The following is a 44494-nucleotide window of genomic DNA, read 5'->3' on the forward strand; positions in this document are numbered from 1 at the left end:
CCTGCTTATCCTTAAACTCTTCCATGAGCATATCAACTAATTCTGGTAATTTTGAATAATCGGCAGAACTTAATGACATTAAAGAAATTTCATTATAACCTGTATTAGCAATGATTTCTTTAGCAATTTCCACTAATCGTTCTGGTGTTTTTTCACGAACAGGCCGATAAATCATGCCCGCTTGGCAAAACCGACATCCCCTTGAACATCCACGAAATAATTCTAGAACGGCTCGATCGTGAACAATATCTAAATAGGGTACAACAGGTTTAGTGGCCACATGTACATGTTCCATATCTTCAATAATTCTTTTTTCAATATGATTAGGTGCTTCTGGTGCTAGTATATGTAGACCCGTAAAATCTCCTTGTTCATTATATTGAGGCTCATATAAGGATGGCACATAAGAACCAGGAATTAATGCAACTTTACGTAAGAAAGCTTCCTTTCCTCCTGGAAAGCCTAATTCTTTTTCTTGTTTATATAAATCAATAAACTCATTCGTCCATTCTTCTGACTCACCAATAGATGCAATATCAAAGAATTCAGCCAAAGGTTCCAAATTATAAGAACAAGGACCACCAGCAATGATTAAAGGAAAAGACATATCTCTATCTTTTGCCAATAAAGGTATATTTGCTAAATCCAGCATATTAAGAATATTAGTAAAACTCATTTCATATTGTAATGTAAATCCTACTATATCAAATTCCTTAATAGCTGTTCTTGTTTCCAGTGAAAATAAAGGAATACTCCTATTACGCATTTCTGCTTCCATATCATGCCAAGGTGCAAATACACGTTCTGCACAAGCATCGGTTCGTTCATTAATTAAAGAGTATAAAATTTTAATCCCCAAATGACTCATGGCGACTTCGTATACATCTGGAAAGGCTAATGCCATGGTTACATCGACTTGGCGATGGTCTTTAACAATACTATTCCATTCACCACCAGTATATCGTGCTGGTTTTTCTACATGTTGTAACCAAGATGTATCTAATTCAATCATAATACCTCCATATATTCAAAGTTTTATAGTAACAAAATGAGTATAATACCATGTGATATGTAGTAACTCAATCTTAATCTATGTATAAAACAGAAAAACTACTCCTCATATATTTATAGATGCTAATTATACTAAGGAGTAGCACTATTTCTAACGCATATCTATCGATCGAGTATAACTTAACACTTATAAAGTATATTTTATTTATTTCATCCATTAACCTACTGGAACATAAGTTTTTTACGTTGCATAGCAATATTTAATAAAATTCCTACACTGAACATATTAGTTGTTAATGCACTGACACCATAACTGATGAATGGCAAAGGAATCCCTGTTACAGGCATTATCCCCGTAGTCATGCCTACATTAACTAGTACTTCAAAGGTAAACATAGAACCTATACCCGTAGCCAATAACATGCCAAAATTGTCATTGGCACTATAAGCAATACGAATCGCTCGATAAATTAATGTAAACAATAACAATAAAACTATTACACATCCAATAAACCCTAGTTCTTCACCAATTACGGAAAAAATGAAATCTGTATGATTTTCTGGCAAGAAATTCAATTGACTTTGGGTTCCTTCAAATAACCCTTTCCCCATAATTAATCCTGAACCAATAGCAATTTTTGATTGAATAATATGATAGCCAGATCCAAATGGATCAATATCTGGATTTAAAAAGACCAATATACGCTGTTTTTGATAAGGATGTAATAAAAACCAACCAAACGGTGCTGCTATGACAGCAATACCTGCCATAATTTGCACTAAACGCATTCTAACACCAGCAATAAATAGCATACCTACCATAATCGCCATATATACTAAGGAAGTTCCTAAATCTGGTTGTTTGAATACTAGTAACATAGGTATTCCAATATACACAACTACAGGTAACAAGCTTTTAAATGTCGTAAATGTACCCACCCTATTTTCTAATAATCGAGCCATACAAATAATCATTAATAGTTTAGAAAATTCAGAAGGCTGAATGGTAATACTTCCTATTTGAATCCATCTTTGAGCGCCTAGAGCAGATGTTCCGACAAACATAACAGCTAATAACATTAGCAAAGTAATTATGTAGATTGGCTTAGATAATGCTCGAAATCGATGATAATCAAACCATTGCAAGGCAATAACTAATATTACATTAACGAAAAAAAAGACAAGTTGTTTGGTAACTAGACCTGTAATAGCCAGTCCTTCTTTATTAACATGCGTAGCACTTCCAATGACTGTAACACCAATTCCAACTAATAAAACCGTACAAATAACAATTGTCCAGTCCCATTCTCTCCATATTCGTTGCCACATATAATCTCCTATCTTCTACGTACTAAATGAGACCACTTCATAGATTTTTGCCTATGTAATAATTGACTAATCGGTGAAAGCATACGATGCATCCATGTACTAGATGTCACTGGATTATCATTCGATTCTCTTTCATCATAGTTTTTTCTATAACTATCATCATGAGAATGATGATTAGATGCAGTATTTTCACAATTAATCTGTATGTTTGTATCTTCTTCAGAATTTTCTTCTACTATTGTATCTGTATTTACAGGTTCTACCTTTTGTGAATCTATGACACTAGTAAATAAATTATCATATGTATGCGTTAAACGATTCTCATCGATGGCCATACCAGTTTGTGTAAATGTAACAAGTGGCTCTAACATTGTGAGAAGCCACTCAGGTGCTAATTCATGTAATCGTCCTTCTTGGGTATACGAAATGATATCCTGATGATAAGGAATAATAGTAGCTAATTTTTCAACTCCCACAGTTGACATAATCGTATTAATATCTAATTCACTACATACACTTTGCGACATGCCATTAATAACTAAAGCATAATCAAATTTTCGTTTTTCATGACATACTTGCATAATGCGTCCTACATTGCGCAACGATACCCAAAATGGTTGAGATACAATGATAACTCGATCCGCAATATCAATAATGGTATCACTACCTCGACCAATGCCTGCCGGCGCATCAATTAATATATAATCATATTGTTTCGATAAGCGACGCATCATTTTTCGATAATTTTTTCTCTTTATATCCTCCCAACGTTTACTTTGACACGCTGGTAAGAAATCTAATCGGTCACGTATTGAAATAACTGCCGCATCCATATATTCTGGATCTGCACAAACATCTGTAAGATCAAATACAACTTCATTTTCTTTGCCCAAAACTAGATCTAGATCACGTAATCCCAAATCACCATCTGTTATTAGCACGTGATGCCCATTTTGACTTAAAGCTGTCCCTAAACAAGTAGTAAGTGTTGTTTTACCAACACCACCTTTTCCAGATACGAGTGCAATTATCATTCCCATATGACTATCCTTTCTTAAAAATAATTGAGTTATATCGTAGAAGGACCTACCATTACTTTCTGATTGTCACTAGTAGTGCCAAATGATTGTTTCACAGCTTCTTTATCATCTTTGCTGCGTACATTGAAAAAAGCGTCTAGAATTGCTCGGACAATAGGACCTGCTGAGCCAGCACCAAAGCTTCCTTGTTCTACCAGTGCAACTACTACAATTTGAGGTTTATCATAAGGTGCATATGCAACAAACCACCCATGATCTTTACCTGCTGCATTTTCGGCTGTCCCCGTCTTACCAGCTACAGAAATAGGAAATCCTTTAAATATTTCCCCTGCCGTTCCCCCTTCTGCAGTAACATCTCGTAACCCATTACGAACTAAATCCATAACACTTTTAGAAATAGGTAAGGTTCCAATTTTTTTTGGTCCATAAATTTCTGCTGGTGTTCCATCTGCATTATCTATACGACTCACAACATATGGTTGGTATCGTATTCCACCATTAGCTACTTCTGACATTAATACTGCCATCTGAATTGGCGTAACTAGTGTAAAAGATTGTCCTATAGCAGCATCAAATGTTTCTCCTAAATACCAATCTTGATCAAATACTTTGCGTTTATATTCTGGACTTGCTAAATTACCTGTAGCTTCTCCGTATAATTTTATGCCAGTCTTTTCTCCAAGACCATAATATTTAGCGTATTTATTAAGGTTATCTATACCAACTCGATTGCCCATTTCATAAAAGTATACATTGTCAGATTTAGCTAAAGCCGTATTAAAATCAAGCCATCCTAATGCTTCTCCTTCTGCATTTCTTTTATCAATGAGCCAATGACGACCACTATCAAAAATTTGCTCGTCCGGTGTTACTTTTTTTAAGTCTAGGGCAGCTGATCCTGTTACTATTTTAAATGGTGAACCTGGTGGATATTCTCCAGAAATAACCTTATTATCAAATGGATGCCCTGCATCTGTATTTAACTGTGTCCATTGTTGTGTTGTAATGCCTTGTGCAAACCAATTTGGATTGAATTCTGGAGAGCTCACCATCGCCAACACGGCACCTGTATTAGGATCAAGAGCCACTACAGCAGCGCCTTTAGCGGGAATATGCTGTTGTCGTAATAAGGAAATTTGTTTATGAACTGCTTCTTCTGCGACTTTTTGCAATTTTAAATCAATCGTCAAATGAATATCGTCGCCAGGGATTGTATGCTTGCGTCCCACCTCAGCAACAACACGGCCACTGGCATCAACTTCTAGTTGTTTTCCTCCATCAGTACCACGTAGAACAGAGTCATACATTTTTTCTAATCCAGATCGGCCCAAAATAGTTCCTTGATTAACTAAAGAATCAGGATTATTTTTCTTTATCTCTCCAAGTTCTTCTTCACTAATTTCGCCTACATATCCAAATAATTGAGAAGCTAATGAATCATAAGGATAATAGCGCAGCGGTTCTACATCAATAGTAACGCCAGGAAATTCATCATGATGTTCTTCAATTTTAGTAACTACATCCATAGTAATGTCAGTTGCTAAACGAATTGGTTCATATCCGCCTTTATGAGAACTAATTTTTTCCTTTAATATATCTGGTATAGTTTTTAATAGACTTGCTAAAGAGATAAGTGTTTTTTCATCGATTTCTTTTCCTGTAGGCATAATGGAGACCGTATATGCAGGACGCGATCCCACAAGAATTTGTCCATTTCTATCGTACATAATTCCTCGAGCCGCTGTCATAGAAACCATGCGAAGTCGATTGCCTTCAGCTTTAGATTGGTAATATTCACCCTCAATAATTTGCAAATATACGAGGCGCGCAATTAATACTAAAAATACGACAATTACTACATATACAAAGACATCAAAACGGCCTGTCTTATTCTTTTTATATAAACTTTCGAGCACGCAGATGCCTCCAATCATTTACCAAATATACTTTTCTTTTTCCTGCATACGCCACAATAAATAATGTATAAAAACTGCAAGAATTCCATTAACCCATATAGTAGGGAATACAAGATGCCACATGTATGTTCCTATTTCAATATCTGCATGAATAGCATATAATATAGCAATTCGAATCACAGAATCTAGCAATGTTGCAATAGCTACAGTGATACATGAAATGTACCATTGTTCTTCATAAATATGAACACGAAATACAGTTACTACGTACACAACTAGTAAATATGGAAATATGTGTAATCCAAAAAAGTTAGAAATAATCGTATCATGAATCACACCTGCTATCGTTGCCATGATTAATCCTATTTTACGACCATGCATAGCTGCAATAAGGACTATCCAAACCAAGAATAAGTTTGGTATCCACACTTGATGGATAAGAAACGGAAATAGTTGTGTCTGTATAAGTAAGGTCAACAGTCCTAATAAAATATACGCAATGAGTCTCATTGTTTCACAGCTCCTTTAACACCTTCTAATTGATCACGTTGAGTCTGTGGTACAAGTTTAAGCGGTTCTTTAGGACTATTCGGAGCCGTTACAGAGGAGCGTATAATAACAAATACTTCCTCTATATTTCTAACATTTACATTCGCATCAACAATCGCATTCTTTACGAATCCTTCACTATCTATTTCTAATTTTTTAATATGTCCTACAGGAAATCCTTTCGGATAGATACCACCATATCCAGATGTAATAAGTGTATCGCCTTCTAATATATCTCCATCTTTAGCAATATTAACCATAATAGGTTCTGTCGGATTATTACCATTACCTTTCATTACAGAAGCAATCCTTGATTCTGGCCGTTGCACAATGACACCAATTGATGTACGTGGATCGAAAATAGTTTGTACTCTAGATGAATGAGGAAATACATCTGTTACAAATCCTACTACACCACTAGGTACAACCACAGGCATATTGATCGCTATTCCCTCTTCTGCTCCACGGTCAATAGTAAATGTATTAGTCCAATTGCCATAATCTTTAGTCACCACTGTAGCAACTACCATATCAAATTCAGGATGAGCTACTTCAAAATTTAATAATTGCCTCAATCTAATATTTTCTGCCACTACTTCATTATAATCTACTACCTTTTGCGCCATTGTATCGCGTTCTTGTTCTATATCACTGAGCGCGGTCGTATTACCGATAGCATTATCAATAACTTCAATCCCTGTATGTAAATTACGTAAAATCGTAGAGGCTCCATAGGAAAATGGAGTAGTTATTTGTTCTAAGGTTACTGTTACAAATGGAACATGAGTTCGTTGTTTCCACGCATATCCCAACAGTCCTAAAAGGATGCAAGCAATCGCTATAAAAGTAATCAATTTACGTTCAGATGAAAACATTATATTCGCCCCTTTCTATTTTTAGATGCAACAATATAACGTGTCATCATAGAAAATTGTTTAGCCGCAACGCCAAGCCCCCTTGCAACTGTCAAGGATGGATCATCTGGCACATGTACAGGAATACCAATCTCTTTAGCAATGCATTCTGCTAATCCCGTTAATTGTGCACTTCCGCCTGTTAAAACCATCCCATTTTCCATAATATCTGCTACTAATTCTGGTGATGTTTGACGAATCACATTTTTTATTTCATTAATAATACGACAAATAGGCTCTTGCAGTACTTCATAAATTTCATAACTATGGATTACACTACGTTTCATCAATCCATTTGATGTATCTCTACCTAAAAATGTATATTCTAGGTCTTCTTCTGGCATAAGTGCTGTCGCTAATGTACATTTAATTTCTTCTACCGTATCATCGGCTACCATAACAGAAAAACACTGCTTTATATATTGCAAAATTACCGCATTAAAATCACCGCCACCACATCGAACAGATCGACTGATGACAGTCCCACCTAATGCTAATATTCCAATATCAACAGTACCTCCGCCAATATCTACAGCCATACTCCCGTAGGAGTCGAAAATAGGAAGCCCACTACCTAACGCAGCCAATACAGGAGTTTCAAGCAAATATACTTCCCTAGCTCCCGCTTGTATAACAGCATCTGTCATAGCTCGTTGCTCCACATCTGTCATTCCACAAGGAATTGACATAAAAACTCTAGAACGTCTCACAGACTTAGAAGCTTTATGGATGAAATAATTTAACATAGTATGGGTTACACGATAATCAACAATAAAACCATCTTTTAACGGACGCAACGCATCCAACATATCTGGTGTTCTAAGCAATAAACGCTCTGCTTCACTTCCTACTGCAATGATTCCTTCTTGTTTTGTATCCGTTGCAACCAATGAGGGCTCTGACACTACTATGCCACGTCCCTCCACATATACATGGGTATTAATACTTCCCATATCTATACTTAAATTTCTACCTAATGAAGAAAATACTTTACTCATATGATGTATGTCTCCTTTGTACTATCATCATATCATTTTATCATATTTTCTAGAAATTTTATAAAAAATTTTCAATTTTGCCTAAACATATCCTTTCTCACATAAACTAGTATAGTTTTTATCACCTATAACAATATGATCAATAATAGGTATCCCCATGAGTTGTCCTGCATCTCTAAATACTTTTGTCACTCTTATATCGTTCTGACTTGGTGTACTATCGCCCGAGGGATGATTATGAAACAATATAATAGAGGCCGCATTATGGGCAATGGCATAGCGAAATACTACTCTCTGTTCTGCTAAACTAGATGTTAGCCCCCCTTTTGATATTTCTTCAATCGAAATCAATGTATTTTTTGCTGTTAAATACATGGCCATAAAATGTTCTTCACGCCAATGTCTCACTCGTTCCATAACATATAAAGCAACTGTCTCAGGTGATGTAAAATCCTTGTGTTCTTCTAGCACCTTTGTTTCTACTAGTCGTCTTCCTAATTCAATAGCAGCTCCAATGGTTACTGCTTTGTCTTCCCCAATCCCCTTTACTTGCATACAATCATCAATCGTAGCACTATTTAACTGTAATCCTCTCATTGAAAGATTTTGTAATAATTCTTTTGCTAAAGAAATCGATGATTGTCCTTTACAACCAGTCCGCAATAAAATAGCTAAAATTTCAGCTATATCTAACTTATCACCGCCTAAAGCAATAAATTTTTCTCGTGGTCTTTGAAATGTATCCATATGCTTTACACATATATGTTCTCCCGTACTTTCAAATTTAGTCGCATTGCCTATTTGTTTATCCCATAATCCTTGATCAACTATACTCATATACCCTCCATTATATTCTCAATACATATATTCCTTTACCATACACGTTGATTCATATATTCCTACACAGATACTATAAATTTATTACCACTATACTATTCCCACCACAAGTGCACGCTTCTATAATGATTTATCATAATTTACACTTCCTCCTTTCCATTTATTTGCAGTTTTATTTTTACTTATTTTCCTTATAAAACGCAGAAAAGCTATGAGCCGTAGCTCATAGCTTTTGATAAGCATCATCTTATCGTAATAATTTTTGTAATTCATCATACACGACTTCAACAGGCAGCCCCACTATATTAGTATAGGAGCCATGAATTTCACGTACCCACAAAGCACCAATTCCCTGAATACCATAACTTCCCGCTTTATCAAATGGTTCTCCTGTTTTTATATATGCATTAATTTCATCATCAGATAACTCTTTAAATAATACCCTTGTAATTACATGAAATACACGTTCTACACCATCACATAATAATGCTACCCCAGTAATCACCAGGTGCTCTTTTCCCGATAATTGTGCAAGCATCTTCCTAGCGTCTTCAATCGATATAGGTTTCCCTAATACTTGTTCATCAAAAACTACGATTGTATCTGCTCCTAAAACTAATTGTCGTCCTGATGGTATACCTATAGCCTCCCTCGCCTTTCCTAAGGCTTGACGTTCCACTAATTCCACAGGTGATGTTAGTAATGTATTATCTTCTTTATAATTACTCTTCACCACAGTATGCTTAATCCCTACTTGAGATAGTAATTCACTACGCCGTGGTGATGTAGAAGCCAAATATAAAGTATTCATCTATTTTCCTCATAGTTAATTATATATTAGTATCACAACGCATGGAAGATAAGTACTCCTCCACTGTCTCTCCATGTTTTATGGCATCTTTATGGGCAATAGCATAAAAAACAACCTCTTCTTGTGATACACGGATACGATTAGGTACAAATGTGGACAGCAAATCAAAGAATGCATCTTCTGCTTTAATCAATACTCTTGCATGTTGTACATGACGTCCGTCTACTACCGCATAAGCCATAGCATACACAGGACGAGAATCAGCTGTCGAACACTTTCTATATTTATAACGAAACCTCAATTGTCCCATAATTTCTTGTCTAAACGCATATACACCATCAATTAATGTATATGGTACTTCAAAATGTTTTTTTCGAAATAATGATTGTTCTTCAATGATAAATCGATCCTCTGTTAAAATATATCGATAACGGCCCACTGCATTTTTCAACAACACAAATCCAGTAACAATTTCAATAAAATATTCTGCCACCAATATAATATGTGAAGTAATACTTCTATACGTCGTATATATAATAAATGCAATAACACCTAATATTAAAATTCCTATTAACAATTCTGCACTTTTTGATCGTTGCGAATCTTCCTGATATATAATCTTCATATCATACTCCTTTATCTCTATAGTATATATTATATGCGAAACCTAATGGGTGTACAATAGAATATGTAGAAAATACAAAGAATATAAAGAGTATAATAAATTCTTATATTCTAACTAATTCCAGTACGAGAATATATCTGTTAGATACAAAAGGTTCATGATTGATAAATAAACATGCTATTACTCATATCTTACTAATTATATATTCTTATAGGATATAGAAAATCGTTTCAATCTAATATAACAAGATCAATAAACTTTATAAAAAACTACCACCAAAATTTTCCCAATTTCGGTGGTAGCTCATCATATATTTTTTAACTATTTTATTTTTTTACTAAATCTCCTGTAATACGTTGTGTATCACGGGCAATCATAATTTCTTCATTAGTAGGGATAACAAAGATTTTTACCTTAGAACCTTCTACGCTTACTTCACGTTCTTCTCCGCGAATATTATTAAGATCTTTATCTAAACGAGTTCCTAAATATTCTAAGCCATTACAGATTGCATCACGATTACCAATACCATTTTCGCCAATACCAGCTGTAAATACAATGGCATCTACACCGCCCATAACAGCAACATATGCACCGATAACACGACGAACTTTATAATGGAACATATCAAGTGCTAATTGAGCTCTTTTATTTCCTTCTTTAGCTGCATCTTCTAGTACACGGAAATCATTAGATACGCCAGAAATTCCCAATACGCCAGATTTCTTATTCATCAAAGAGTCGACTTCACTATAAGTCATATCCCATTTATTCATTAAATAAGGTACAATGGCAGGATCAATATCACCACAACGAGTTCCCATTACTAGGCCAGATAATGGTGTGAAGCCCATAGAAGTATCGATAGAGCGTCCGCCTTTAATTGCTGTTACTGATGAACCGTTACCTAAATGACAAGAAATGATGCGCAAATCGCTCATATGTTTTCCCATTAATTCTGCACAACGTTGTGCTACATATTTATGAGATGTACCATGGAAGCCATAACGACGAACACCTAATTCAGAGTAGGCTTCATAAGGAAGAGCATATAAAAATGCTTCTTTTGGCATAGTTTGATGGAATGCAGTATCAAATACAGCTACTTGAGGAACTTTCGGCATAATAGCTTGACAAGCTTCAATACCTTGAATATTTGGTGGATTATGAAGTGGTGCAATTTTAGCACATTCCTTTAAAGCTTCCATAACAGCTGGCGTAATCAATACGGAATCAGCAAATTTTTCAGCCCCATGTACAACACGATGACCAACTGCATCAATTTCATCCATAGATTTAATAACACCATATTGATCATCTACCAAAATATTTAATAGAATGGTTAACGCTTCTTTGTGATTCAAGATAGATTCAACACGTTCTACTTTATCAGCATTAGGTCGTTTATGTGTAAAAATTGCATCTTTTGCGCCAATTTTTTCAAACTGTCCTTTTGCTAACACACTTTCATTTGTCATATCAAGCAATTGATATTTCAAGGAAGAACTACCGCAATTAACTACTAATACGTTCATCAACATATCCCTCTTTCTTTAATGAGTAACCTTAATTTTGTCTGCAATTTCTTTGCTGATACCAGCTCCTACCTCATCATCAGTCTGATATTGGTAGACTATATTCCACAATACCCCTTTATCTAAAAAGACATATTGTAAAAAACTATACTTAATATTATTCTGTATAAAAGTGGCTGTAACTTTATGAGCTTGTACACCACCTAAATCAATAGTATCTTGAGATACATCACCTTGATTACTTTGAAATACACTTACACTTTTATCGGTAATTGTTGATGGATCTGGTAATATTTTAGTAGCAGTAGGATGTTTTGCTTCTATATATACTGCTATATGTTCACCTAATCCAGCATAGGAGTCTAGCGGATATCCATCTGGTGACTCTGTTGTATTTTTATTCTTACCTAACTCATAGGGTAATTCCACGGTAATTTCAGATTGCCCTGCATGGAACACTTGCTCCCCAAAGCTATAGGAATCCAATATATTATCACTACCACATCCAGCTGATAAGAGGAAAAAAACACTTAGAATGCCAATTAATAATAAATTTTTCAAATAATCACTCCTCTAAGCACATTAGCTTACGTTTCACATTATATCATAGACACATAAAAATATTCTACAAGGAATATGGTATTTAATAAATTTATTGTGTATGCAACGAATATTATACCATATCTTTATCTATTTAGTAGCCACCTAGTCAACTATATTTTAATATATTAAAATAATAGTAATCTTTGTTATAGTTTAAGGAGATATTATGGAGACGATTGCTATTATTGCAGAATATAATCCCTTTCATAGAGGTCATGCTTACCAAATTCAACAATTAAAAAAGAACTACAAAGACGCTACTATTCTTATCATTATGAGTGGTTCCTTTGTACAACGCGGCCAACCTGCTTTATTTAATAAATTCCATAGAACTCGTTGGGCCCTATGTAATGGTGCTGATCTAATATTTGAGTTGTCAACAATTTACACACTTTCCAGTGCTGAGTATTTTGCTACTGGTGCACTCCGATTAGCCAATGCGTTGGGCGCTCATTATCTTGCTTTTGGTGCCGAAACCAATGAATTAACACGGTTAAAAAAATTATCTAGCCTAATGAACAACGTGGATATTCAAAGAAATTGTAGAAATTTATTAACTACAGGAGCCTTTTATGGTCATGCATTGCGAAAAAGTATTATAGATTATAACCATGATCTAGGTATACTGATGAATGAACCAAATAATCTATTAGCTATTGAGTATTTACGTGCCATAGAAAATAACAATCTAGCATTAAATCCCATTCTCATTCAACGTCAAGGACACCATCATTCTTTAAGTTTATCATCTTCATACCCATCTGGTACAGCTCTACGAAAAGCACTTGTTCGTAACCTTGCAGCCAAAACTATTGAGTCCTTAGAAAAGTATTTTCCTACATCTATATCTAGTGACGTGTCTTCTACCATGAGTAAAGGCCAATACACATCTTTTCAACGCTACGAAGATATGTTATTAACCATGTTACGAACTCATACCATTAACGATTTAAAAACAATACAGGATATGACAGAGGGTTTAGAGAATAAATTTATAAAAGCCGGCCAAGCATCCTCATGGGATTCTGCTCTGGGACTCATAAAATCTAAGCGTTATTCCTATGCACGTATTAACAGAATCGCCGCTAATCTTCTACTCCATATTACATGTTCCCTTGCTAGCAAAAGCAATACAATAGTTCCACCTTATGCACGTTTATTAGGACTTTCTAAAAAAGGAAAAATTTGGTTACGCCATTATAATGGAGAAACACCGATTATAAAGAAATGGGCGCCTTTTTTTAAACAACTATCTGGTCTGCCCTATGAACTTGCACAATTAGATACACGAGCCACTGATATACAGCAACTTTCAATGAAAAATTCCCAGTATAGGCAAGGTGGATTAGATTATATAATGTCTCCTATCGTTATAGAACATTAACTACAAACATATACTTTCTTAAAATGATGATTGCAAGTGGCTATTTTCAATCATAAAGTATATTATTTCATTGTCTTTTAAACTATCATGTAAATTGTATCTACATGATAGTTTTTCTATCTATTATTGATTTCCATATCTATTTCTACTATGGTAAAAATCATGAACTACGCCATATTATTCTAAATACAAATTATATGTACTGGTAAAAATAAGACTATATTATATTTTACTTATGTATATAAAATTCAACTATGTAGTTAATATGACTGCGTCAGTCCCATCAAATTCTTTAACTTGCACATTAACATTTTCCAAATGAGATGTAGGAATGTTTTTTCCCACAAAATCGGCTCGAATAGGTAATTCACGATGGCCACGATCTACTAATACAGCTAACTGAATCGCCCTAGGCCTTCCTGCATCCATAAGTGCATTTAAAGCCGAGCGAATGGTTCGTCCCGTATATAATACATCATCTACTAAAATAACCAATTTACCAGTTGTATCTAGTACAAATGAGACTCCCTCTTTAGGTCTCATATCACGATCATCTCGATACATAGCAACATTCATTGATGTACAGTCTAAATGAACACCTTCAATTGATTCAATTTCTTTGCGCAATCGCTCAGCAAGAAAAATACCTCGTCGCTCAATACCTATTAAAATAGCATTTTCCAGTCCTCGATTGCGTTCTAAAATCTCATGAGCAATGCGTCGAATCGCTCGCGTAATATTTTGCTCATCCATTAATACACGTTCTTCTTCCATTAGCTCCCCTTTTTTAATCGATACTGTTTAGCAAACTCAATACAATTTAAAAAATCTTCAGGAATATCAGCCTCAAAATGCATTTTTTTATTACTAATAGGATGTATGATATCTAGCGTATGAGAATGTAAGGCTTGTCCTTGAATAGGAAAATCCATTTTTCGATATCCATAAAATGGATCATTCACTACGGGATGACCGATATAGGCAAAGTGTACTCGAATTTGATGAGTTCGCCCAGTCTCTAAGACACATTCTACTAAAGTATGATGTCCGAACCTCTCTAATACAGTGAAATGAGTAATTGCTTCTTTACTATTTTCAAATACAACCGCCATTTTCATACGATCTTTAGGATGCCGTCCGATAGGGGCTTTAATAGTTCCTTTTTCTTCCACAATATTGCCTTGCACCAACGCTAAGTATGTTCTCTTAGCGCTGTGTTCTTTCACTTGTTCTGCTAAGCCCATATGTGCCATATCATTTTTAGCCGCCATCATAACACCTGATGTATCTTTATCTAGACGATGAACAATTCCCGGACGAATAGCACCATTGATACCAGATAAATCTTTACAATGAAAAAGCAATGCGTTAACTAAGGTACCAGAGTAATTAGATAATGCAGGATGTACAACCATTCCTCGAGGTTTATTAACAATAACTATATCATGATCTTCATAAATATAATCTAAAGGAATATCTTCTGGTATAATTTCTACACTTTCTGCCTCTGGTATTGAAACAGCAACCACATCGCCTTCTGTAAGTCGATAATTAGGTTTACGTACTTTTTGATTTACACTGACATGATCTGCTTTAATTAAGTTTTGGATAAAACTACGCGAACCTTCTATGCGACCTATTAAAAAAATATCTAGCCGAGCCTCTGCTTCCTGAGCATTAACAAGGAATTCTTTACTTTCCATTTTCAATAACTCCTTAATAATTTATTATTTATACTATATAAGACCTATCATCATTCAATCATATTATCCATACCTCATAAAATAGGCTATATTGATATAGATATAACATACTTAGTGATTGTCAGCCTCCTAGAATATTTATCTATGCATATTATTAATTATACATGTATTATTCACGTCTTATGGTAACTCTATTGATACTAAGAAATTTTCAATTCATTCATACTATAATGCTATATAACAACTGATATATAAACATATATATAAGAATATATAGTAATCGTTTCTATTTACTCCGTATCATATAATATGCTACTAAAGAGACCCCAATACAAATAGCAATATCTGCCACATTAAAGATAGGCCAAATCCTAAAATCAAAAAAATCAATCACTGCATTATAATGAAATCGATCCCAACCGTTACCAATAGCACCACTCATTAACAATGCTGCACCTATCTTTAAATATCTTGGCCCTCTGTGAATAGTATGTCGAAATATGATATATATAACTAATAAAATAAGTACAATGCCTAAAAAAAATAGTCTTTGATTCTCTAGGATTCCAAAAGCTGCACCCCGATTTAAAATATATGTAATATGGAATACATTTGATAGAAGAGGAATTGAGTCGCCTACCATCATATGCGTTCTAACAACATATTTTGTTATTTGATCTATTACTAAACAAACTAATAAAAGTCCATAAAACAATATAACACCTCACTTCTAATATGCTACTAATCATATTTATTATACATGACATGTTCTTATAATGTAAAATAATGTATTATCTAAAATCTAATAATACTCTATAATAGTCAACATGTGTGACATAGACTCCTAACGATGTAGGTAAAACGTACTTTGTTATATATGCCTGAGATATGTAAAATCCAATATTTTCTGCTATGTTATTATATCTATTGGCATACTGCTGATGCGCCTTTAAAAAAGCATCAAAACTTATAACCTTTCTTCTGTAAAACCAATCTCTATCAACTTTATGATTTTGCGTTCCCCCTGTTACCATGGTGAAAATTGACGTATCAGCTTATGTTTTATGCCTAAGTTCCATAATACTCTACAAAATAAACAATTCCGTTACATCGCCCAATTAGTAAATTCTCATTCATTACCTACCTGTACCGGCTCTATTTTAAAATCCATTCGACTTTCTAACTTGATTAAAATTTTCCTTGTATTAATTACACTTTTCCTGTATACAATAGCTAATACACGTTATTTAAGTACTTATCGATAACCATATATGGTACTAATTAACACTATTTGTTGTTATAATGAGAGAAAATTAAAAGGAATGAGTTCAGTAAATACTGAACTCATTCCTAAAATAGCCTAGTAATATCTATCCAATAAAATGAATAGAGATCAACACGTCTCAATCAACTTTTCTTATTTTATTAATAAAATATTACATCGTTGCATCGTAACATATCTATACTATTCAGCAGAGATAATTTAAAAACTCTAATTATACGCATGATTACTGCATTCCTTTAATTTTAGGTTGAGCAACCGTTGCAAACTTTGCAGAGATTTAAATGGCTAATCACATTCTGCCGCGTCTTCTGTTACACGATTTAAACCGGATTCTTTTCCATACACCCGTTCCATTCCTTGACGTGTTACCAGCCATGTTCCCCCTGACTTTCTGCATTCATCTTCTGTAAAGCGTGGCGGTAGATTCCGTTGTCCTGTACATGCTTTTTTTACAGTTTCCTGACTAATTTTCCATAATTCACTTGCTTCTTTTGTTGTAAATATATCGTCTATTTTCATTTCAAAATTCCTCGTCTAAACATCAACCACACTAATACTCCGCCTGTAATAAAAGCCTTTGCTGCTTCTTTATCAAAATCTATAAAATATATCGACCAAGCTGTAAGCATTATTAATGCAATATCTATCCATGTTACTTTCATTTGTTATTCTCCTTTGTTATAATGAAAGTGTTAGGAGAGGTTTCCCTCTCCCTTCACCGCTCTCTTATCGTTTTGCTTTTCGACGGCGCTTACGATTTGAGGGCTTTTCTTTTGGCTTTCTAACTGCTAGCCATATTGTCACTAGTAAAGTTATTAGCCATTCTATATCTGACTTATCCATTTCTATCACCTCCCTTCACCTTATGCTTTTATTATATACCGTTTTCGGTATATTATCAATATTTTTCTTCCTATTTTTACAAAAAAATAAAGCCTATCAACCTAGATATATTCTAAGTCGATAGGCTCTTTTTATATTATATTAATCGTTTTAAATCTTGCGACGAATCGTGTGAAATTCGTTATAAACATAAGTAATTGCTACATTTTAATCATGCTAATTCTTTACAGCAAGATATATAACCGTTCCACCCAATAAAATATTAAGTAGCTTACTTGTTCTACGGTCTTTGTTCGCTCGCTCCAGTTCTTTCTTTTGCTCGTTCAAGTATACTTCTGCTTTTATTAATGAGTTTTGCGTTATCATCAAACGGATCGTTGACCACTCAAGTAAGGATAATATTACGCAAGAGGTTTACACTCATAAAACTGTACAACAATATATTGATGCGGTTAACAGATTACCCCACGGTGAAGCACTCATAAAGGGTGAGCAACGGTTGAGCAACGCTGACGAAATGTAGTGATTTTTGCCAATTTTGAAAAATAAAAAAGCCAGTAAACATAAGAGTTTACTGGCTTTCTACGTTTGCGTTCTTATTCAGCAGAGATAACAGAGCAAGGACAAACAGATTCGCAAGAACCGCAGTCGATGCAAGTGTCATTAATTTCATATTTTGTTTCGCCTTCATTAATAGCACCTACTGGGCATACAGAAGCACAAGAACCACATTTAATACAACCGTCAGCAATAACTCTCATGATAATACCTCCAAATATAGAATATAACTTTTTTTATCATTTAAAAAGGCACCTGCCTTAACTTATGTTCTCATTATTACATGTTTCTATTGGATTGTCAAACAAAAGGATAATAATTATTTATTAAATTTTAGCAATTATAAATCTATAAAAAGTCATATATTATAAAGACATTTTACCAAATGATAATATAATTCATTTATAATTCTTTGCTAATTTAATAACAATATGTCTTTTCTAGATATTCTCAATTTAATATTTTTTTAGCCCTAATATTAATGATTTTATTATCAATTATATCGGTGCTGTGCTATCCTATCTATATATACTATGTGTCCACCATATAACTATTACTCTTTCATGAATAAATTCATTACATAACAAACATCATAGATGTTTATACCTCTATTCATTTTATAGTTAAATCATAAATGTTCCATCAGATGTAATGGTATTTTGCTCACCCTTTAAAGTTCACTAAAAAATATAAAATACCGATAGAGCTAGTGATTTCCTAGTTCCATCGGCATTTAAAACAACACGTTTTGTCCTATAACCATTATTCAAAATATGTTAATACTAAGAAGTATAGAGTCCTACGTGATAGAAACTTCTTGTTCTAAAAATAGTATCTACTATATTATGATATTTTACTCATATAAGTGTGTTTCAACAAATTAAATAGCTATGTAGATGACTAGAATATGGAATGTAGTAACCTAAAATAAAAGAAATGAGCTCGGTTACATACCGAACTCATTTCTAAATAGTAAATGATACTATCTGTCCGAGAAAATCGATACAGATCACTATAATTATAGCTTATATCATTAAACAACATATATTATGATACGTATAATCTAATATATTATAACCACTTCTATTATATACTTTTAAAAGAAAGGCCATACTATTGGAATAACGATTAAACTTACTACGAAACAAACAAGTATAAGTGGAACACCCGCTTTTACATAGTCCATAAAAGAATATTGACCTGGTCCTAATACAATAGTATTTGGAGGTGTACCAACTGGTGTACCAAACGCACAAGATGCAGCAACAGCGATTGCCATTAATACTGCATGAGGATCAGCACCCATGCCTTTTGCAATAGAAATACCAATTGGTGCTAATAAAGCACAAGATGCTGTATTAGACATAAACTGAGTTAATAAACAAGACAAAATAAACAATACAGCTGTTGCAAATACAGGATTAGGATCACTACCCATAACACTTAGTACAACATCAGCAATCATTTTCCCTGCTCCTGATTTATCCATTGCAGAGGCAACTGGCATCATACCAGCAAATAAGAAAATAGTAACCCAATCAATCGATGCATAAGCTTGCTTTTCTTTCATACATCCAACTAGTACACAAAGAATCGCCCCTATAACAGCGGCAATATATAATGGCAATAATTCTGCAGCCATACATATAACTACAGCTAATAAAATAATGCCAGATAACCACATTTTTTTAGGATCATTGGACACACATTCAGGATCTACTTCTTGCTCAACTTCTACATCACCAGAAATAATTTTATTAGGTAAAAACCGCTTACCAATTGTCATCATAAATAAAATGGTAGCAACAGTTAACGGAATACCAATCCATGCGAATTCAAAGAACCCAAATTTTGTTAAACCTGCTTCACCTAATGCACCGTTTGCAATAATATTTGGTGGTGTACCAACTAAAGTGATGATACCACCAATACTAGCAGCAAAAGCCATTGGCATTAATTGACGACTTGCAGAAATATTAGCAGCTGAACAAATGCCGACTACTACTGGCAATAGAGCAGCTGCAGTACCTGTATTTGATAAAACAGAGGACATGAGTGCAGTAACAACCATAACTGCAAACATTAATCTGTTTTCACCAGAACCGGCCTTTGAAACAACAAGTGTACCTATTTTTTGTGCTAATCCAGTATAAAACATAGCACCGCCAATAACAAACATTCCCGCAAATAATACTACAGTACTATTTGATAATCCCGAAAAAACTTGTTTTGCTGGTATAATACCTAATAAGCCAAGTGCTATAGCTCCGCCTAATGAAGTAATTGCTAATGGAATAATTTCTGTAACAAATAAAACCGCCATGACAGCTAATACAATTAAAGTCTGTTCTGCCGAACCCATACATCATCATCTCCTAACCGAGAATAAAGATAGTTTATATGATCCAAACATATAACAAGAGATGGCAAAAAAACTATACGTTACAAATAATAGCATACTACACTGCAACCTACTAGTATTGCAATGCACATACATAACGTGACTAAGATTCCTTCTTTTGTCTTAGGATACCCAAAGAATAAATGTTCACTAATGATACCTCTCCTGTTAAAAAAAGAATACTTAGTTCGTCGTTGAAACCATTGGAGCTTACGGGACGATCCAATCGTATAGCCCGCCACAAAAAATATAAGTAGTGAATATAAAGTGCATATTAGAATTTTAATTTCTACTGATAACAATTCAAGCACCTCTTTATATCTCACATCATGCATCCTCTCATATATATGATTGGACTTTAGATTTCTTTATACTATGTACTCTCTATCAATGAAGAATAGAGAATACATAGTATTAACACGAATTAATTAGGCATTATCATAGCAAGCATTGTACCTGCAGCTACTGCAGTCCCAATTACGCCTGCCACATTAGGTCCCATAGCATGCATCAATAAGAAGTTACTAGGATCAGCTTTAGAACCTACAACCTGTGATACACGTGCTGCCATCGGAACAGCAGATACACCTGCTGAACCAATAAGTGGATTTGTTTTACCACCATCAAATTTGCACATAATCTTACCAAATATTACACCTGCTGCTGTACCGCCGATAAATGCAACTAAGCCTAATACAATAATTTCTAATGTTTTTAAATCAATAAAATGTTCAGCATCCATTGTTAAACCAGTACCTGTTGCCAAGAATATGGTAACAATGTTGATTAATGCATTTTCAGATGTATCTGCTAAACGTTGTGTAACTCCAGATTCACGAAGTAAATTGCCTAACATCAAACATCCTAATAAAGAAGTAATTGGTGGTAATAATAAGGAAATAAATATTGTTGATACAATTGGGAATACAATTTTTTCAAAACGAGTTACTTCACGTAATTGTTCCATTTTAATTTTACGTTCTGATTCAGTAGTAAGTAGCTTCATAACTGGTGGCTGAATCAATGGAACAAGAGACATATAAGAGTACGCAGCTACAGCAATTGCACCCAACAATTCTGGTGCCATTTTAGAGGCTAAATAAATAGATGTAGGTCCATCTGCGCCGCCAATAATACCAATAGCACCTGCTTGTTGTTCAGTAAATCCTACCAACATAGCGCCAGCTAAAGCTATAAAAACACCAAATTGTGCTGCTGCACCTAACAATAATGTCTTAGGATTAGCAATTAATGGACCAAAGTCTGTCATTGCTCCTACACCTAAGAAAATCAAAGGAGGGAATATTTCATATTTAATCCCTTGGCTAATTAAGGCCATAACACCTTCTTCAAAGCCATTACGTGGTAAGTTAGCTAGTATACAACCAAACGCAATAGGACCTAATAATAGTGGTTCAAATTCTTTAGCAAATGCTAAATAAAGTAAAAGTAAACCAACAACGATCATTGCGAGGTTACCCCATGTGAATGCGATAAAACCACTGTCATTCCACACAGCGTTTAATGCGACCATAAAAGCATCCATGTACGTTCCCCCTATTCCGTTATGAGCAAGCTAATAGAACTATCAGCTTGCTATAACATAACTAATAACTACTTTGAAATTAACCTAAAACGATTAAATCTTCTCCTGTAGATACAGTCTGATTAGCAGCTACGCGAACATCAGTTACAGTTGCATCATGAGGAGCATAAATTTCATTTTGCATTTTCATAGCTTCTAATACGCAAAGCACTTCGCCTTTTTTAACTGCTTGACCAACAGTTACTGCTACGGAAAGAATTTTACCTGGCATTGGGCATTTAACAGTTTCAGCACCTGCTGCTACTGGTGCTGCAGGTTTAGCTGCTGGAGCTGGTGCAGCTTTTGAAGCTGGTGCAGCTGCTGCTTTTGGGGCTGCAGCTGGAGCTGGTGTAGCTGCTGCTTTTACTTCATCTACTACTACATCATAAGTTGTACCATTCACAGTTACATTAAATTGTTTCATTTCAAATTCCTCCTACTATAGTAAAACATTAGCATATTTATTTTTAATAGAGTTATCTATTGCTAACATTATAATATTAAATTAATTAACATCCTCTACCCTTTAATCGACCTTCAAAACGCCAGTTTTGGCTAATGATAGGACGAACACAGGCAATTTGATCAGCTGTGTATCCCATTGCTGAAATAGCACCTACGATAACAGCCATTACTTCTTCAGTTGGTTGTTTCGTATTAGCTGAAGTTGTTGAAGCATTACTCATACAAATTCTCCTCCTAGAATGTTTAATCAGTTTCTACCACTGAGTCGACCATCCATACGCCATGTTTTACTAATGATGGGTCGAATAGATGCGATTTGATGTGAAGAATATCCCATCGCAACAACTGCACCTACAATAGCTGCTATTACCTCTTCATCATTGGTCGTAACGGTTGGAGTCGCTACACTTGATTCAGAAGATGGAGTGGGAGTTGCCACACTAGTTTTTTTTAATTTTTTTTTTGTTGGATCAATCCAATAAACAATTTGCATCAAAATCCCTAAAGCAATAAGAACAGCAAATACAACTGTCATGTTAATTGCCATGATCAACCAAGGATTTGTAGTCATACTAATCTCCCCTTTCTACGTTCACCTACGAAGTTCTTCCAAGAATCAGATGATAATATAGTTTAACTAATATAATTTATCATTATAAAGGAATATTACCATGTTTTTTAGGTGCCCGAAGCTCGCGTTTGCTTGCTAACATTGCTAAAGCATTAATAACTGCTGGGCGTGTTTGCTTAGGTTCGATAACTACATCAACAAACCCACGTTCTGCCGCTTTATAAGGAGTTGCAAATTCTTCAACGTATTTTGCTGTTTTAGCTTCTTTATCTTCATCGCGTTTAAAGATAATATTAGCTGCACCAGCTGGTCCCATTACAGCGATCTCAGATGTTGGCCATGCAAATACTTGATCTGCCCCTAAATCTTGAGAACACATTGCTAAGTAAGAACCACCATATGCTTTACGAGTAATAACTGTAACTTTAGGTACAGTCGCTTCAGAATAAGCATATAACATTTTAGCACCATGACGAATAATTCCGCCCCATTCTTGATTAGTACCTGGCAAAAATCCTGGTACATCAACAAAGTTTACAATTGGAATATTAAAGGCATCACAGAAACGAATGAATCGAGAAGATTTACAAGATGCATTAATGTCAAGGCAACCTGCCATTACACGTGGTTGGTTTGCAATAATACCTACAGTTTGTCCATCAAAACGAGCAAAGCAAGTGATGATATTTTTTGCAAAATGAGGTTGTACATCATAGTATTCGCCATTATCAACTGTTTTTTCAATAACTTCATACATATCATATGGCATGTTAGAGTTATCAGGCAACAATGTATTTAACGATTCTTCTTCACGAGATGGATCATCACCAGTATCAACAATAGGAGCATCTTCCATATTATTGCTTGGTAAAAATGCTAATAAATAACGAATTTGGTTAATGCAATCGTCTTCATCTTCAGCTGCAAAATGGGCTACACCAGACACGCTATTATGTGCCATTGCACCGCCTAATGCTTCAGCTGTTACTTCTTCTGCAGTTACTGATTTAATAACCGCTGGTCCTGTAATGAACATTTGAGAAGTATTTTTTACCATATAGATAAAATCAGTTAATGCTGGAGAGTATACGGCGCCGCCTGCACAAGGCCCCATAATAACTGAAATTTGAGGAATAACGCCAGAAGCATTCGTATTTTCAAAGAAGATTTTACCATACCCAGCTAGAGCATCTACAGCTTCTTGAATACGTGCTCCACCAGAATCATTAATGCCAACTAATGGTGCACCCATTTTCATTGCTAAGCGTTGTACTTTAACGATTTTAGCAGCATGCATTTCACCAAGAGAACCACCTTCAACAGTGAAATCTTGTGCAAATGCATATACTAGACGGCCATTCACTGTACCATAACCAGTGATAACCCCTTCACCAGGAAGTTCTTTCTTTTCTTGACCAAAATTTACGCAACGATGTTTAACAAATTGATCTAATTCCACGAATGAATTATCATCAAAAAGTTTAGCTAAACGTTCACGAGCAGTCATTTTACCTTGGGAATGCTGCTTTGCAATACGTTTTTCACCGCCACCAGCTTTAACAGCAGTAAGTTTTTCATGCAATAAATCAATTTTTTCTTGAACAGTTGGCATGATTACACCTCCATATAAATATGATATATTTCTATTTTATTTCATACGTTGGCAAAGTTCAAGTAATACACCACCAGTTGCTTTGGGATGAACGAATGCGATAGAAGATCCACCAGCACCATAGCGAGGTTTTTGATCAATCATACGAATTCCTTTTGCTGTTAAATCAGCAATAGCTGCTTCAATATTATCTACACGAAGCGCAACATGTTGGATGCCATCACGACCGCCATTTTTTTCAATGAATTTTCCAATAGGGCCATCTGGAGTAGTTGTTTCCAAAAACTCTAATTCAGCATCACCACATGGGAAAAAACTAACTTTCACTTTTTGTTCTTCAACAATTTCATCTTCTGGTAAATGTTGAATTCCCAATGCATTTTTATAAAATTCTTTTGTTGCTGCTAAATCATTAACGCCAATACCAATGTGGTCTACTTGTAATACTTTAAAAGCCATGTCAATTCTCTCCTTTATAACTTTTATAAGTGGCTATAATATAAATGTTAATGTAGTCGCCGTCTACTTTAACACTTTAACCATAACATCGTTGACAACTGTATATGGATCGTTTTTACGATTATGTACATCATCAACTTGGCTATTAAATTCATCGCTATTAACAATTTTTTCTGCTACATAGCGACCAATTTGCTCATTAATCATTGCAACGATTTCGTTTCTAGTTCGCTCAGCTCGACGTTCTATTAGCTCACCAGAGTCTTCTAAAAATTCAAAATGCTCATCTAATGATTCACAAAGTTCATCAACGCCGATATCTTTACTTGCAATAGTTCGCTTAATTGGTGGACGCCATTTTACATCGCGTTCATCTAAATCAAGCATCATCTCAATTTCTACGTTCAAGCGGTCACAGCCATCTCTATCAGCTTTATTAATTGCAAATACATCGCCTATTTCAAGAATACCTGCTTTAATCGCTTGAATGTCATCACCAAGACCAGGAACCAATACAACCAAAGTGGTATCTGCATTCTTGACAATGTCCACTTCTGATTGTCCAACGCCAACAGTTTCTATAATAATTAGGTCCATTCCAAATGCATCCATAAGTTTTACAACATCAGATGTTTTTTTGGATAAACCACCTAAACTACCACGAGTCCCCATACTACGAATAAACACATTTTCATTAAGTGTTAAATCATTCATACGTATGCGATCCCCTAGAATAGCCCCTCCAGAAAATGGGCTAGTTGGATCCACAGCGACAATACCTATACGCTTGCCTTGTGCTAAATATTGTTTAACGACTTTGTCTGTCAAAGTGGACTTTCCTGCACCAGGAGCACCTGTAATTCCTAAAATACGTGCATTACCAGTCTTAGGATAAATAGCTTGCATGATTTCTACTGCGTTATCATACTCGCTTTCCACAGCTGTAATTGCTCGAGCTAGGGCCAATCTAGAACCACTTAATAGTTCTTTCACCAGATCCATGGTAACACCACCTTACTGTTATTTAGGTAAAGGCCCAAGGAAATCTGTCACTTGAGCCTTTATTCTACTAATTATTTTACATTTTCGTTAATAAATTTAACGATGTCACCAGTTGGTGTGCCTGGTGTAAAGATTGCTGCTACCCCAGCTTTTTTTAATCCTGGTATATCACTATCAGGAATAACGCCACCACCAATTACTAAAACATCATCCATGCCTTTTTCTTTTAACATTTCAACAATTTTAGGGAACAATGTGTTGTGTGCTCCAGAAAGAAGACTTAATGCTACTACATTAACATCTTCAGATAAAGCGGCTTCAACAATTTGTTCTGGTGTTTGACGAAGACCTGTATAAATTACTTCAAAACCAGCATCGCGAAGTGCGCGTGCTACTACTTTTGCACCACGGTCATGACCATCAAGACCTGGTTTTGCTACTATTACTCTGATACGTTTTTCTGCCATGATAAATTACCTCCAAACTAAGCTTTTAAATTATAATGTGGAATGAGCTTGGTATTCACCGAATACACCACGCAATACATTACAAATTTCACCCAATGTAGCGTAAGTACGAACTGCATCAAGGATTAACGGCATCAAGTTAACATTTTCATCTTCAGCGCCGACTTTTAACGCTGCCAATGCTTTGTCAACTGCCGCCTGATCACGACGAGCGCGAACTTCTTGAGTTTTCTTAGCTTGTTTTACGCCAACAGATGCATCAATTTTCAACAAACCTTCAACTGGTGGTTCTTCAACTTGGAATTTGTTGACACCAACAATTGTGCGTAATCCAGATTCAACTTCCATTTGCCATTTATAGGCGGATTCTTGAATTTCTTTTTGGATATAGCCTTTTTCAATTGCTACAACAGCGCCACCCATTTCATCGATTTTCTTAATATAATCCATAGCTTCATCATAGATAGCATTAGTCATAGCTTCTACATAGTAGGAACCACCTAATGGGTCAACTACATCAGCCAAACCAGATTCATAAGCAACAATTTGTTGTGTTCTAAGTGCAACTTGTACAGATGCTTCAGTTGGCAAAGCCAAAGCTTCATCACGGGAGTTAGTATGTAAGGACTGTGTTCCACCCATAACAGCTGCAGCAGTTTGAAGTGCTACACGAACAATATTATTATCAACTTGTTGTGCAGTTAACATAGAACCAGCTGTTTGAGTATGTACACGTAACATCATGGATTTTGGTTTTTTAGCACCAAAACGTTCTTTCATGATAGTTGCCCATAAACGACGAGATGCACGGAATTTTGCAACTTCTTCAAGTACATTATTATGTGCATTCCAGAAGAAGGATAAACGACCTGCAAACGCATCTACGTCTAAGCCAGCTTTTAATGCAGCTTCTACATACGCAATACCATCAGCAATGGTAAATGCAATTTCTTGTGCTGCTGTAGAACCAGCTTCACGAATATGGTAACCAGAAATTGAAATTGTATTCCATTTTGGTACATACTGAGAACAATATTCGAAGATGTTAGTAATTAAACGCATGGAAGGTTTTGGTGGGAAAATATAGGTACCACGAGCTGCATATTCTTTCAAAATATCATTTTGAATAGTACCACGTAACTCTGTGGAAGGAACACCTTGTTTTTCACCAACAGCAATGTACATTGCCAATAATACAGATGCAGGTGCATTAATTGTCATAGATGTAGAAACTTTACCAAGATCAATACCATCAAACAATATTTCCATATCTGCTAAAGAGTCAATAGCTACACCAACTTTACCAACTTCGCCTTCTGCCATAGCATCATCAGAGTCATAACCGATTTGTGTAGGCAAGTCAAACGCACAAGATAATCCTGTTGCACCTGATTCAATCAAATAGCGATAACGTTTGTTGGATTCTTCTGCAGTAGAGAACCCTGCATACATACGCATTGTCCATAAACGGCCACGATACATAGTAGGTTGAACACCACGAGTATAAGGAAATTCACCTGGTACGTTCAAGTCTCTTTCGTAATCGAAACCTTCAATATCTAAAGGAGTATATAGTTTATTGTGTTTTAAATTCTTTCTTTCAGGTGTTTTTTCATACGATTTTGCACATGCTGCTTCATATGCTTCCAAGCGGGCTTTTAAATTTTCATTAGCCATAATTCTCATCATCCTCCTAAAGTAAAACTACTTTTTAATTTTCATTGTTCCAGTTTCAGTGAAACGTTTATGCCAAGAAAGAGCTTCATCTAGCAACATAGGTGTGTGGGCGTGTTTAGTTGCAACGATAGCTCGTTCTAGGTAATCTTCTAACATTGGCTTGTAATCAGGATGTGCACAATTTTTAATAATTGTACGTGCACGTTCAATTGGACTCATGCCACGAACGTCTGCAATCCCTTGTTCTGTACAAAATACTAATACATCATGTTCAGTATGATCAATATGAGAACACATTGGAACAATTGAACTAATGTCACCATTTTTAGCGACAGAATTAGTACAGAAAATAGAGATATATGCATTTCTTGCGAAATCTCCAGATCCGCCAATACCATTCATCATTTTACTACCCATGATATGTGTGGAGTTTACATTACCAGTAATATCAAATTCAATAGCCGTATTCATGGCAATAACGCCTAACCGTCTTGCAAGGCCAGGATTGTTAGAAATTTCTTGTGGGCGTAAAATGATTTTTTTACGATATTCATCGATATTTGCATAAAAACGTTTTAATCCATCTGGAGATGGACTCAATGCAGTACCGGAACAAACATTAACCTTTCCTGCATCAATAAGATCAAACATACCGTCTTGAATTACTTCAGTATAAATGGAAAGATCTTTAAATGGTCCTTGTGCTAAACCACTAATAACAGCATTAGCAACTGAACCTACACCAGATTGTAATGGAAGAAGATTTTCTGGTAAGCGACCTTGTTTAATTTCATTCTTGAAGAACTCAATTAAATGGCCACTCATTTTTTTCGCATCATCATCAATTGGTGCCAATGGGCGAGTTGTATCTGGAATATCACAAGGTACAATCGCTACAATCTTACTAGGATCACAAGGAATTGCATCTGTACCAATGCGATCTCCAGCAGTTACCAATGGGATTGGTTGACGATGAGGTGGATCAAGTGGTTCATAAATGTCGTGCATACCAACTAAAGTAAGTGGTTGGCTTACATTAACTTCTACGATTACCTTTTTAGCTTGACTCACAAATGTAGGTGAGTTACCTACTGAAGTCGTAGGAACAATGCTTCCATCTTCATTAATGCAGGCTGCTTCAACAATAGCTACATCACAGTCGCCATAAAATCCATAACGAATTTGTTGGGCTACATGACTTAAATGCATATCACTATAACGAACTTGTTCGTTATTCAATGCATTGCGCATATCCTTATTCGTTTGATATGGAAAACGACGATGAATGCCATTTACACGTGCTAATGCACCATCAGCTTCATCACCAACAGAAGCACCAGTCCATAAATCAATTTGAAATGGATCTGATTCCATACGTTTTGCCAATGCTAAAGGAACTGCTTTTGCATATCCAGATGGGGTAAAGCCAGAAATGCCTACTTTATCACCTGGATTAATCAGCTTAGCTGCTTCTTCAGCAGTGACAATTTTTCCTTGAAGAGAACTCCCCTTCACACGGTCTAGGATGTTAATCATCACTATCATCTCCTTTAGTTATGAATAGTTTGAACAACCGTCAATCCTTATTCTTTGTTCATCCCTACCAGTATATAATTTGAGAATTCCTCTTAGTTATAGCTGTTTGATTATCAATAATAGATTTTCATTACAGCTATAATCTTTCTCAATGAATATTACTAGCATTTCGAATTGAATTCTGATGAATTAATTCTTTGAACGATTACATCTTATGCTTTTCAAAAAGTATTGTCAACCAATATGCATAATATGTATTTAACTAGAAATAGAAATAGACCATTATGCTTTTTTTGCATAATGGTCATGACTAATATATAACTATTTGTTAATTTGATATAACTGTTGGTTATTTTTCAATATACCATTCTCTAGTATCTTAGCATTTATATGGAGATTTATTATCATTTTTGTTTTTATACTCTATCACACAGGCACAAAGTCCTAATGTTTGCCAAAATACAATAGAAATCTGATGACTATACAATTCATAATCAGATAACCCACTGATTAGAACACCAACTATTATAGCTCCTAGCATCCATTTAACACTATCATATATAATACTATAACTATCACTCCTAATGCATTCGCTTCTATAAGATGAAGTATGGTATTTCTCTTTTTTTCGGTACATCGACCAAAGATGCGTGCCTAGGATTAACATAAAGAATACCATCCCCAGTATACCTGCTTCCGCAGATATATTAAGAATCATATTATGTGCATGATACATTAGAACTTCAGAATCCTGTATAAAATAATTGTACGATGGATATTCTAGCTGGAATGTATTCCATCCCACTCCCCAAAGAGGATGGTCTGCAATCATATATGTTGTACTATCCCACAAGGCCCAACGCAGTGCAACAGATGTATCATTACCTGAAAATAATGACCATAAACGGCTCCCTACTTCACCATGATAAAAATACAACACAATAGGTATAAGCAATAATGTCCATAATAGTTTGCGATTCACTATTATTCCCCAAAAAAGTATAATACAAGCAAAACTAATCCAAATACCTCGAGAGTAAGTTAGTATCATAGAAATCAGAAGAACAACACCTAGTATTCCTATATAGATGAGCTTTTTCCATTTTTTAAGTTGGATAAATTTTAATACGAAACTACCAATAGCACTTAAAATTATTAATAAATAGGCGCCATATAGATTAGGATTCATTAATGTTGAATACATTCTTCTCATTAAATTTGGAAATTTATCAGCATCAACCCATGTATGCATCTGAATTTCTGTAATAAAAATATATTGATATATACCTATTAAAGCAACAATCAAAGAACTGACTAACATCGCATATATATAATATTTCCACTGTGTAGGTGTTTTTAAGTAGAAACGCATCAAGAAGTACACAATTGCACATTCACCAATCTGATACAAACAACTAGCTACAGAAAATAACCTATTAGAAGATAAAAGAGATGATAAGAAAGTCCAACATACAAAAAGTAGTACAGATAGAAATAAACTATCAAAATGAATATCATATATTTTATGAAATCTAAAGTGATTATACAAAGCCATGCAAGTTGTAATAAAAATAGCTACATCACCTAATATAGGATGCAATGGAACAGCAATAGCTATAATATAAAGCATATTACGAATATATACGTCAAAACGTGATGTAAAAGATCCCTGTTGTATCATATTCATCATAAAATACTCCTCAGCCAATAGCTTTCTGTCTAAGCCATCGCCGTACTTCCCCTAAAATATACAAAGATCCACATATAGCAACAATATCACCTGTATTAGTTTCTCTTATCGCTTCTTCTAGTGCACTAGATACTGAACTAATAGGGGTGGCATTATCACCAATTCGATTGGCTAAATCTTTTGGGTTTTCACTGCGTTCTAATTGTGATTGTGCTGCAACAGTAAATACACGGTCGCCCTCTTTAACTACTTGACTAATAATTTGCGGGATTTCTTTGTCTTTCATAATTGCCATAATTAATGTTTTAGGTTTATTTTGAAACAATTCTTTATATGTCATTTCAAATGCTTCTGAGCCTGCTGCATTATGTGCACCATCTAAAATAAATGTTCTACCATCTACTGAAAGTATTTCAAATCTACCAGGCCATTCAGTTCTTGCAAAACCTTCACGCATTGTTTCCTCACTAATTTTGCGCTCTTTAGTCATAAGCAAGCGCACTGCCATCAACGCACATGACAAATTCACTGCTTGATGAATACCGCATAATTTAGTAAACAACATTGCTGGATTGCCGCCTTCATCAGAAATAGTAACCATTTGCCCCTTAGTGTCTCCCACAGTAATCGCGCTGCGACTATCAATGGTAAATGCCTTATTATATACATACAAAGGTGCATGTTTCTCTTGAGCAGTCTTTTCAATGATATCTAATGCTGGTGATTGTGCCGCTGTTACAACTGGCACTCCAGCTTTAATAATGCCAGCCTTATGCTTAGCAATTTCTTCTACAGTTGTTCCACAATATGCAGTATGATCAATCGTCACATTAGTAATGACAGACACTTCTGGGAGTACTACATTAGTTGAATCTAATAATCCACCAAGACCTACTTCGATAACAGCATATTCTACTGTTTGCATTTTAAAATATAAAAATGCTGTGGCTGTCAATAATTCAAATTGTGTAGGATATTCCATGCCTTTCTTCGTTAGCGTATCCACCACATCACGTACATTATCCAATGCATCAGCAAATGCCTCTTCGCTAATCATAGTATCATTAATCATAATACGTTCTGTATAGGACTCTAAATGAGGGGATGTAAATCTACCAACTTTTAGACCACTCATAAACAAAGCATAAGAAATGTAGGCAGCTGTAGATCCCTTTCCATTAGTTCCTGTGACATGAATAATTTTATATGCTCTTTCTGGATTGTCTAATGCATCTAATATAGATTGAATACGTGTTAAACCTGGCTTTATACCAAAGGTTGACGTACTTTCTAAATAGGATATCGCTTCTTCATATGTCATAATCATCTACCTCTATAAAGTTTCTAGAAATGCTTCACGTTCTAACAAAGCTTGTTCTTTTTGCTTGTATTCATCTAGTTTCAAGCGTTCTCCTTCAATAACAGTTTTTGGTGCCTTAGATAAAAAGCCTTCATTATTAAGTTTTTTCTCTAACCTCATAATTTCTTTTTTCACAGATTCTTTATCTTTCACAATGCGAGATTTTTCTTTATCTGCATCAATTAAATCTTTTAACAATAAATATGCTTCTAATCCATTCACAACTGTTACAGTCGCATTTTCAGGTTTTACTGCATCTTTATCTAATATAGTGACTTTTTCTGCCCATGCTAATGTAATAAAATAATCATCATGCTCTGTAATGGTTTTACGCAAGCTTTCATCAGTAATAGCTATAATTACTTCACTTCGTTTTCCCATTGGTACATTCATTTCAGCACGCATATTTCGTATGCCTTTGATAGCATCCATAACTATTTCCATCGTTTTGGCTGCCTCTATATTTTCATTAAAATGTAGTGCCGTAGGCCATTTTGCAATAACAATACTTTCACCTTCATGTGGCAAATGTTGCCAAATATGTTCTGTTACAAATGGCATAAATGGATGCAATAGTTCCAACATATGACGTAAAATAGTTACAAGCAAATATTGAACTGTTTGACGATCTCTACCTCCTTGTTTGTTATATAAACGTGGTTTAGCTAACTCGATATACCAATCACAATACGTATTCCATATAAAGTCATATACTGTGCTAGCCGCCTCACCTAACTCGAACTTATCCAAATTAGATGTAATATTAGTAACAGCTTCATTATACTTTTCAATTATCCACTTATCAGCTAATGTTAAATCTTCATCATTAGGAGTAAACTGTTCATCAAAGTCATCTAGATTCATCAAAACAAACTTAGAAGCGTTCCATATTTTATTTGCAAAATTTCTATTTGCTTCCACACGTTCCATATAAAATCTCATGTCATTTCCTGGTGTATTTCCAGTAACGAGTGTGAAACGTAATGCATCTGCACCATATTCAGAAATAACATCAAGTGGATTAATCCCATTACCCAAGGATTTACTCATTTTACGGCCTTGACTATCGCGTACTAACCCATGAATAAATACATGTTTAAATGGAATATCTTTTTTAAATTCCAATCCTTGAAAAATCATGCGTGCGACCCAGAAGAAAATTATGTCATATCCGGTAACAAGCACGCTTGTTGGATACCATTGTTTTAATTCAGCAGTTTCTTCAGGCCATCCCATAGTAGCAAATGGCCATAAAGCAGAACTAAACCATGTATCTAATACATCTGGATCTTGGTGAATATGAATACTACCACATTTTGGACAAACATCAATATCATCTCTAGAAACAATAGTTTCACCACAGTCATCACAATACCATGCAGGAATACGATGTCCCCACCATAATTGGCGCGAAATACACCAATCTCGAATCGATTCTAGCCAATTTGTGTATGTTTTAGTAAATCGTTCTGGAACAAACTCAATATGTTTGTCTGTCACAACCTTAAGAGCTGGTTCGGCTAATGATTTCATGGCCACAAACCATTGTTTTGTTGTTAATGGTTCTACCGTTGTATGACAGCGAGAGCAATGTCCGACACTATGATTATGATCTTCAATAGTGGCTAATAGTCCCATATTAGTTAATTCGTCCACAACTGCTATACGGGCTTTCTCACGAGATAAGCCACTAAATTGACCTGCCTTATCATTCATAGAACCATCTAAATTCATAACAATGATTGATTCTAAAGAATGACGTTGTCCCATTTCAAAATCGTTAGGATCATGAGCTGGTGTGATTTTTACACACCCTGTACCAAATGAAGAATCTACATAATCATCTGCAATAACAGGTATTTCACGATTAACAAATGGCAATAATAATTTTTTACCAATCAAATCTTTATATCTATCATCTTCTGGATTAACTGCGACAGCCACATCACCGAACATAGTTTCTGGTCGTGTTGTAGCTACTGTTACAAAGCGATTGCTTTCTCCAATAACTGGATATTTTATATACCATAGATGCCCTGATTCATCTTCATGTTCTACCTCTACATCAGATAGTGCAGTATGACAACGAGGGCACCAATTCGTAATACGTTCGCCTTGATAAATTAACCCTTTTTCATAAAGTTGACAAAATACTTCACGAACAGCTTTTGAACAATGCTCATCCATTGTAAATCTCTCACGACTCCAGTCACAAGATGCACCTAATGATCGTATCTGTTTAACAATAGTATCTCCATATTCTTCTTTCCACTGCCATACACGTTCAATAAATTTTTCTCGGCCTAAATCATAACGTGTTTTTCCTTCTTCTTTTGCTAGCATTTCTTCAACTTTAATTTGCGTCGCAATACCAGCATGATCTGTACCTGGCATCCATAAAACATTATAGCCTTGCATACGTTTAAATCGAATTAAAATATCTTGCAATGTATTATCTAACGCATGCCCCATATGCAACATGCCTGTAACATTAGGAGGTGGCAAAACAATACTAAATGGTTTTTTTTCTGTATCTACTTCCTCATGAAAATATCCTTTTCTTTCCCATTCTTCATATAGTTTGCTTTCAATTTCTTCAGGGTTATAGGTTGTTAAATTTTGATACATGGTTATACTACTCCTATCATCACTACATATATAATTACGAGTACACCTTTTACGATGCTAGTTAAAATCATTCACAGACAATCATTGCTCTTTTGTGGCTATCATGGTTAGCACTAATCTATCATACTATTTTTATAAAAAAAGCCCTCTCGCCCATTAGGACGAAAGAGCTCTACTTCCGCGATACCACCTATATTATTATAAATAACACCATAAACAATAGTAGATATGTTAACACATACTAATCCTCGTCATACAATATCAATACTATTCAGCGTATAGTTATAATCACTTTATACTCTATAACGGAGAGTTCCGAAAATAATTACGCATTATCATCAGTACACATCTATACATATTTCATAGGTATAAATGACAATACAATAACTTCACTATTTTAACTCCAAGGCTACCCTAATCATTCTATTTATCACATTTCAGCACATTGTGACTCTCTGTAAAATATTCTGATTATTTTTCCTTATCAAAGTCTTTACTATCTGCATATTAACCATATTAATAATAACAAAGAAATAAATTTATTGTCAATAAATCTCTATTTTTTCATTATTTTACCTACAATGAATACACTAACCTCATATAACAAAATCATAGGAATTGCAATCATGGTTTGAGAAAACATATCCGGTGTTGGTGATATAACTGCACCAATAATAAAAGCCATAAGAATAAATAGTTTTCGTTTACTTTTTAAGAAACGAGAACTAACTAAGCCTAAATGTGCTAGTAGCATGACAATTAAGGGAAGCTCAAAGATGACACCAAAGGGCAATATAAAAGCAATAACAAAATCAATATATTGTCCAATAGAAAAAAGAGGTAACAACTCATCAGTAGAAAATCCAATAAAAAATTTAACTGCCGCTGGCAATACTAAAAAATAAGAAAATACAATTCCTAAACAAAATAAAATAAGTGCAATTGGAATATATAAATTAGTAATTTTCTTTTCGCCCTTTGTCAGTGCTGGGACGATAAACGCCCAAATTTCATACAGTAAAACAGGCATCGCAATAAATATACCTCCAACCAATGAAACCTTTAAATATGTAAAAAAAGCTTCAGTAGGTTTCATATAATACAACTTGCCTGCAGGTGCTGTTAAAATAGCGATCAAAGTATCCACATAGTAATATGATATGGCCGCACCAATAATAATAGCAATGACCATAACAATTAAACGTCGTCGTAATTCGGTTAAATGTCCTACTAATGACATATCTCCAGCTTCATTCATAATTTTTTCTTCAATATCAGTATATATTGGCTCTGATGAAGAATTAGTAGTTTTATTTTTCAACTGTTCTTCTTTAATGGTTGCTAATCTTTTTTTATAGTCTAATACGCTATTAATGGAAGGCTTTTTTGGGGGATACTCAAATTGGTGTATATCAAATGATTTCATCATTACACCTTTCTTGTAGCTAAGGCATCAACAGCTTGATACAAAAAAGTTTTACCAGAAAAATCAGGCAATTCCTTTAATGCATGAACAGCCATATTGGTATACTGTTTTTCTACAACTAACGTATTATCAATTCCTCCATGATTAATGACGTATTGGATTAAATCACGTTCATTTCCATCGTGAATATTACAGATAGTTTTATGTAAAAAATCATAAGTATCCTCATTAACAATACTTAATAATGGATACGTTAACAATCCTTCTCGTAAATCTTTCCCCACTGGTTTTCCTGTGGTAGCTTCTGTTTCTCTATAATCCATAATATCATCAGTAATTTGAAACGCCATTCCTAATGCATGACCATATTTCTTCAATACTGCTGTATGCTTAGCACTCCACTTGCCAAGGATGGCCCCCAATTCCATACAGCCCTCTATAAAATCAGCCGTCTTCTTTTGAGTTTTTGCCATATATCTATCAATACCTTGATCTAGACGATACACATCCTCCATTTGCATAAACTCACCTTCCACCAAGCAAGTTATAATGTGTGCAAATATCTTTAAGTATTCCATATTAGACATACGAGATACAATTTCAAATGCTTTAGCAAACAAATAATCTCCACTTAAAATAGCAACCTTATTTCCTTTTTTGCAATGAATTGTAGTTTCTCCACGACGTATGTCTGCTTGGTCTAGCACATCATCATGAATTAATGTGGCCAAATGCAACATTTCAACAGCTGCGGCAATCTGAATTCGTTCTGTTTCATCAGACTGTCCTGCACAAGCAATTAGCAAACACAATTGTGCTCGTAATCGTTTGCCTCCTGCACTAGATAATGGCGCAATTAATCGATTAAAGTCTTCAGAGCCAGTTGTCAATTCCTTTTCTAAAAATGATTCAACACGAATCAAATCAAACGCAACCGACTCTAGCAATTCCTCTTGTTGTGATTCACTCATTCTTTATCTCCTAAAAGTACTGTATTAATTCGTTGTTGCAATAGTTCGCGCCCACTATGTTTCAATGAACTATATAGAATCGGTGGATTTGTTGTTGGAAAACATTCCTTAATAATTGATATATTTTTTGAACGTTCTTTGTTGTTAAGTTTATCTGACTTAGTAACTACAATTTGTAACGGAACATTCATATCTTGTAACCACTGAAATGCCTCTTGATCAATCGGCAAATTAGGATGTCTTCCATCGATTAACAAACATAATAACATTAATCGTTCAGAATGTAGTATGTAATCCGCTATAAAAGAGCTCCACATATTTCGATTCGTCTTATCAGTTTTTGCATATCCATAGCCAGGTAAATCTACTAAAAACCAATGATATCTACGCTCTTCCTCTTCAGAAATAATTTCTTTGGACTCTACGTCAAAAAAATTAATAGTTCTCGTCTTACCTGGCGATCCACTAACAAGAGCTAATCCTCGATGATTACACAAAGAATTAATCAATGAAGACTTACCTACATTCGACCTTCCTAAAAAGGCGATTTCTATAGTATCACCTTCAGGATATTGGTTTTCTCTTACCGCAGATGCAATATACTTAGCAGCAATAATCCTTGGCCCGTTTTCATATGTTTTCCTTACATAATTAGTTTTTTTTTGCCATATTTTAGTGTTCTTTTTTCTTTTCATCACTTTAACAATGCCTTTGCCAATACATCTTCCATTGTTTTAACAGGGGTAATCGTCAAACCATTCTTTACAGAATCTGGTAGTTCATCTATATCTTTTGTATTATTATAAGGAATTAAAACTTCTTTTACGCCATATGCCAATGCAGCCAATAGTTTTTCTTTTAATCCACCAATAGGTAATACACGTCCACGTAATGTGATTTCACCAGTCATCGCAATATCAGATCGTACTTTTCTTCCTGTCAAAGCTGATATCATCGCTAATGTCATCGTAATACCTGCTGAAGGTCCATCTTTAGGTGTAGCCCCTTCTGGTAAATGAACGTGAATATCTGTAGTTTTATAAAAATTTTCTTTAATTCCCAAATTTTTAGCATTATGACGAATATAACTCATAGCAGCTTGACCTGATTCTTGCATAACTTTTCCCAAGCTACCTGTCAAACTTAACTTACCATTACCAGCCATAGTAGAGGCTTCACAAGGTAGTACAACACCACCTACTGATGTCCAGGCTAGCCCGCATACTAATCCTACTTGTGCTTCCTTTTCACGTTTTTCTTCTAAATAAATAGGTGCTCCTAAATATGTGTGTAAGTTTTTAACTGTTACTTTTGGTGTAACTGACTCATCGGCTTCAACCAATTTGTAGGCTATTTTGCGACATACTTTTGCGATTGCTTTTTCTAATCGCCGTACACCAGCTTCACGAATATAGTCACTAATAATTTTCTTCAATACTGCATCCGAAATTTTAACTTTATACGATTCTAATCCATTTGCTTTAATTTGTTTTGGTACTAAATACCGCTTAGCAATTTGCAACTTTTCTTCATCTGTATAACTGGATAATTGGATTACTTCCATGCGGTCCATTAAAGGTTGTGGAATATTGGTTCCAACATTAGCCGTAGTAATCCAAAATACATCAGAAAAATCAAAAGGAATTTCAATAAAATGATCACTAAATGTTTTATTTTGCTCTGGATCTAACACTTCTAATAAAGCAGATGAAGGATCTCCCTTATAATCAGATGCTAATTTATCAATCTCATCAAGTAAAAACACTGGATTTTTAGTACCAGCGTGTTTAATTCCTTGAATCATGCGCCCTGGTAAAGCGCCGATATATGTGCGTCGATGTCCACGAATTTCAGCTTCATCTCTAACGCCGCCTAATGAGGCTCTAACAAATTTGCGATTTAAAGCTTCCGCAATAGAGGCTGCTAATGATGTTTTGCCGACACCTGGTGGACCTACTAAGCAGAGAATAGATCCGCCTTGTCCACCATTTAATTTACGGACCGCTAAAAATTCTAGAATTCGTTTTTTAATACGCTCCAATCCAAAATGATTTTCATTTAATATCTGTTCTGCTTTTTTAATATCTAACGAATCTTTCGAGTAATTTTTCCACGGTAATGAAAGAACCCAGTCAAGATAATTTTTTAAAATATTAGCTTCCGGCATCATAGATGGCATACGACTGTAACGAGAGATTTCTTTATCAATTCGATCATGAATATCTGTATCTAAATTTAATTTATTTAATTCTTGTCGTAACTCTTCTGCTTCTGCGTCAGGATCCCCTTTGTCACCTAACTCATCATGAATAACACGAATTTTTTCACGTAGGAAATATTCTTTTTGTGCTTTTTCCATTTGTTGACGCACACGATTATTAATAGAATTTTCTAAATCATTAATTTGCAATTCTATATTTAAAATACCAACGACTTTATTTAACCGACTGCTTACAGATAGTTCATCTAATAATTCTTGATGTTGTTTCTTACCTATTGGCAATAAAAAAGAAACTTGATCTGCCAAATTAGATGGATCTGTTAAATTCAAAATATTAGTAGCCACATCCTCTGCAATCGTTTTAGAGTCATCGGCCCAGAGAGCAAATTTTGATTGCACCAATCGTCGATATGCTTCCAATTCAATATCATCGCCCATAAGAGAATCAACTTGATGGTATGCAACCTCATAATAGGGGTCCATGGAAGTAATATTATCAACATGAATACGTGAAAGACCTTCTACGAGAATACGAAGTACTCCACCTGGTAATCTAAGCATTTGTTTGATTTTTACTATAACACCCATAGATGCTAAATCAGATAATACAGGATTCTCAATCGAATCATCTTTTTGTGATGTTACCGCTAATATGCGATCATTCGCCATAGCTTGTTCTACGGCTCTTATTGATTTATCTCTTCCAATATCAAGATGGATCACTAAACTTGGATACACTACCAAACCTCTTAGTGGAACTAATGGTATCACAGTATCAATAGAATTCATAAACCCTCCTTTTCCTACCTATTAATAAAAGAAACCCATTCCAATAATCGAAATGAGTTTCTTTACCTATTCTTTCAAGTTATATACTTGGTCCGACTCATTTTTTGAGTATTGGTTCACTTAGACCTTTTACAGAATCTCTAGTAATGATACACTCCTTAATAGTGTTATCAGATGGAGCTTCATACATAACATGTTTCATTACTTTTTCAATAATTGCACGTAAACCACGGGCACCTGTATTACGTTTTAATGCTTCGTCCGCAATTTCTTCTAATGCCTCTCGTTCGAAGGTAAGTTTAACACCATCTAACGATAACATTTTTTCATATTGCTTAGTCAAGGCATTCTTTGGTTCTGTTAAAATACTTATCAAAGCATCTCTATCCAATGAATCAAGCGTTACCATAACAGGCAAACGACCAATAAACTCTGGTATTAAGCCAAATTTCTGTAAATCTTCTGGCACAACTTGTTTCAAAATTTCAGAAATATTTTTTTCTTCTTTCTTTTTCACATCAGCACCAAAGCCTAATGTTTTAACGGCTGTCCGTTTCGATATTACTTTATCCATACCATCAAACGCACCACCACAAATGAATAAAATATTAGTTGTGTCAATCTGTATTAATTCCTGATTAGGATGCTTTCGTCCACCTTGTGGTGGTACAGATGCTACAGAGCCTTCTAAAATCTTTAATAATGCTTGTTGCACACCCTCACCAGAAACATCACGCGTAATCGATGGATTTTCAGATTTACGAGCAATTTTATCAATTTCATCGATATAAATAATGCCACGCTCTGCCCGATCAATATCATAATCTGCTGCTTGTATTAGTTTTAACAAGATATTTTCTACATCTTCACCTACATAGCCAGCTTCTGTTAAACTCGTTGCATCGGCAATAGCAAAGGGAACTTCTAACATCTTAGCAATCGTTTGTGCTAATAATGTTTTACCACTCCCAGTGGGGCCAATAAATAAAACATTCGATTTTTGTAGTTCTACATCATCTACCATATTATCAGTTTGCAACCGTTTATAGTGATTATAAATAGCCACTGACAAAGAAATTTTTGCCTCATCTTGACCAATTACATATTGATCAAGATATTCTTTTATATCTTTTGGTTTAGGTAACTTTTTTAGATCCAATTCGTTATGTTCTTGTTCTTCTAATTCCACATCAACGATATGTTGGCATACTTCTATACATTCATCACAAATAAATACGTTCGGTCCTGTTACTAATTTGCGAACTTCCTCGCTAGTACGTCCACAAAAACTGCAACGTCTAACTTCTTTCTCGTCTTTTTTCAAGAGCTCCTCCGTTATTCTTTAGCTACACCAGGACGCGTTAGTACATTATCAACCAATCCATAAGAAACAGCCGTTGCCGCATCCATAAAATTATCTCGTTCTGTATCATGTTTAATAACATCCATTGGCTGTCCTGTGTGTAATACTAATATCCCATTCAACTCTTCTTTCATGCGAAGAATTTCACGAGTATGAATTTCAATATCTGTCGCCTGACCTTGAACACCACCTAATGGTTGATGAATCATGATACGGGCATGGGGAAGTGCATAACGTTTTCCTTTAGCACCAGCCGTTAACAAAATGGCTGCCATGCTAGCTGCGGAACCAACACAAATAGTAGATACGTCAGGCTTAATATACTGCATCGTATCATAAATAGCCATTCCAGCTGTAACTACACCGCCAGGGCTATTAATATACAAATGTATATCTTTATCAGGATCTTCTGCTTCTAAAAACAACAATTGAGCAATAATACTGTTTGCCATTGTATCATTAACTTCACCACTTAAAAAGATGATTCTATCCTTTAATAGACGGGAATAAATATCATAGGACCGTTCTCCACGTCCACTTTGTTCTACTACAATAGGCACATACATAACTACACCTCAATCAATATCTATCAGATTATTATTTAGTCGCACCTTCAGCATTATCTACAATAAACCGTGCTGCTTTTTTGCGCGCTACTGAACCAACTAACATAGATACACGGCCTTCTTTAGTAATAATGTCCCACACTTCTTTTGGATCTGCGCCGAAATTCTGTGCCATAGTAAAAATTTCACGATTCATATCATCAGGAGTCACTTCAATATTTTCAGTTTTCGCAACTGCATCTAATACTAAATCTGTACGAACATTTTTTGCTGCAGTGTCAGCATATTCTTTTCTTAATTCATCAACGGTCTTGTTAGAGAATTTCAAATAATCATCGAGTTTTAATCCTCGACCTTCCATGTTCATGGCTAATTCTTGAATCATTTGATCGATTCGTTGTTCTATCATAACTTCTGGAATTTCCACAGTTGCATTTTCAACAGCTTGTTTAATTAATTCAGCATTATATGCGTCAATAGCACGGTGTTCTGCATCTTCTTCCATTTTTTTACGAAGATCCGCTTTTAAATCAGCTATAGTTTCATACGAGGAAGCTTCTTTAGCAAATTCATCATTTAATTCTGGTAACTCTTTACGTTTAATATCATGTACATGACATTCAAATTGAGCTTCTTTGCCAGCTAATTCTTTAACAAAATATTCTTCTGGGAAAGTCACTTTAACAGTTACATCATCACCAGCTTTAGCTCCAATCAATTGTTCTTCAAAGCCAGGGATGAAGTTGCCAGATCCAATTTGTAATGGATATGATTTTCCTTCACCACCATCAAATGGTTTGCCATCAACAGTACCAGCAAAATCAATGACTGCAAAGTCACCTTGTTCAAGTGTTGCACCCGCTTCTGCCACTACCATTTTAGCCTGTTGTTCTGCAATATTTTTCAACTGTTCTTGAATTTGTTCGTCCGTAACAGTAGCATCTTGTTTAGTCGCTTTTAATGCTTTATAATCACCTAATGTTACTTCTGGTTGTTTTGTCAAAGTAGCTTTAAAAACTAAATCTTTACCTTCTTCAAATGTGATTCTTTCAATTTCTGGATCTGTAACAGGAATGATATCATTTTCTTTAAGAGCCTGGTTATAACTTGTTCCCGCTAATAATTCAAATGCTTCTTCCATGATAGCTTCTTTACCGAAGTTCATTTCCAAAATACGGCGAGGTGCTTTACCTTTACGGAAACCAGGAATATTAGCTTGAGATGCAATACGTTGACATGCTTGTTTAATACCTTTTGCCACTTCTGTAGCAGGCACTTCAATTGTTATTTCTACCTTATGTTGGTCAACAGAATTTACAGTTGCTTTCATTTAAAATATGTCCTCCTTGAAGGGCGTAGTGCCCAAATCTCTCTAGTATATTATGCATTACTCATCATATCATAAAAGGAATATGATTGCAAATTTTCAAACCTATAATCATAACCACCCGTAGAACGGGTGGTTTGCTCTGACCCTATAAGGGTCTTTCTCTAGTGGTAGCCCTCTAAAGAGGGCATTGAATGATCTGACAACCACTCTATTACCACTGGCTGCCCCCTACTCGGGGGCTTTTCTTTTGCCTATTTTACTGGCTCACCCGTAAACGGGTCGGTATACTCTTTAAAGTTTAATGTATCTTGTGCTATATCTTCTTGTAGTTGATTGCGAATATACTCTTTTATTGCTCCTTCATATCGTCCTACCGTATCCACATAATATCCTCTACACCAGAAATGTCTATTTCCATACTTATATTTTAAATT

41 protein-coding genes (1 of these 41 only partly in view) are annotated in these 44494 nt (G+C 35.0%); 1 reads left to right on the forward strand and 40 read right to left on the reverse strand.

Annotated features, from left to right (window positions below; all coding sequences use genetic code 11):
• From K357_RS0101425 to K357_RS0101480, 12 genes are all read right to left on the reverse strand, one after another.
• Nucleotides 1–1012, reverse strand: partial view of a TIGR03960 family B12-binding radical SAM protein gene (locus tag K357_RS0101425; protein ID WP_028257123.1) — the 5' portion only. 872 nt of this gene lie to the left of the window's left edge; 1012 of the gene's 1884 nt are visible here — the first part of the coding sequence; its start codon is at nt 1010–1012; its stop codon lies off the left edge, out of view.
• Between the two features lie 221 nt (nt 1013–1233).
• Nucleotides 1234–2340, reverse strand: coding sequence for a rod shape-determining protein RodA (gene rodA / locus K357_RS0101430; RefSeq protein ID WP_028257124.1), 1107 nt, complete (start codon nt 2338–2340; stop codon nt 1234–1236).
• Between the two features lie 8 nt (nt 2341–2348).
• Nucleotides 2349–3380, reverse strand: coding sequence for a P-loop NTPase (locus K357_RS08515; protein ID WP_051211961.1), 1032 nt, complete (start codon nt 3378–3380; stop codon nt 2349–2351).
• Between the two features lie 29 nt (nt 3381–3409).
• Nucleotides 3410–5296 (reverse strand): penicillin-binding protein 2, encoded by a 1887-nt coding sequence (gene mrdA / locus K357_RS0101440; protein ID WP_028257125.1) that lies wholly within the window; start codon nt 5294–5296, stop codon nt 3410–3412.
• A gap of 18 nt (nt 5297–5314) precedes the next feature.
• Complete coding sequence (gene mreD, locus K357_RS0101445) at nt 5315–5806, reverse strand: rod shape-determining protein MreD (RefSeq protein WP_028257126.1); 492 nt, start codon at nt 5804–5806, stop codon at nt 5315–5317.
• Nucleotides 5803–6720, reverse strand: a complete 918-nt coding sequence (gene mreC / locus K357_RS0101450) for a rod shape-determining protein MreC (RefSeq protein ID WP_028257127.1) — start codon at nt 6718–6720, stop codon at nt 5803–5805. Before mreC ends, mreD begins: the two co-directional genes overlap by 4 nt.
• Nucleotides 6720–7757: a rod shape-determining protein gene (gene mreB, locus K357_RS0101455; protein WP_028257128.1), complete on the reverse strand. Its 1038-nt coding sequence runs from the start codon at nt 7755–7757 to the stop codon at nt 6720–6722. The genes mreC and mreB overlap by 1 nt, the downstream gene beginning before the upstream one ends.
• 81 nt (nt 7758–7838) lie before the next feature.
• Entirely contained in the window at nt 7839–8594 is a 756-nt protein-coding gene (radC, locus tag K357_RS0101460) for a RadC family protein (protein ID WP_081658368.1), read from the reverse strand.
• 247 nt (nt 8595–8841) lie between these two features.
• The gene (locus tag K357_RS0101465) at nt 8842–9405 is read right to left on the reverse strand and encodes a Maf family protein (RefSeq protein WP_028257130.1); all 564 of its coding nucleotides are present in this window, start codon (nt 9403–9405) and stop codon (nt 8842–8844) included.
• A gap of 19 nt (nt 9406–9424) precedes the next feature.
• The gene (locus tag K357_RS0101470; protein WP_028257131.1) at nt 9425–10030 is read right to left on the reverse strand and encodes a hypothetical protein; all 606 of its coding nucleotides are present in this window, start codon (nt 10028–10030) and stop codon (nt 9425–9427) included.
• Between the two features lie 326 nt (nt 10031–10356).
• A complete protein-coding gene (locus K357_RS0101475; protein ID WP_028257132.1) occupies nt 10357–11565 on the reverse strand; it encodes an acetate/propionate family kinase in 1209 nt (402 codons plus the stop codon).
• Nucleotides 11566–11583: 18 nt separating this feature from the next.
• Entirely contained in the window at nt 11584–12126 is a 543-nt protein-coding gene (locus tag K357_RS0101480; RefSeq protein WP_051211963.1) for a hypothetical protein, read from the reverse strand.
• A gap of 208 nt (nt 12127–12334) precedes the next feature.
• On the opposite strand from K357_RS0101480, the gene K357_RS0101485 reads away from it, so the two are divergent.
• Nucleotides 12335–13552: a tRNA(Met) cytidine acetate ligase gene (locus K357_RS0101485; RefSeq protein WP_028257134.1), complete on the forward strand. Its 1218-nt coding sequence runs from the start codon at nt 12335–12337 to the stop codon at nt 13550–13552.
• A gap of 252 nt (nt 13553–13804) precedes the next feature.
• On the opposite strand, the gene pyrR is transcribed toward K357_RS0101485, so the two are convergent.
• The 28 genes from pyrR to K357_RS0101630 all read right to left on the reverse strand — a co-directional run.
• Nucleotides 13805–14326: a bifunctional pyr operon transcriptional regulator/uracil phosphoribosyltransferase PyrR gene (gene pyrR, locus K357_RS0101490; protein ID WP_028257135.1), complete on the reverse strand. Its 522-nt coding sequence runs from the start codon at nt 14324–14326 to the stop codon at nt 13805–13807.
• The gene (locus K357_RS0101495) at nt 14326–15255 is read right to left on the reverse strand and encodes an RluA family pseudouridine synthase (RefSeq protein WP_028257136.1); all 930 of its coding nucleotides are present in this window, start codon (nt 15253–15255) and stop codon (nt 14326–14328) included. The genes pyrR and K357_RS0101495 overlap by 1 nt, the downstream gene beginning before the upstream one ends.
• A gap of 286 nt (nt 15256–15541) precedes the next feature.
• Nucleotides 15542–15970 carry a signal peptidase II gene (gene lspA, locus K357_RS0101500; protein ID WP_028257137.1) on the reverse strand — a complete coding sequence of 143 codons (429 nt, stop codon included), beginning with the start codon at nt 15968–15970 and terminating at the stop codon, nt 15542–15544.
• A gap of 855 nt (nt 15971–16825) precedes the next feature.
• Nucleotides 16826–17059 (reverse strand): helix-turn-helix domain-containing protein, encoded by a 234-nt coding sequence (locus tag K357_RS0101505; RefSeq protein WP_028257138.1) that lies wholly within the window; start codon nt 17057–17059, stop codon nt 16826–16828.
• Nucleotides 17056–17202, reverse strand: a complete 147-nt coding sequence (locus K357_RS09695; protein WP_156004853.1) for a hypothetical protein — start codon at nt 17200–17202, stop codon at nt 17056–17058. Before K357_RS09695 ends, K357_RS0101505 begins: the two co-directional genes overlap by 4 nt.
• A gap of 777 nt (nt 17203–17979) precedes the next feature.
• On the reverse strand, nt 17980–18144 hold the full coding sequence (locus K357_RS0101520; protein ID WP_028257139.1) for a ferredoxin family protein: 165 nt from the start codon (nt 18142–18144) through the stop codon (nt 17980–17982).
• Nucleotides 18145–19037: 893 nt separating this feature from the next.
• On the reverse strand, nt 19038–20303 hold the full coding sequence (locus K357_RS0101525) for an SLC13 family permease (RefSeq protein WP_028257140.1): 1266 nt from the start codon (nt 20301–20303) through the stop codon (nt 19038–19040).
• Nucleotides 20304–20766: 463 nt separating this feature from the next.
• Nucleotides 20767–21888, reverse strand: coding sequence for a sodium ion-translocating decarboxylase subunit beta (locus K357_RS0101530; RefSeq protein WP_028257141.1), 1122 nt, complete (start codon nt 21886–21888; stop codon nt 20767–20769).
• Nucleotides 21889–21967: 79 nt separating this feature from the next.
• Complete coding sequence (gene mmdC / locus K357_RS0101535) at nt 21968–22351, reverse strand: methylmalonyl-CoA decarboxylase subunit gamma (protein WP_028257142.1); 384 nt, start codon at nt 22349–22351, stop codon at nt 21968–21970.
• A gap of 85 nt (nt 22352–22436) precedes the next feature.
• Nucleotides 22437–22613, reverse strand: a complete 177-nt coding sequence (gene mmdE, locus K357_RS09840) for a methylmalonyl-CoA decarboxylase subunit epsilon (protein ID WP_169712401.1) — start codon at nt 22611–22613, stop codon at nt 22437–22439.
• 26 nt (nt 22614–22639) lie between these two features.
• Complete coding sequence (gene mmdD / locus K357_RS0101545; RefSeq protein ID WP_028257143.1) at nt 22640–22963, reverse strand: methylmalonyl-CoA decarboxylase subunit delta; 324 nt, start codon at nt 22961–22963, stop codon at nt 22640–22642.
• An 82-nt stretch (nt 22964–23045) separates the two neighbouring features.
• Nucleotides 23046–24575: a methylmalonyl-CoA decarboxylase subunit alpha gene (gene mmdA, locus K357_RS0101550; protein WP_028257144.1), complete on the reverse strand. Its 1530-nt coding sequence runs from the start codon at nt 24573–24575 to the stop codon at nt 23046–23048.
• Between the two features lie 36 nt (nt 24576–24611).
• Entirely contained in the window at nt 24612–25034 is a 423-nt protein-coding gene (mce, locus tag K357_RS0101555; RefSeq protein WP_028257145.1) for a methylmalonyl-CoA epimerase, read from the reverse strand.
• A gap of 63 nt (nt 25035–25097) precedes the next feature.
• Nucleotides 25098–26036, reverse strand: a complete 939-nt coding sequence (gene meaB / locus K357_RS0101560) for a methylmalonyl Co-A mutase-associated GTPase MeaB (protein ID WP_028257146.1) — start codon at nt 26034–26036, stop codon at nt 25098–25100.
• Between the two features lie 71 nt (nt 26037–26107).
• A complete protein-coding gene (locus tag K357_RS0101565; RefSeq protein WP_028257147.1) occupies nt 26108–26503 on the reverse strand; it encodes a cobalamin B12-binding domain-containing protein in 396 nt (131 codons plus the stop codon).
• A gap of 30 nt (nt 26504–26533) precedes the next feature.
• Nucleotides 26534–28180, reverse strand: coding sequence for an acyl-CoA mutase large subunit family protein (locus K357_RS0101570; RefSeq protein WP_028257148.1), 1647 nt, complete (start codon nt 28178–28180; stop codon nt 26534–26536).
• 27 nt (nt 28181–28207) lie between these two features.
• Nucleotides 28208–29716 (reverse strand): succinyl-CoA:acetate CoA-transferase ScpC, encoded by a 1509-nt coding sequence (locus K357_RS0101575; RefSeq protein WP_028257149.1) that lies wholly within the window; start codon nt 29714–29716, stop codon nt 28208–28210.
• A gap of 379 nt (nt 29717–30095) precedes the next feature.
• Entirely contained in the window at nt 30096–31406 is a 1311-nt protein-coding gene (locus K357_RS0101580; RefSeq protein ID WP_028257150.1) for an O-antigen ligase family protein, read from the reverse strand.
• A gap of 10 nt (nt 31407–31416) precedes the next feature.
• Nucleotides 31417–32727 carry a bifunctional folylpolyglutamate synthase/dihydrofolate synthase gene (locus K357_RS0101585; RefSeq protein ID WP_028257151.1) on the reverse strand — a complete coding sequence of 437 codons (1311 nt, stop codon included), beginning with the start codon at nt 32725–32727 and terminating at the stop codon, nt 31417–31419.
• Nucleotides 32728–32739: 12 nt separating this feature from the next.
• Entirely contained in the window at nt 32740–35400 is a 2661-nt protein-coding gene (locus K357_RS0101590; RefSeq protein WP_156004855.1) for a valine--tRNA ligase, read from the reverse strand.
• A 550-nt stretch (nt 35401–35950) separates the two neighbouring features.
• A complete protein-coding gene (gene tatC, locus K357_RS0101595; RefSeq protein ID WP_028257153.1) occupies nt 35951–36820 on the reverse strand; it encodes a twin-arginine translocase subunit TatC in 870 nt (289 codons plus the stop codon).
• Nucleotides 36821–36822: 2 nt separating this feature from the next.
• Nucleotides 36823–37791: a polyprenyl synthetase family protein gene (locus tag K357_RS0101600; protein WP_028257154.1), complete on the reverse strand. Its 969-nt coding sequence runs from the start codon at nt 37789–37791 to the stop codon at nt 36823–36825.
• Nucleotides 37788–38489 carry a ribosome biogenesis GTP-binding protein YihA/YsxC gene (gene yihA / locus K357_RS0101605; RefSeq protein ID WP_028257155.1) on the reverse strand — a complete coding sequence of 234 codons (702 nt, stop codon included), beginning with the start codon at nt 38487–38489 and terminating at the stop codon, nt 37788–37790. The genes K357_RS0101600 and yihA overlap by 4 nt, the downstream gene beginning before the upstream one ends.
• Nucleotides 38486–40801 (reverse strand): endopeptidase La, encoded by a 2316-nt coding sequence (gene lon / locus K357_RS0101610; protein ID WP_028257156.1) that lies wholly within the window; start codon nt 40799–40801, stop codon nt 38486–38488. The genes yihA and lon overlap by 4 nt, the downstream gene beginning before the upstream one ends.
• Nucleotides 40802–40898: 97 nt before the next feature.
• Complete coding sequence (gene clpX, locus K357_RS0101615; protein ID WP_028257157.1) at nt 40899–42125, reverse strand: ATP-dependent Clp protease ATP-binding subunit ClpX; 1227 nt, start codon at nt 42123–42125, stop codon at nt 40899–40901.
• An 11-nt stretch (nt 42126–42136) separates the two neighbouring features.
• Complete coding sequence (clpP, locus tag K357_RS0101620) at nt 42137–42730, reverse strand: ATP-dependent Clp endopeptidase proteolytic subunit ClpP (protein WP_028257158.1); 594 nt, start codon at nt 42728–42730, stop codon at nt 42137–42139.
• A gap of 31 nt (nt 42731–42761) precedes the next feature.
• Complete coding sequence (gene tig, locus K357_RS0101625) at nt 42762–44060, reverse strand: trigger factor (RefSeq protein WP_028257159.1); 1299 nt, start codon at nt 44058–44060, stop codon at nt 42762–42764.
• Nucleotides 44061–44311: 251 nt separating this feature from the next.
• On the reverse strand, nt 44312–44494 hold a 183-nt coding region (locus K357_RS0101630), incomplete at its 5' end, for an IS200/IS605 family transposase (RefSeq protein ID WP_028257160.1).

It is taken from the genome of Veillonella montpellierensis DSM 17217 (assembly GCF_000426745.1).
Classification (GTDB): domain Bacteria; phylum Bacillota; class Negativicutes; order Veillonellales; family Veillonellaceae; genus Veillonella; species Veillonella montpellierensis.

Excerpts from the sequence above, each read along its gene's own strand:
- rodA (WP_028257124.1), bottom strand. The coding sequence starts at position 2,340 with ATGTGGCAACGAATATGGAGAGAATGGGACTGGACAATTGTTATTTGT.
- K357_RS08515 (WP_051211961.1), bottom strand. The coding sequence starts at position 3,380 with ATGGGAATGATAATTGCACTCGTATCTGGAAAAGGTGGTGTTGGTAAA.
- mreD (WP_028257126.1), bottom strand. The coding sequence starts at position 5,806 with ATGAGACTCATTGCGTATATTTTATTAGGACTGTTGACCTTACTTATA.
- mreC (WP_028257127.1), bottom strand. The coding sequence starts at position 6,720 with ATGTTTTCATCTGAACGTAAATTGATTACTTTTATAGCGATTGCTTGC.
- mreB (WP_028257128.1), bottom strand. The coding sequence starts at position 7,757 with ATGAGTAAAGTATTTTCTTCATTAGGTAGAAATTTAAGTATAGATATG.
- radC (WP_081658368.1), bottom strand. The coding sequence starts at position 8,594 with ATGAGTATAGTTGATCAAGGATTATGGGATAAACAAATAGGCAATGCG.
- K357_RS0101465 (WP_028257130.1), bottom strand. The coding sequence starts at position 9,405 with ATGAATACTTTATATTTGGCTTCTACATCACCACGGCGTAGTGAATTA.
- K357_RS0101470 (WP_028257131.1), bottom strand. The coding sequence starts at position 10,030 with ATGAAGATTATATATCAGGAAGATTCGCAACGATCAAAAAGTGCAGAA.
- K357_RS0101475 (WP_028257132.1), bottom strand. The coding sequence starts at position 11,565 with ATGAACGTATTAGTAGTTAATTGCGGTAGTTCTTCCTTGAAATATCAA.
- K357_RS0101485 (WP_028257134.1), top strand. The coding sequence starts at position 12,335 with ATGGAGACGATTGCTATTATTGCAGAATATAATCCCTTTCATAGAGGT.
- pyrR (WP_028257135.1), bottom strand. The coding sequence starts at position 14,326 with ATGGAAGAAGAACGTGTATTAATGGATGAGCAAAATATTACGCGAGCG.
- K357_RS0101495 (WP_028257136.1), bottom strand. The coding sequence starts at position 15,255 with ATGGAAAGTAAAGAATTCCTTGTTAATGCTCAGGAAGCAGAGGCTCGG.
- K357_RS0101505 (WP_028257138.1), bottom strand. The coding sequence starts at position 17,059 with ATGAAAATAGACGATATATTTACAACAAAAGAAGCAAGTGAATTATGG.
- K357_RS09695 (WP_156004853.1), bottom strand. The coding sequence starts at position 17,202 with ATGAAAGTAACATGGATAGATATTGCATTAATAATGCTTACAGCTTGG.
- K357_RS0101520 (WP_028257139.1), bottom strand. The coding sequence starts at position 18,144 with ATGAGAGTTATTGCTGACGGTTGTATTAAATGTGGTTCTTGTGCTTCT.
- K357_RS0101525 (WP_028257140.1), bottom strand. The coding sequence starts at position 20,303 with ATGGGTTCGGCAGAACAGACTTTAATTGTATTAGCTGTCATGGCGGTT.
- K357_RS0101530 (WP_028257141.1), bottom strand. The coding sequence starts at position 21,888 with ATGGATGCTTTTATGGTCGCATTAAACGCTGTGTGGAATGACAGTGGT.
- mmdC (WP_028257142.1), bottom strand. The coding sequence starts at position 22,351 with ATGAAACAATTTAATGTAACTGTGAATGGTACAACTTATGATGTAGTA.
- mmdE (WP_169712401.1), bottom strand. The coding sequence starts at position 22,613 with ATGAGTAATGCTTCAACAACTTCAGCTAATACGAAACAACCAACTGAA.
- mmdD (WP_028257143.1), bottom strand. The coding sequence starts at position 22,963 with ATGACTACAAATCCTTGGTTGATCATGGCAATTAACATGACAGTTGTA.
- mmdA (WP_028257144.1), bottom strand. The coding sequence starts at position 24,575 with ATGCCAACTGTTCAAGAAAAAATTGATTTATTGCATGAAAAACTTACT.
- mce (WP_028257145.1), bottom strand. The coding sequence starts at position 25,034 with ATGGCTTTTAAAGTATTACAAGTAGACCACATTGGTATTGGCGTTAAT.
- meaB (WP_028257146.1), bottom strand. The coding sequence starts at position 26,036 with ATGGATCTGGTGAAAGAACTATTAAGTGGTTCTAGATTGGCCCTAGCT.
- K357_RS0101565 (WP_028257147.1), bottom strand. The coding sequence starts at position 26,503 with ATGGCAGAAAAACGTATCAGAGTAATAGTAGCAAAACCAGGTCTTGAT.
- K357_RS0101570 (WP_028257148.1), bottom strand. The coding sequence starts at position 28,180 with ATGGCTAATGAAAATTTAAAAGCCCGCTTGGAAGCATATGAAGCAGCA.
- K357_RS0101575 (WP_028257149.1), bottom strand. The coding sequence starts at position 29,716 with ATGATTAACATCCTAGACCGTGTGAAGGGGAGTTCTCTTCAAGGAAAA.
- K357_RS0101580 (WP_028257150.1), bottom strand. The coding sequence starts at position 31,406 with ATGATGAATATGATACAACAGGGATCTTTTACATCACGTTTTGACGTA.
- K357_RS0101585 (WP_028257151.1), bottom strand. The coding sequence starts at position 32,727 with ATGACATATGAAGAAGCGATATCCTATTTAGAAAGTACGTCAACCTTT.
- tatC (WP_028257153.1), bottom strand. The coding sequence starts at position 36,820 with ATGAAATCATTTGATATACACCAATTTGAGTATCCCCCAAAAAAGCCT.
- K357_RS0101600 (WP_028257154.1), bottom strand. The coding sequence starts at position 37,791 with ATGAGTGAATCACAACAAGAGGAATTGCTAGAGTCGGTTGCGTTTGAT.
- lon (WP_028257156.1), bottom strand. The coding sequence starts at position 40,801 with ATGAATTCTATTGATACTGTGATACCATTAGTTCCACTAAGAGGTTTG.
- clpP (WP_028257158.1), bottom strand. The coding sequence starts at position 42,730 with ATGTATGTGCCTATTGTAGTAGAACAAAGTGGACGTGGAGAACGGTCC.
- tig (WP_028257159.1), bottom strand. The coding sequence starts at position 44,060 with ATGAAAGCAACTGTAAATTCTGTTGACCAACATAAGGTAGAAATAACA.